67 protein-coding genes and 1 pseudogene (3 of these 68 only partly in view) are annotated in these 52,438 nt (G+C 71.7%); 24 read left to right on the plus strand and 44 right to left on the minus strand.

The genetic code is table 11. The features are described 5' to 3' along the window. On the plus strand, positions 1–412 hold the 3' portion of the coding sequence (gene bcp, locus ACZ7OH_RS02655) for a thioredoxin-dependent thiol peroxidase (RefSeq protein ID WP_470279262.1). 62 nt of this gene lie to the left of the window's left edge; the window shows 412 of its 474 coding nt (coding positions 63–474); its start codon lies off the left edge, out of view; it ends in the stop codon at positions 410–412. Between the two features lie 114 nt (positions 413–526). Next, positions 527–853 (plus strand): annotated as a pseudogene (locus ACZ7OH_RS02660) (FAD-dependent monooxygenase); the annotation flags it as partial. A gap of 35 nt (positions 854–888) precedes the next feature. Here ACZ7OH_RS02660 and rdgB read toward each other — a convergent pair. From rdgB to ACZ7OH_RS02685, 5 genes are read right to left on the minus strand one after another with little or no spacing between them, the layout of a single operon-like run. Next, complete coding sequence (gene rdgB / locus ACZ7OH_RS02665; RefSeq protein ID WP_470279263.1) at positions 889–1,497, minus strand: RdgB/HAM1 family non-canonical purine NTP pyrophosphatase; 609 nt, start codon at positions 1,495–1,497, stop codon at positions 889–891. After that, on the minus strand, positions 1,494–2,270 hold the full coding sequence (gene rph, locus ACZ7OH_RS02670) for a ribonuclease PH (protein WP_470279264.1): 777 nt from the start codon (positions 2,268–2,270) through the stop codon (positions 1,494–1,496). Before rph ends, rdgB begins: the two co-directional genes overlap by 4 nt. A gap of 24 nt (positions 2,271–2,294) precedes the next feature. Further along, a complete protein-coding gene (locus ACZ7OH_RS02675; RefSeq protein WP_470279265.1) occupies positions 2,295–3,062 on the minus strand; it encodes an MBL fold metallo-hydrolase in 768 nt (255 codons plus the stop codon). A gap of 29 nt (positions 3,063–3,091) precedes the next feature. Then, positions 3,092–3,898, minus strand: a complete 807-nt coding sequence (gene murI / locus ACZ7OH_RS02680; protein WP_470279266.1) for a glutamate racemase — start codon at positions 3,896–3,898, stop codon at positions 3,092–3,094. Beyond that, positions 3,895–4,539 carry a rhomboid family intramembrane serine protease gene (locus ACZ7OH_RS02685; protein ID WP_470279267.1) on the minus strand — a complete coding sequence of 215 codons (645 nt, stop codon included), beginning with the start codon at positions 4,537–4,539 and terminating at the stop codon, positions 3,895–3,897. Before ACZ7OH_RS02685 ends, murI begins: the two co-directional genes overlap by 4 nt. Positions 4,540–4,630: 91 nt before the next feature. Between ACZ7OH_RS02685 and ACZ7OH_RS02690 the strand changes: the two genes are divergently transcribed. Beyond that, positions 4,631–5,479: an arylamine N-acetyltransferase family protein gene (locus ACZ7OH_RS02690; protein WP_470279268.1), complete on the plus strand. Its 849-nt coding sequence runs from the start codon at positions 4,631–4,633 to the stop codon at positions 5,477–5,479. Here the strand turns inward: ACZ7OH_RS02690 and ACZ7OH_RS02695 are convergent. Further along, positions 5,469–6,191 (minus strand): aspartate/glutamate racemase family protein, encoded by a 723-nt coding sequence (locus ACZ7OH_RS02695; protein ID WP_470279576.1) that lies wholly within the window; start codon positions 6,189–6,191, stop codon positions 5,469–5,471. The two genes, ACZ7OH_RS02690 and ACZ7OH_RS02695, sit on opposite strands and share 11 nt — an antisense overlap. A gap of 10 nt (positions 6,192–6,201) precedes the next feature. Here ACZ7OH_RS02695 and ACZ7OH_RS02700 point away from each other — a divergent pair, with 10 nt between their 5' ends. After that, complete coding sequence (locus tag ACZ7OH_RS02700; protein ID WP_470279269.1) at positions 6,202–7,029, plus strand: MBL fold metallo-hydrolase; 828 nt, start codon at positions 6,202–6,204, stop codon at positions 7,027–7,029. Position 7,030: 1 nt separating this feature from the next. On the opposite strand, the gene ACZ7OH_RS02705 is transcribed toward ACZ7OH_RS02700, so the two are convergent. The 3 genes from ACZ7OH_RS02705 to ACZ7OH_RS02715 form a co-directional block, all read right to left on the minus strand. Then, positions 7,031–7,981: a PLP-dependent cysteine synthase family protein gene (locus ACZ7OH_RS02705; RefSeq protein ID WP_470279270.1), complete on the minus strand. Its 951-nt coding sequence runs from the start codon at positions 7,979–7,981 to the stop codon at positions 7,031–7,033. A gap of 3 nt (positions 7,982–7,984) precedes the next feature. Then, positions 7,985–8,257: a MoaD/ThiS family protein gene (locus ACZ7OH_RS02710; protein ID WP_176175260.1), complete on the minus strand. Its 273-nt coding sequence runs from the start codon at positions 8,255–8,257 to the stop codon at positions 7,985–7,987. Between the two features lie 67 nt (positions 8,258–8,324). Further along, entirely contained in the window at positions 8,325–8,732 is a 408-nt protein-coding gene (locus ACZ7OH_RS02715) for a M67 family metallopeptidase (RefSeq protein ID WP_400894106.1), read from the minus strand. Between the two features lie 71 nt (positions 8,733–8,803). On the opposite strand from ACZ7OH_RS02715, the gene ACZ7OH_RS02720 reads away from it, so the two are divergent. Beyond that, a complete protein-coding gene (locus ACZ7OH_RS02720) occupies positions 8,804–9,181 on the plus strand; it encodes a hypothetical protein (RefSeq protein ID WP_470279271.1) in 378 nt (125 codons plus the stop codon). Positions 9,182–9,238: 57 nt separating this feature from the next. Here ACZ7OH_RS02720 and ACZ7OH_RS02725 read toward each other — a convergent pair whose 3' ends face one another. The 3 genes from ACZ7OH_RS02725 to clpS are packed head-to-tail and all read right to left on the minus strand — an operon-like array spanning position 9,239 to position 11,069. Further along, positions 9,239–10,219, minus strand: coding sequence for a P1 family peptidase (locus ACZ7OH_RS02725; RefSeq protein WP_470279272.1), 981 nt, complete (start codon positions 10,217–10,219; stop codon positions 9,239–9,241). After that, entirely contained in the window at positions 10,216–10,773 is a 558-nt protein-coding gene (locus ACZ7OH_RS02730; RefSeq protein ID WP_372664175.1) for a DUF2017 domain-containing protein, read from the minus strand. The genes ACZ7OH_RS02725 and ACZ7OH_RS02730 overlap by 4 nt, the downstream gene beginning before the upstream one ends. Continuing rightward, positions 10,770–11,069, minus strand: a complete 300-nt coding sequence (gene clpS, locus ACZ7OH_RS02735) for an ATP-dependent Clp protease adapter ClpS (RefSeq protein ID WP_400894112.1) — start codon at positions 11,067–11,069, stop codon at positions 10,770–10,772. Before clpS ends, ACZ7OH_RS02730 begins: the two co-directional genes overlap by 4 nt. Before the next feature lie 74 nt (positions 11,070–11,143). Between clpS and ACZ7OH_RS02740 the strand changes: the two genes are divergently transcribed. Genes ACZ7OH_RS02740 through ACZ7OH_RS02750 form a run of 3 tightly spaced genes read left to right on the plus strand, consistent with a single transcriptional unit; the run spans position 11,144 to position 13,670 of the window. Further along, complete coding sequence (locus ACZ7OH_RS02740; protein ID WP_470279273.1) at positions 11,144–12,445, plus strand: nicotinate phosphoribosyltransferase; 1,302 nt, start codon at positions 11,144–11,146, stop codon at positions 12,443–12,445. Between the two features lie 14 nt (positions 12,446–12,459). Continuing rightward, the gene (locus ACZ7OH_RS02745) at positions 12,460–13,029 is read left to right on the plus strand and encodes an isochorismatase family protein (protein WP_470279274.1); all 570 of its coding nucleotides are present in this window, start codon (positions 12,460–12,462) and stop codon (positions 13,027–13,029) included. Continuing rightward, positions 13,026–13,670 (plus strand): bifunctional 4-hydroxy-2-oxoglutarate aldolase/2-dehydro-3-deoxy-phosphogluconate aldolase, encoded by a 645-nt coding sequence (locus tag ACZ7OH_RS02750; RefSeq protein ID WP_470279275.1) that lies wholly within the window; start codon positions 13,026–13,028, stop codon positions 13,668–13,670. Before ACZ7OH_RS02745 ends, ACZ7OH_RS02750 begins: the two co-directional genes overlap by 4 nt. Here the strand turns inward: ACZ7OH_RS02750 and ACZ7OH_RS02755 are convergent, their stop codons facing one another. Continuing rightward, complete coding sequence (locus ACZ7OH_RS02755) at positions 13,671–14,288, minus strand: choice-of-anchor P family protein (protein ID WP_470279577.1); 618 nt, start codon at positions 14,286–14,288, stop codon at positions 13,671–13,673. A 214-nt stretch (positions 14,289–14,502) separates the two neighbouring features. On the opposite strand from ACZ7OH_RS02755, the gene ACZ7OH_RS02760 reads away from it, so the two are divergent. From ACZ7OH_RS02760 to ACZ7OH_RS02770, 3 genes are all read left to right on the plus strand, one after another. Beyond that, on the plus strand, positions 14,503–15,090 hold the full coding sequence (locus ACZ7OH_RS02760; RefSeq protein WP_470279276.1) for a biotin transporter BioY: 588 nt from the start codon (positions 14,503–14,505) through the stop codon (positions 15,088–15,090). Between the two features lie 104 nt (positions 15,091–15,194). Continuing rightward, complete coding sequence (locus tag ACZ7OH_RS02765; protein WP_470279277.1) at positions 15,195–17,243, plus strand: ATP-dependent DNA helicase; 2,049 nt, start codon at positions 15,195–15,197, stop codon at positions 17,241–17,243. A 57-nt stretch (positions 17,244–17,300) separates the two neighbouring features. Continuing rightward, entirely contained in the window at positions 17,301–17,642 is a 342-nt protein-coding gene (locus ACZ7OH_RS02770; protein ID WP_470279278.1) for a hypothetical protein, read from the plus strand. On the opposite strand, the gene ACZ7OH_RS02775 is transcribed toward ACZ7OH_RS02770, so the two are convergent. The 4 genes from ACZ7OH_RS02775 to ctaD all read right to left on the minus strand — a co-directional run bounded on the left by ACZ7OH_RS02775 (position 17,639) and on the right by ctaD (position 21,974). Next, a complete protein-coding gene (locus tag ACZ7OH_RS02775; RefSeq protein WP_400894122.1) occupies positions 17,639–18,043 on the minus strand; it encodes an OsmC family protein in 405 nt (134 codons plus the stop codon). The genes ACZ7OH_RS02770 and ACZ7OH_RS02775 overlap by 4 nt on opposite strands. Positions 18,044–18,059: 16 nt before the next feature. Beyond that, positions 18,060–18,839 carry a peptidyl-tRNA hydrolase gene (locus ACZ7OH_RS02780; RefSeq protein WP_470279279.1) on the minus strand — a complete coding sequence of 260 codons (780 nt, stop codon included), beginning with the start codon at positions 18,837–18,839 and terminating at the stop codon, positions 18,060–18,062. Then, positions 18,836–20,065 (minus strand): phosphoserine phosphatase SerB, encoded by a 1,230-nt coding sequence (serB, locus tag ACZ7OH_RS02785; RefSeq protein ID WP_470279280.1) that lies wholly within the window; start codon positions 20,063–20,065, stop codon positions 18,836–18,838. The genes ACZ7OH_RS02780 and serB overlap by 4 nt, the downstream gene beginning before the upstream one ends. A gap of 118 nt (positions 20,066–20,183) precedes the next feature. Next, positions 20,184–21,974 (minus strand): aa3-type cytochrome oxidase subunit I, encoded by a 1,791-nt coding sequence (gene ctaD, locus ACZ7OH_RS02790; protein ID WP_470279281.1) that lies wholly within the window; start codon positions 21,972–21,974, stop codon positions 20,184–20,186. Between the two features lie 168 nt (positions 21,975–22,142). Between ctaD and ACZ7OH_RS02795 the strand changes: the two genes are divergently transcribed. Beyond that, the gene (locus ACZ7OH_RS02795) at positions 22,143–22,562 is read left to right on the plus strand and encodes a hypothetical protein (RefSeq protein ID WP_470279282.1); all 420 of its coding nucleotides are present in this window, start codon (positions 22,143–22,145) and stop codon (positions 22,560–22,562) included. A gap of 52 nt (positions 22,563–22,614) precedes the next feature. Here ACZ7OH_RS02795 and ACZ7OH_RS02800 read toward each other — a convergent pair whose 3' ends face one another. Beyond that, positions 22,615–23,376: an alpha/beta fold hydrolase gene (locus ACZ7OH_RS02800; RefSeq protein ID WP_470279283.1), complete on the minus strand. Its 762-nt coding sequence runs from the start codon at positions 23,374–23,376 to the stop codon at positions 22,615–22,617. On the opposite strand from ACZ7OH_RS02800, the gene ACZ7OH_RS02805 reads away from it, so the two are divergent. Next, positions 23,375–23,914 carry a GNAT family N-acetyltransferase gene (locus tag ACZ7OH_RS02805; RefSeq protein ID WP_400894134.1) on the plus strand — a complete coding sequence of 180 codons (540 nt, stop codon included), beginning with the start codon at positions 23,375–23,377 and terminating at the stop codon, positions 23,912–23,914. The genes ACZ7OH_RS02800 and ACZ7OH_RS02805 overlap by 2 nt on opposite strands. Positions 23,915–23,944: 30 nt before the next feature. Here ACZ7OH_RS02805 and ACZ7OH_RS02810 read toward each other — a convergent pair whose 3' ends face one another. The 3 genes from ACZ7OH_RS02810 to ACZ7OH_RS02820 form a co-directional block, all read right to left on the minus strand. Next, entirely contained in the window at positions 23,945–24,250 is a 306-nt protein-coding gene (locus tag ACZ7OH_RS02810) for a hypothetical protein (RefSeq protein WP_400894136.1), read from the minus strand. 293 nt (positions 24,251–24,543) lie between these two features. Then, positions 24,544–25,635, minus strand: coding sequence for an NAD/NADP octopine/nopaline dehydrogenase family protein (locus ACZ7OH_RS02815; protein WP_470279284.1), 1,092 nt, complete (start codon positions 25,633–25,635; stop codon positions 24,544–24,546). Positions 25,636–25,729: 94 nt separating this feature from the next. Continuing rightward, a complete protein-coding gene (locus ACZ7OH_RS02820; RefSeq protein ID WP_470279285.1) occupies positions 25,730–26,854 on the minus strand; it encodes an alkaline phosphatase family protein in 1,125 nt (374 codons plus the stop codon). Between the two features lie 292 nt (positions 26,855–27,146). On the opposite strand from ACZ7OH_RS02820, the gene ACZ7OH_RS02825 reads away from it, so the two are divergent. Next, positions 27,147–27,359, plus strand: coding sequence for an FmdB family zinc ribbon protein (locus ACZ7OH_RS02825; RefSeq protein ID WP_286002422.1), 213 nt, complete (start codon positions 27,147–27,149; stop codon positions 27,357–27,359). Here ACZ7OH_RS02825 and ACZ7OH_RS02830 read toward each other — a convergent pair. Then, complete coding sequence (locus ACZ7OH_RS02830) at positions 27,356–28,474, minus strand: trans-sulfuration enzyme family protein (protein ID WP_470279286.1); 1,119 nt, start codon at positions 28,472–28,474, stop codon at positions 27,356–27,358. The genes ACZ7OH_RS02825 and ACZ7OH_RS02830 overlap by 4 nt on opposite strands. A 58-nt stretch (positions 28,475–28,532) precedes the next feature. Between ACZ7OH_RS02830 and ACZ7OH_RS02835 the strand changes: the two genes are divergently transcribed. Continuing rightward, positions 28,533–29,009, plus strand: a complete 477-nt coding sequence (locus ACZ7OH_RS02835; RefSeq protein WP_400894145.1) for an Lrp/AsnC family transcriptional regulator — start codon at positions 28,533–28,535, stop codon at positions 29,007–29,009. A gap of 2 nt (positions 29,010–29,011) precedes the next feature. Here ACZ7OH_RS02835 and ACZ7OH_RS02840 read toward each other — a convergent pair whose 3' ends face one another. Together ACZ7OH_RS02840 and ACZ7OH_RS02845 are read right to left on the minus strand one after the other, a co-directional pair. Next, positions 29,012–29,536, minus strand: coding sequence for a P-loop NTPase family protein (locus ACZ7OH_RS02840; protein WP_470279287.1), 525 nt, complete (start codon positions 29,534–29,536; stop codon positions 29,012–29,014). After that, positions 29,520–29,984, minus strand: a complete 465-nt coding sequence (locus tag ACZ7OH_RS02845; protein WP_400894149.1) for an Lrp/AsnC family transcriptional regulator — start codon at positions 29,982–29,984, stop codon at positions 29,520–29,522. Before ACZ7OH_RS02845 ends, ACZ7OH_RS02840 begins: the two co-directional genes overlap by 17 nt. A 93-nt stretch (positions 29,985–30,077) precedes the next feature. Between ACZ7OH_RS02845 and ACZ7OH_RS02850 the strand changes: the two genes are divergently transcribed. The 4 genes from ACZ7OH_RS02850 to ACZ7OH_RS02865 all read left to right on the plus strand — a co-directional run bounded on the left by ACZ7OH_RS02850 (position 30,078) and on the right by ACZ7OH_RS02865 (position 31,974). Further along, positions 30,078–30,917, plus strand: a complete 840-nt coding sequence (locus ACZ7OH_RS02850; protein WP_470279288.1) for an LLM class flavin-dependent oxidoreductase — start codon at positions 30,078–30,080, stop codon at positions 30,915–30,917. Continuing rightward, the gene (locus ACZ7OH_RS02855) at positions 30,914–31,339 is read left to right on the plus strand and encodes a nucleoside deaminase (protein ID WP_470279289.1); all 426 of its coding nucleotides are present in this window, start codon (positions 30,914–30,916) and stop codon (positions 31,337–31,339) included. Before ACZ7OH_RS02850 ends, ACZ7OH_RS02855 begins: the two co-directional genes overlap by 4 nt. Next, complete coding sequence (gene tsaA, locus ACZ7OH_RS02860) at positions 31,336–31,746, plus strand: tRNA (N6-threonylcarbamoyladenosine(37)-N6)-methyltransferase TrmO (RefSeq protein WP_470279290.1); 411 nt, start codon at positions 31,336–31,338, stop codon at positions 31,744–31,746. Before ACZ7OH_RS02855 ends, tsaA begins: the two co-directional genes overlap by 4 nt. Positions 31,747–31,824: 78 nt before the next feature. After that, entirely contained in the window at positions 31,825–31,974 is a 150-nt protein-coding gene (locus tag ACZ7OH_RS02865; RefSeq protein ID WP_470279291.1) for a hypothetical protein, read from the plus strand. Here ACZ7OH_RS02865 and ACZ7OH_RS02870 read toward each other — a convergent pair whose 3' ends face one another. The 8 genes from ACZ7OH_RS02870 to ACZ7OH_RS02905 all read right to left on the minus strand — a co-directional run bounded on the left by ACZ7OH_RS02870 (position 31,975) and on the right by ACZ7OH_RS02905 (position 40,242). After that, on the minus strand, positions 31,975–33,741 hold the full coding sequence (locus tag ACZ7OH_RS02870; RefSeq protein ID WP_470279292.1) for a 3-hydroxyacyl-CoA dehydrogenase family protein: 1,767 nt from the start codon (positions 33,739–33,741) through the stop codon (positions 31,975–31,977). Positions 33,742–33,861: 120 nt separating this feature from the next. Beyond that, a complete protein-coding gene (gene dhaM, locus ACZ7OH_RS02875) occupies positions 33,862–34,539 on the minus strand; it encodes a dihydroxyacetone kinase phosphoryl donor subunit DhaM (RefSeq protein WP_470279293.1) in 678 nt (225 codons plus the stop codon). Next, on the minus strand, positions 34,536–35,165 hold the full coding sequence (gene dhaL / locus ACZ7OH_RS02880; protein ID WP_470279294.1) for a dihydroxyacetone kinase subunit DhaL: 630 nt from the start codon (positions 35,163–35,165) through the stop codon (positions 34,536–34,538). The genes dhaM and dhaL overlap by 4 nt, the downstream gene beginning before the upstream one ends. Further along, entirely contained in the window at positions 35,165–36,166 is a 1,002-nt protein-coding gene (gene dhaK / locus ACZ7OH_RS02885; RefSeq protein ID WP_470279295.1) for a dihydroxyacetone kinase subunit DhaK, read from the minus strand. The genes dhaL and dhaK overlap by 1 nt, the downstream gene beginning before the upstream one ends. Positions 36,167–36,233: 67 nt before the next feature. Further along, positions 36,234–37,238 carry a DUF3558 domain-containing protein gene (locus ACZ7OH_RS02890; protein ID WP_470279296.1) on the minus strand — a complete coding sequence of 335 codons (1,005 nt, stop codon included), beginning with the start codon at positions 37,236–37,238 and terminating at the stop codon, positions 36,234–36,236. A 47-nt stretch (positions 37,239–37,285) separates the two neighbouring features. Next, on the minus strand, positions 37,286–37,570 hold the full coding sequence (locus ACZ7OH_RS02895; protein ID WP_400894166.1) for a hypothetical protein: 285 nt from the start codon (positions 37,568–37,570) through the stop codon (positions 37,286–37,288). 10 nt (positions 37,571–37,580) lie between these two features. After that, on the minus strand, positions 37,581–39,278 hold the full coding sequence (locus tag ACZ7OH_RS02900) for a sodium:solute symporter family protein (RefSeq protein WP_470279297.1): 1,698 nt from the start codon (positions 39,276–39,278) through the stop codon (positions 37,581–37,583). Between the two features lie 187 nt (positions 39,279–39,465). Continuing rightward, positions 39,466–40,242 carry a hypothetical protein gene (locus tag ACZ7OH_RS02905; RefSeq protein ID WP_470279298.1) on the minus strand — a complete coding sequence of 259 codons (777 nt, stop codon included), beginning with the start codon at positions 40,240–40,242 and terminating at the stop codon, positions 39,466–39,468. Between the two features lie 701 nt (positions 40,243–40,943). On the opposite strand from ACZ7OH_RS02905, the gene ACZ7OH_RS02910 reads away from it, so the two are divergent. Beyond that, positions 40,944–41,081, plus strand: a complete 138-nt coding sequence (locus tag ACZ7OH_RS02910; RefSeq protein ID WP_470279299.1) for a hypothetical protein — start codon at positions 40,944–40,946, stop codon at positions 41,079–41,081. Positions 41,082–41,083: 2 nt separating this feature from the next. Here ACZ7OH_RS02910 and ACZ7OH_RS02915 read toward each other — a convergent pair whose 3' ends face one another. After that, positions 41,084–41,290, minus strand: coding sequence for a DUF1653 domain-containing protein (locus tag ACZ7OH_RS02915; protein ID WP_470279300.1), 207 nt, complete (start codon positions 41,288–41,290; stop codon positions 41,084–41,086). A gap of 1 nt (position 41,291) precedes the next feature. Beyond that, entirely contained in the window at positions 41,292–41,951 is a 660-nt protein-coding gene (gene nucS, locus ACZ7OH_RS02920; RefSeq protein ID WP_167379600.1) for an endonuclease NucS, read from the minus strand. A 37-nt stretch (positions 41,952–41,988) separates the two neighbouring features. Between nucS and ACZ7OH_RS02925 the strand changes: the two genes are divergently transcribed. Further along, positions 41,989–42,534 (plus strand): NUDIX domain-containing protein, encoded by a 546-nt coding sequence (locus ACZ7OH_RS02925; protein WP_470279301.1) that lies wholly within the window; start codon positions 41,989–41,991, stop codon positions 42,532–42,534. Here ACZ7OH_RS02925 and ACZ7OH_RS02930 read toward each other — a convergent pair. The 4 genes from ACZ7OH_RS02930 to ACZ7OH_RS02945 form a co-directional block, all read right to left on the minus strand. Continuing rightward, positions 42,506–42,970 carry a DUF2867 domain-containing protein gene (locus tag ACZ7OH_RS02930; protein WP_470279302.1) on the minus strand — a complete coding sequence of 155 codons (465 nt, stop codon included), beginning with the start codon at positions 42,968–42,970 and terminating at the stop codon, positions 42,506–42,508. The two genes, ACZ7OH_RS02925 and ACZ7OH_RS02930, sit on opposite strands and share 29 nt — an antisense overlap. Continuing rightward, positions 42,967–43,467, minus strand: coding sequence for a TetR/AcrR family transcriptional regulator (locus ACZ7OH_RS02935; RefSeq protein WP_470279303.1), 501 nt, complete (start codon positions 43,465–43,467; stop codon positions 42,967–42,969). The genes ACZ7OH_RS02930 and ACZ7OH_RS02935 overlap by 4 nt, the downstream gene beginning before the upstream one ends. Before the next feature lie 67 nt (positions 43,468–43,534). Next, the gene (locus tag ACZ7OH_RS02940) at positions 43,535–44,308 is read right to left on the minus strand and encodes an enoyl-CoA hydratase-related protein (protein WP_470279304.1); all 774 of its coding nucleotides are present in this window, start codon (positions 44,306–44,308) and stop codon (positions 43,535–43,537) included. Then, positions 44,305–45,264 (minus strand): GlxA family transcriptional regulator, encoded by a 960-nt coding sequence (locus ACZ7OH_RS02945; protein ID WP_470279305.1) that lies wholly within the window; start codon positions 45,262–45,264, stop codon positions 44,305–44,307. Before ACZ7OH_RS02945 ends, ACZ7OH_RS02940 begins: the two co-directional genes overlap by 4 nt. Positions 45,265–45,335: 71 nt before the next feature. On the opposite strand from ACZ7OH_RS02945, the gene ACZ7OH_RS02950 reads away from it, so the two are divergent. Beyond that, positions 45,336–45,878 carry a cysteine hydrolase family protein gene (locus tag ACZ7OH_RS02950; RefSeq protein WP_470279306.1) on the plus strand — a complete coding sequence of 181 codons (543 nt, stop codon included), beginning with the start codon at positions 45,336–45,338 and terminating at the stop codon, positions 45,876–45,878. Here ACZ7OH_RS02950 and ACZ7OH_RS02955 read toward each other — a convergent pair. The 3 genes from ACZ7OH_RS02955 to ACZ7OH_RS02965 form a co-directional block, all read right to left on the minus strand. After that, positions 45,871–47,886, minus strand: a complete 2,016-nt coding sequence (locus ACZ7OH_RS02955; RefSeq protein WP_470279307.1) for a protein meaA — start codon at positions 47,884–47,886, stop codon at positions 45,871–45,873. The two genes, ACZ7OH_RS02950 and ACZ7OH_RS02955, sit on opposite strands and share 8 nt — an antisense overlap. Positions 47,887–47,970: 84 nt before the next feature. After that, on the minus strand, positions 47,971–48,483 hold the full coding sequence (locus tag ACZ7OH_RS02960) for a hypothetical protein (RefSeq protein WP_470279308.1): 513 nt from the start codon (positions 48,481–48,483) through the stop codon (positions 47,971–47,973). Positions 48,484–48,542: 59 nt separating this feature from the next. Next, the gene (locus tag ACZ7OH_RS02965) at positions 48,543–49,064 is read right to left on the minus strand and encodes a YdbT family protein (RefSeq protein ID WP_470279309.1); all 522 of its coding nucleotides are present in this window, start codon (positions 49,062–49,064) and stop codon (positions 48,543–48,545) included. A 131-nt stretch (positions 49,065–49,195) separates the two neighbouring features. On the opposite strand from ACZ7OH_RS02965, the gene ACZ7OH_RS02970 reads away from it, so the two are divergent. Then, on the plus strand, positions 49,196–49,819 hold the full coding sequence (locus ACZ7OH_RS02970) for a LysE family translocator (protein ID WP_470279310.1): 624 nt from the start codon (positions 49,196–49,198) through the stop codon (positions 49,817–49,819). Continuing rightward, positions 49,819–50,442 carry a LysE family translocator gene (locus tag ACZ7OH_RS02975; RefSeq protein WP_400894195.1) on the plus strand — a complete coding sequence of 208 codons (624 nt, stop codon included), beginning with the start codon at positions 49,819–49,821 and terminating at the stop codon, positions 50,440–50,442. The genes ACZ7OH_RS02970 and ACZ7OH_RS02975 overlap by 1 nt, the downstream gene beginning before the upstream one ends. Here ACZ7OH_RS02975 and ACZ7OH_RS02980 read toward each other — a convergent pair. After that, entirely contained in the window at positions 50,439–51,629 is a 1,191-nt protein-coding gene (locus tag ACZ7OH_RS02980) for an alpha/beta hydrolase family protein (RefSeq protein ID WP_470279311.1), read from the minus strand. The genes ACZ7OH_RS02975 and ACZ7OH_RS02980 overlap by 4 nt on opposite strands. After that, on the minus strand, positions 51,626–52,438 hold the 3' portion of the coding sequence (locus ACZ7OH_RS02985; protein WP_470279312.1) for an NmrA family NAD(P)-binding protein. It continues 6 nt past the right edge of the window; 813 of the gene's 819 nt are visible here — the last part of the coding sequence; the start codon falls outside the window, past its right edge; the stop codon is at positions 51,626–51,628. Before ACZ7OH_RS02985 ends, ACZ7OH_RS02980 begins: the two co-directional genes overlap by 4 nt. Further along, positions 52,437–52,438: a 2-nt sliver of a nuclear transport factor 2 family protein gene (locus ACZ7OH_RS02990; protein WP_470279313.1), read on the minus strand. It continues 424 nt past the right edge of the window; only 2 of the gene's 426 nt are visible here; its start codon lies off the right edge, out of view — the gene reads right to left on this strand; its stop codon straddles the right edge of the window (only 2 of its three bases are visible, at positions 52,437–52,438). Before ACZ7OH_RS02990 ends, ACZ7OH_RS02985 begins: the two co-directional genes overlap by 8 nt.

A 52,438-nucleotide genomic window follows, 5' to 3' on the forward strand; every position in this document is an offset into this window, starting at 1 on the left:
CAAGGACGTTTCGCTGCGCGACTTCCGCGGCAAGTCCGTCGTCGTGTACTTCTACCCGGCGGCGAGCACGCCGGGCTGCACCAAGCAGGCGTGCGACTTCCGCGACAACCTCGCCGAGCTGAACGACGCGGGCTACCAGGTCATCGGCATCTCCCCGGACACGCAGGCGAAGCTGGCGAAGTTCGCCGCAAACGAGAGCCTGACGTTCCCCCTCCTGAGCGACCCCGAGAAAACGGTGATCGAGGCCTGGGGTGCGTACGGCGAGAAGAAGAACTACGGCAAGACGTACCTGGGCGTGATCCGCTCGACGTTCGTGGTGGACCCGGAGGGCAAGATCGCGAACGCGTTCTACAACGTCCGCGCGACCGGCCACGTGGCGAAGCTGATCCGAGACCTCGGCGTGGCTTCCTGATCAGCGGCTGACAGGTCCGTGCCAGTGCCGCATGCGCTCCGCGCCGGCGACCCCCGCGAATCTCGGGGTGTCGCAGCGTAAGGAGCTTCCATGCACACGCCTGTCACGATCATCGGCGGCCGCCTCGAGGCGCAGCGCGGTGAACTGCGGTGGTTGCTGCTCGACGCTTTTCCCGAGGACACCGTCCGCTGGGGCCACAAGGTCACCGGCGTCCGCGCGCTCGGCGGGGGTCACCACGAGGTGACCTTCGCCGACGGCGCCTGGTCACGGGTCCGGCCGCTGCTGTCGGCCGCCACCCCCGAGTACACCGGCGAGTCGTTCGTCGAGATCTACTTCTTCGACGCCGACCCGCGGCACCCGGCCGCGGCCACCGCGCGGATCGCGGCGGAGTTCGCCGGCTGGGCCCCGGAGCTGACGGCGTTGATCACCGAAGGCGACACCGTCCAGCGCTTGATCGACGCGCTCGGGCGGGAAAGTCAGCCCTCCGCGAGTTCCCGCAACGCCGGGAGCAGGGCCCGCAACGCCCTGCCCCGGTGGGAAACCGCGTCCTTCTCGGCCGGCTCCATCTCCGCCGACGTCCGCGTCTCCCCGTCCGGCACGAAGATCGGGTCGTACCCGAACCCATTCACACCCCGCCGCGAGCGCACCAGCGACCCGCGCCACTCGCCGCGGACCACCGTCTCCTCACCAGACACCAAAACAAGAGCCGCCGCGCACACGAACTGTGCCCCGCGCCTCTCGTCCGGCACGTCACGCAGCTGCCCCAGCACCAAGTCCAAGTTGGCGTCGTCGTCGCCGTGGCCACCCGACCACCGCGCCGACAACACGCCCGGCATGCCGTTCAACGCGTCGACCGCGAGACCCGAGTCGTCGGCGATGGCCGGCAGCCCGCACGCCGCCACCGCGTCGCGGGCCTTCGCCACCGCGTTGCCCTCGAAGTCCGGCGCTGTCTCGGGCGCCTCCGGGAAGTCGGGCACGTCCGCGAGACCGAGGACCTCGATCCCCGAAATCCCCTCCGCGACGAGGATCCGCCGCAGCTCGCCCAGCTTCTTCGCGTTGCGCGTCGCCAGCAGCAGCTTCGTCACTTCGAGCCCTTCTTCTTGTCCGGACGCGGCTCCGGCAGCTCGCCCGGGTACGGCAGCGCCAGCGCCTCGTTCTGCAGGCGGGTCAGCTCTTCGCACCCCGCCAGCGCCATGTCCAGCATCCTGTCCAAAGTGGACCGCGCGAACGTCGCGCCCTCGCCGGTGCCCTGGACCTCGATCAGCGTGCCCGCGTCCGTGGCCACCACGTTCATGTCGACCTCGGCGCGCGAGTCCTCTTCGTACGGCAGGTCGAGCCGCACGCGGCCGTCGACCACGCCGACGCTCACCGCCGCCACCGACGACGACAGCGGCTGCGGGTCGTTGAGCCGGTTCGCCGCGCCCAGCCACGTGATCGCGTCCGCCAGCGCCACGTACCCGCCGGTCACCGCGGCCGTGCGGGTGCCGCCGTCGGCCTGGATGACGTCGCAGTCGATGACGATCGTGTTCTCGCCCAGCGCCGCCAGGTCGATGCAGGCCCGCAGCGAGCGGCCGATCAGCCGCGAGATCTCGTGCGTGCGCCCGCCGATGCGGCCCTTGACCGACTCACGGTCGCCGCGGGTGTTCGTCGCCGACGGCAGCATCGCGTACTCGGCGGTCACCCACCCCAGCCCGGACCCGGCCCGCCAGCGCGGCACCCCTTCGGTGACGCTCGCCGCGCACAGCACCCGCGTGTTGCCGAATTCGATCAGGACCGACCCCGCCGGCCACTGCTGGAACCCCCGGGTGATCTTGATGTCCCGGAGCTGGTCGTCGTTCCTGCCATCTTTGCGAGCCACGGAGAGCACTCTAGGACCGGCCGCTCAGACGTCGTATACGGCACCCTGCTTGACGACCTCGGCGCCGGGGAACTCCACCGAGGCCTCGGCCAGGACCGCGCCGGCGTCCGTCCACGGCGCGATGTGCGTCAGCAGCAGCCGTCCGACGCCGGCGTCGCGCGCCAGCTCACCGGCCTGCTTGCCCGACAGGTGCACACCCGCCGGCCGCTCCGCCGAATCCGTCCAGGACGCCTCGGCGAGCAGCAGGTCGACGCCGTCGGCGAGCTCGTTCAGCGCCCGGCACGGCCCGGTGTCGCCGGTGAACGCCAGGATCCGGCCGCCGTAGGAGATGCGCAGGCCGTACGCCGGGGTCGGGTGGTCGACCTCGACCGCGACGACCTCGAACGGCCCGATCCGGAACGGCTCCGGCCGCAGCGGGTGGAAGGCGTAGACGTCGGAGAGGTCCGTGACGGCCCGCTCGGTCTCGTTGGGCGCGTACGCGTTGGCCAGCCGGACCGGCGCGTCCGGCGGCGCGTAGAGCGGCAGCAGGCGCGGGCGCGCCGGGTACGGCGGCGCCGGGTGGTAGCGCCGCAGGACGGTGAGCGCGCTGACGTCGGCGCAGTGATCGGGGTGCAGGTGCGTGAGCACCAGGGCGTCCAGGTCGAACGGGTCGGCCACGGCCTGCAGCTGCGCCAGCGTGCCGTTGCCGAGTTCGAGGCCGAGCAGGAAGCCCTCGGCCTCGACCAGGTAGCCGGACGCCGCGGTGTTCGGCCCGGGGATGCTGCCGGAGCACCCGAGGATGGTCAGTCGCACGTCGACACCCTAAGCGCCCGGACGCCTGATCACGCGGTGGTGGGAGCGAGGACACCCGGGGCGAACCCCATGAACCGCGCGGCGAGCCGGGTGAACGGCTCGGCCGAGCCGGTGGCCAGGAACTCGTGCCGCGGCGGGGTCTCCCGGGTCGTCAGCAGGTCCCGCTCGGTGAGCACGCGGACGACGTCCTTGGCCGTCTCGTCCGCGCTCGAAACGAGGGTGACCTCCTGGCCCATCACGATCTGCAGCACGCCCTGCAGGAGCGGGTAGTGCGTGCAGCCGAGCACGAGCGTGTCGACCTCGGCGTCGAGCAGCGGCTGCAGGTAGCCCTGCGCGAGTCCGAGCACCTGGCGGCCGGAGGTGATGCCGCGCTCGACGAAGTCGACGAACCGCGGGCAGGCGACGCTGGTGAGGGTGATGCCCGGCGCGGCGGCGAACGCGTCTTCGTAGGCGCGCGAACGCACGGTGCCCTCGGTGCCGATCACGCCGACCCGGCCGGTGTGAGTGGCCACGACGGCGCGGCGCGCGGCCGGGAGGACGACCTCGATGACCGGCACGTCGTAGCGCTCGCGCGCGTCGCGCAGGCAGGCCGCGGACGCCGTGTTGCACGCGATGACCAGGGCTTTCACGCCGCTCTCGACGATCTCGTCGAGCGCCTCGAGCGCGTAGCTGCGCGCGGTGGCGATGGGGAGCGGGCCGTACGGGTTGCGCGCCGTGTCGCCGACGTACCGGAGCTGCTCGGCGGGCAGCTGCTCGAGGAGCGCCCTCGCCACCGTCAGCCCGCCGACACCGGAATCGAACACGCCGATCGGGGCGTCAGCGGGCGAAGATGTCACCCTTCGAGGTTACCCGGGGCCGCGGGCTCGGCTTTGCGGGACTTGCCCGGGCGGCCGGTCAGCCACGCCGCGAGGACGCCGGCGAGCGCGCCGAAGACGTGTCCCTGCCAGGAAACGCCGGGGTTGCCCGGCAGCAGCCCGGCGAGCATGCCGCTCCACACGCCGAGCAGGACGACGGCGACCAGGATCTGCCCGGCCGCGCGGTTGAAGATGCCGCGCACCAGCAGGTAGGCGAGCCAGCCGAAGGCCAGCCCGGACGCGCCGACGGTGACCCCGTTCGCCGGCCCGATCAGCCACACGCCGAGCCCGGACACCACCCAGATGATGGCCGTGACCAGCGCGAACCGGCCGATCCCGGCGGCCATCGCGAGGAAGGAGAACACGAGCACGGGCACGGTGTTCGCGAACAGGTGCGACCAGCCGGCGTGCAGCAGCGGCGCGAACAGCACGCCGTCGAGGCCGGACAGGACCCGCGAGTGGATGCCGCCCTGGACCAGGTCGGCGGGCAGGATCACGTCCACCAGCTCGACCAGGTAGAGCAGCAGGGTGAAGGAGAGCGCCACGATCGCGGCCGCCTTGGGCTTCGGCGGCAGGACGCGCTGGGCGACGTCGGTTTCCGGGGCGGGGTTCGAAGTGCTCACGTGATCGACGCTACGTCGATCGCGGCGCGTCCACCTCGGGTGAAATCCCTGATCCGGCTTTTTGTCGGTGCTTGCCGCTAGCGTCTGCGGCATGGGGAACTTCGACGTGAACGGGTATTTGGACCGGCTCGGCCTCGAGGCGGAGCCGCCGAGCGTGGCCGCGCTGCGGCGGCTGCACGCGGCGCAGGTCGAGCGCGTGCCGTACGAGGCGCTGGAGATCCAGCTCGGGCGGCCGACGCCGCTGGAGCCGTCGGCGTCGCTGGCGCGGATCCTGCGTGGCCGCGGCGGGTACTGCTACCACCTGAACGGCGCCTTTTCGGCGCTGCTGCGCGAGCTCGGCTACCAGGTCACGCGCCACCTCGGCGGAGTGCAGGGCGGTGCGGGCGACGCGCCGAACGTCGACCGCAACCACCTGGCGCTGACCGTCACCGGCCTGCCGGACGACCCCGGGGCGACGTGGCTGGCCGACGTGGGCCTGGGCGACGGCATCCACGAGCCGCTCCCCCTACGGGAAGGCACGTACACCCAGGGCCCGCACACCTATCGGCTGCGGCCGTCGGAGATCGCGCCCGGCGGCTGGCGGTTCGACCACGACCCGTCGGGCAGCTTCACCGGCTTCGACTTCGCCCCCGGCGCGGCGGAAATGGGCGACTTCGCGGAGAAGCACGCGTGGCTGTCGACGTCGCCGGAGTCCGGGTTCGTCCGGGTCTGCGTGCTGCAACGGCGGGACGCGGCGGGCGTCGACACCCTGCGGGCGCTCTCCCTGAACCGTCACGGTGTGAAGGAGGTCGTCGAGTCGCCGGCCGAGTGGTGGACGGCCGCGGCGGACGTCTTCGGCGTCACCCCGGACCTGTTCACCGACGAGGAGCGCGAGCGGCTGTGGCGGCAGGTCGTGACGCAGCACGAGGCGCACGCGGGCGGGCCGGTGGTCAGCGTGTGACCGGAGCGGGCGGCAGCGGGGCCTTGCCGAGCGCGTAATCGACGGCGGCGTCGGCGTGCAGACGGGTGGTGGGGAAGGTCGGCACGGGCGAGTCGTCCGGGCCGACGAGCAGCTCGATCTCGGTGCAGCCGTAGATCACGCCCTCGGCACCGGCCTCGACGAGCCGCGCGATCACGCCGCGGTAGGCGGTCTTGGACTCGGGCTTCACGACGCCGAGCACGAGCTCGTCGTAGATGACGCGGTGGACGAGGTCGCGGTCGGCTTCGGCGGGCACGAGCACGTCGAGGCCGTGCGCGGCGAGCCGGTCGCGGTAGAACGGCTGTCCCATGGTGAACCCGGTGCCGAGCAGCCCGACCCGCCGGATCCCGGCGGCCTTGACGACCTCGGCGGTGGCGTCGCCGAGGTGCAGCAACGGGATGCCGAGGCCGTCTTCGAGCTGTTCGGCGACCTTGTGCATGGTGTTGGTGCAGAGCACGACGACGTCGGCACCGGCGGCCTCCAACGCGCGGGCCGCGCGGTTCAGCTCGGCGCCCGCGTCGTCCCAGCGGTCTTCGGCCTGCATCGCCTCGATGGCGGCGAAGTCGACGGAGTAGAGGATCGTGTGCGCCGAGTGGAACCCGCCGAGCGCGGTCTTCACCCGCTCGTTCACGAGGCGGTAGTACTCGGCGGAAGATTCCCAGCTCATCCCGCCGAGCAGCCCGATGACCTTCATGCTGTCCAGCATGCCCGAACTGCGCACGGCTTTCGCCGGGGTATCGAACGTCCTGGTCACCGACGGCACCTCCGCCGTCCTGGTCGACGGCTTCTTCTCACGGCCGTCGCTGCTGAAGATGGCGACGCGGGTGGCGCCCGATCGCGGCCGCATCGACGACGCCCTGCGGCGCCTCGGGGTCACGAAGCTGGACGCCGTCCTGGTCGCGCACTCCCACGTCGACCACGTCCTCGACGCGCCGGTCGTGGCCGAGCTGACCGGCGCCACGCTGGCCGGTTCGCCGTCGACCCGGAAGGTCCAGGAGGGCTACGGCCTGGCCACCGAGCCCTTCGCGGAGCTGGTGCCGGGCAAGCCCGTCGAGTTCGGCGCCTTCACCGTGACGCCGGTCGAGGCCGAGCACAGCGCCGGCGACCGCGTGCCCGGCGAGATCACCGAGCCGGTCCGGCTGCCGGCCAAGGCGAAGGCGTTCAAGACCGGCCGCTGCTACTCGTTCCACATCGCGCACGCGGCGGGCAGCGTCCAGGTCCACGCGTCGGCGAACTTCGTGCCCGGAGCGCTCGCCGGCTACTCCGCCGACGTCGTTTACCTCGGTGTCGGGGAGGCCGGCAAGCAGACCGAGGAGTGGCGGGAGCAGTACTGGCGCGAGACCGTCGGCGCGCTGAACCCCCGCGTCGTCCGGCCGATCCACTGGGACGCCTTCTGGCGCCCGCTGTCCAAGCCGCTCAAGCTGCTCCCGAAGATGTTCGACGACCTGGGCAAGACCATGGCCACCTTCGGGCGGCTGGCCGACGCCGACGGCGTCGACCTGGCCCTGCCCGAGCTGTGGAAGGCCGAGTGACTCAGGCCCAGAGCTGCCCGTCGAGCCGTTCGGCGGCCTCGTCGAGCGACCCCGCGTAAGCCCCCGTCGACAGGTACTTCCACCCCGCGTCCGCGACGACGAAAGCGACGTCCGCCGCCTCGCCGCGGGCCGCGGCCTTCTCGGCCACCGCCAGCGCCGCGTGCAGCACCGCGCCCGTCGAGATGCCCGCGAAGATGCCTTCGTGCTCCAGCAGCTCGCGCGTCCGGCGCAGCGCGTCGTACGCGCCGACGGAGAACCGGCCGTTGAGGACGCTGGGGTCGTACAGCTCCGGGACGAACCCCTCGTCGAGGTTGCGCAGGCCGTACACCAGCTCGCCGTAGCGGGGCTCGGCCGCGATCACCTGGACGTCCGGCTTCGCCTCGTGCAGGTAGCGCCCGACGCCGACCAGCGTGCCGGTCGTGCCGAGGCCGCCGACGAAGTGCGTCAGCGTCGGCAGGTCCTTCAGCAGCTCGGGCCCGGTGCCGCGGTAGTGCGCGTCGGCGTTGGCCGGGTTGCCGTACTGGTAGAGCATCACCCACTCGGGGTTCGCCTCCGCCAGCTCCTTCGCCCGCCGGACGGCCTCGTTCGAGCCGCCCGCGGCCGGGGAGAACACGATCCGCGCGCCGTAGGCCTGCAGCAGCTGCTTGCGCTCGGTCGAGGTGTTCTCCGGCATGACGCAGACCAGCCCGTAGCCCTTGAGCTTGGCGGCCATGGCCAGCGAGATGCCGGTGTTGCCCGACGTCGGCTCCAGGATCGTGGAGCCGCGGCGCAGCTTGCCCTCGCGCTCGGCGGCTTCGATCATGGCCAGCGCGGGGCGGTCCTTGATCGAGCCGGTCGGGTTGCGATCCTCCAGCTTCGCCCACAGGCGCACGTCGTGCGTGGGCGAGAGCCGGGGCAGCCCGACCAGCGGGGTGCCGCCGAGCGCGTCGAGCAGGGACTCGAAGCGAGCCATCGATCAGCCACCGGCCACAGCGGGGAGGATGGTCAGGGTGTCGCCGTCCTTGACCTCGGCCTCGAGCCCGCCGGCGAAGCGCACGTCCTCGTCGTTGACGTAGACGTTGATGAAGCGGTGCAGCTTCTCCTCCTTCACCAGGCGCGCCTTGAGGCCGGCGTGCCGGGACTCGACGTCGTCGATGACCTCGAGGACGGTCGCGCCCTTCGCCTCGACGGACTTCTCGCCGCCGGTGTGGGTGCGCAGGATCGTCGGGATGGAGACGGTCACGGCCATGGGTTCTTACCTCCGGTGGGTTCTTACACGCAGACGCCGGTGGCGCGGCGGTTTATTCCGACGGGGCTCAGTCGACGATCTCGACCGGCTCCTCGGTGATCTCGGCGTCCACGATCCGGTACGACCGGAACTCGTGCACTTCGGGGTCGCGGGTGGAGACGAGCACGTAGTGCGCGTCCGGCTCGGCCGCGATGTTCGCGTCGGTCCGCGACGGGTAGGCCTCGGTCGCGGTGTGCGAGTGGTAGATCACCACCGGCACCTCGTCGTTGGCGTCCATCTCCCGGTAGAGCTTCAGCAGGTCACCGGAGTCGAACTCGTAGAACGTCGGCGACCGGGCGGCGTTGAGCATGGGGATGAACCGCTCGGGCGAGTCGGACCCTTCGGGCCCGGCGATGACGCCGCACGCCTCGTCGGGGTGGTCACGACGGGCATGGGCGACGATCTCGTCGACGAGTTCACGGCGGATCCGGAGCACACCGACATCTTAGGTGGTGGACACAAGCTGTCCAGATGATGAGATATTGCGCTCACCAGGACAATCGGTGCATGCCGATGCCCGCGATCGCGCGCGAACGCTGCCGCGAGTTCCTCGAAGACGGCGAGCGGATCCAGTACCTCATCCCGGGCATCTCACTCTACGTCGACGGCGTCCGCACCCGGGCCGCGTTCTTCATCGTGGTGACCGACCGCGCGATCACGGTGCTCTACGGCGGCCGGTTCCGCCGCTACACGCCGAAGGCGGTCTACGACCGGCTGCCCCGCCGCACCGAGATCGGCCCGGTCGAGGTCCACCCGTCGCTCGGCCCGGTGCTGACCTTCGCCCGGCTGCACCTGGAGATCGACGAGGAGTACGTGAGCGCCGTCCGCGCGGCGAACCTCGAAGGCGCCCACGACCTGCCGCCGGACCCGCTCCCGGACCTCTGACCAGGTCACAGCTCCCGGGTGCTCCCCGCCTCCGGTGCCGTCACCGGCGGGCGGGCATTACGCGAACGCCTCCGGCCAGACGTCCCGGTACGCCGGCACGCCGCCCGCGGTGGTCGCCGCCAGCAGGCCGTGCACCATCGCCCGCGCGAACACCCGCGCCGCCGCCGCGCACAGCGTGTCCAACGCCGCCGGGCGCGCCGCCAAGCCGAACGGGCCGCTCGCCTCCGGCAGCTCGCGCGCGCCCGTGGCCAGCGCGAACACCGTGTCGCCGTCGAACATCGAGTGCGCCGGGCGCACCGCGCGCGCCAAGCCGTCCTGGGCCGCCACCGCCAGCCGCCGCGCTTCGGCCTTCGACAGCGCCGCGTCCACCGCGACCACGCCGATCGTCGTGTTCAGGTCGGTCCGCCGGGACGGCAGGTCAGCCGGTCGCGAAGGCCACGTCACACCGAAGTCGCCGTGGTCGGCCGCGTACGCCCGGCCGGTCGTCAGGTCCACGGCCTCGCCGGCCGCGTTGACCGCCGCCAGCGCTCCGACCGTGTACTCGCCGACGACCTCGCTGGCCGAGCCGATCCCGCCCTTCAACGACCCCACGGCCGCGCCGGCACCGGCGCCGACCGTGCCCAGCGTGAAAGAGCCCGAAGCCGCTTCGCACGCCGTATAGCCGAAGGACGCGTCGGGCCGGTTGCCCCATTCACTGCGCGGCAGGTCGAACAGCACGGCCGCGGGCACGATCGGCACGACTTCGTGCGGCTGCGCGCCGACGGGAAAACCCAGGTTGCGCTCGGAAAGCCACTTCATCACGCCGTCCGCCGCCGCGAGGCCGTACGCGGAACCGCCGGAGAGGCACACCGCGTTGACCCGCTGCACCAGGTTCTCCGGCTCCAGCAGGTTGGTCTCCCGCGTGCCGGGCGCGCCGCCGCGCTGGTCGACGGCGCCGACCGCGCCGTCCGGGACCAGGACCACCGTCGTCCCGGTCGCCCAGCCGCCGCCGACCCGCTCGTGGTGCCCGACGAGGACACCCGGGACGTCGGTGATCATCCGGTCAGCGCCTGGATCAGCGTCTCCTGCACCCAGGTCAGCCAGTGGTAGACGCCCAGGTGCGGCGCCCGCGGGTCGTCCTCGGGCAGCTCGTCGGGCATGTCCTCGGTGACGTCGAGCGCGGTGCCCAGCGCCAGCCGGACGTCGTTGAGCGCGCCCAGCCACGCGTCGGCCTGCTCCTCGGTCAGCCGGACGTGGCCGCCGTCGCGCGGCAGCGTGTCGAGCACGATCTTCGCGACGCCGACCTTGACGTCCAGCAGCTCCGGCTCGTGCAGCGAGCGCATCGCCGCGGCCGAGTCGATGTCCTCCCGCGAGGGGTTGTCCGGGTCGAGCTTGTGGAAGTCCGGGAGCAGCCGCGAGAGCACCGGGTCGTCCGGGGACTCGGTGGGCCCGGTGCGGATGCCGGTCAGCTCGGCGAGCTCGTCTTGCGGCGCCTCTTCGGCGCGCGCGGTCAGCATGTCCTCGAGCTGGCTGACCAGCCCGCGCAGCACGGCCGCCTCCTGCTGCTCGAAGCCCGCGTGGATCACCGCGCCCTTGCGCCGCCAACCGTTCACGAGGGCTGCTCCATGGTGGCCCACAGGCCAGCCGCGTGGAGTTTCGCCACGTCCACCTCCACCTTTTCCTTGCTGCCCGACGACACGATCGCCTTGCCCTTGTGGTGCACGTCCAGCATCAGCTTGGTGGCGTGGTCGCGGCTGTAGCCGAACAGCTTCTGGAAGACGTACGTCACGTACGACATGAGGTTCACCGGGTCGTTCCAGACCACGGTCCGCCAGGGGGTGTCCGACTCGGCGACCTCGGCCCCGACCGGCTCGACCTGCGTCTGTTCGGAAGCGACAGGCGTGGACATGCACCCCATGGTGTCACGGGGCGCACGGGGTACGCCGCGCCAGGTCCGGCCATGTGGGTGAATAGGCTTACCCCATGGGTTCACCGGAGCCGGCCACGGCCAGCACTGCGCTGCTCACCGACCACTACGAGCTGACCATGCTGGGCAGCGCGCTCGCCGACGGGACGCACGCGCGGCCCTGCGTGTTCGAGGTGTTCGCCCGGCGACTGCCGGACGGGCGCCGCTACGGCGTCGTCGCCGGCACCGCCCGCGCCCTCGACGCGATCGCGGACTTCCGCTTCACCGACGCCGAACTGGCGCAGCTGGAAGCGACCGCGGTCGTCGACGAGGCGACGCTGGCGTGGCTCGCCGACTACGAGTTCTCGGGCGACATCGACGGCTACCCGGAGGGCGAGCTGTACTTCCCGGGCTCCCCGCTGCTCACCGTCGCCGGCTCGTTCGCCGAGTGCGTGCTGCTGGAGACGCTGCTCCTGTCGATCCTCAACCACGACAGCGCCATCGCGTCGGCCGCGGCCCGGATGTCCGGCGCCGCCCACGGCCGCCCGATCATCGAGATGGGCGGGCGCCGCACACACGAGTACGCCGCCGTCGCGGCCGCGCGCGCCGCCTACCTGGCCGGCTTCGCGACGACATCGAACCTCGAAGCCGGGCGCCGCTACGGCATCCCGACCCGCGGCACCGTCGCGCACGCGTTCATGCTGCTGCACGACAGCGAAGAGGCCGCGTTCCGCGCGCAGGTCGAGAAGATGGGCCCGGACACGACGCTGCTCGTCGACACCTACGACATCACCGCCGGCATCGAGACCGCGGTCCGCGTGGCCGGGCCGGAGCTCGGCGCGATCCGGATCGACTCGGGCGACGTCGGCCCGCTCGCCCGCCGCGCCCGCGAGCAGCTGGACTCCCTAGGCGCCAAGGACACCCGGATCGTCGTGTCCGGCGACCTCGACGAGCACGCCATCGCGGCGCTGCGCGCGGAGCCCGTGGACGCGTACGGCGTCGGGACGTCGGTGGTCACCGGGTCCGGCGCGCCGACCGCCGGGATGGTCTACAAGCTGGTCGAGGTGGACGGCAAGCCGGTCGCCAAGCGCAGTGCCCACAAGGAGTCCCGGGGCGGGCGCAAGTCCGCGCTGCGGCGCCACCGCGGCACCGGCACGGCGGTCGAAGAGGTCGTCTGGACGACGTCCGGGAAGGCTCCGGAGCCGGACGCGAACGACCGCCCGCTGCAGATTCCCCTGATCCGCGGCGGCCGCGCGGAGGCGGACCTGCCTACGCTCGACGACGCGAGGCAGCGGCTGCGCCGCGGCCTGGTCAGCCTGCCGTGGGAGGGCCTCAAGCTCTCGCACGGCGAGCCCGCTATCCCGACGCTGTTTCTCTGAACGGAGACCGACCCATGGGGACCGCGCTGATCGTGGTGGACGTGCAGAACGACTTCTGCGAAGGGGGTTCGCTGGCCGTCGCCGGCGGCGCGGCGGCCGCGGAGACGATCTCCGCGCTGAGCACGACCGGCGGCTACTCGCACGTGGTGGCCACCCGCGACTACCACATCGACCCGGGCACCCACTTCAGCGCGACGCCGGACTTCAAGGAGAGCTGGCCGCCGCACTGCGTGGCCGGCACGCCCGGCGCGTCGTTCCACCCGGCACTCGACGTCGTCCCGATCGGCGAGGTGTTCTCGAAGGGCGAGTACAGCGCGGCCTACTCGGGCTTCGAAGGCGCGTCCCGGGACGGCAAGTCCCTCGAAACGTGGCTGCGCGAGCACGACGTGACCGACGTCGACATCGTCGGCATCGCCACCGACTACTGCGTGCGGGCGACGGCGCTGGACGCGGCCCGGGCCGGGTTCGGCGTGCGGGTGCTGCTCGACCACACGGCCGGGATCGCGCGCGCTTCGGTCGACAGCACCCTGCGGGACTTCGACGAAGCCGGCGTCACGCACACCGGAAGGGCGCACGTCGCGTGAAGGACCTGCAGGCTCTGCTGGCGGAACACCGGCTCGTCGCGATCCTGCGCGCCGCCGACGCGTCGCGTTTCGCCGACGCGGCGATGGTGCTGCACGCGGCGGGCGTCCGCCTGCTCGAAGCGACGCTGACGACGCCGGGCGCGCCCGCGGCCATCACCGCGCTGCGCCTGGCGCTCGGCGACGACGCGCTGATCGGCGCGGGCAGCGTCCGCGAACCGTCCGATGTGGACATCGCGGTCGACGCCGGCGCGGCGTACCTGATCACGCCGACGGTCAACCCGGCGGTGCTGGAGCGCGCGGCCGAGCTGGACACCCCGGTAGTCTGCGGCGCGCTGACGCCGACCGAGATCGACCAGGCGTGGCGCCTCGGCGCGGCCGCGGTGAAGGTGTTCCCGGTCGCGGCGGTGGGCGGGATCGCCTACCTGCGCGCGGTCCGCGCGCCGCTGCCGGACGTCCCGCTCGTCCCGACGGGCGGCGTCCACCTGGCCGACGTCGAGGGCTACCTGCGGGCCGGCGCGATCGCGGTGGCCGCGGCGACACCGTTGCTGGGCGACGCGCTGTCGCCGAGCGGGAGCTTGCCGGACCTGGCGGCCCGGGCGGGCGAGTTCGTCGCGGCGGCGACCCGCTTCACGACCGCCTAGCTACTTCTTCCCGAACGGGTCGCAGGCGGCCGTGCCCAGGTAGATGTCGCCGCTCGCCGGGCCGCCCTGCGGGAACAGCTCGATGTGCACCGCGTGCGTCACCAGGCTGCCGTCCGGCGGCTGGGGCGTCACCGTCTCGTTGAGGATCACCGTGGCCAGCGCGGTGCCCGCGGGGCCGCCCGGGATGACGATCCGGTCGTTCGGCGGGATCTGCGCGGGCACCGTGATCCCCTCGACCGTGCCGACCGAGACCTCGCCCAGGCTGCCCGTGGCCGTCGTCGCGCACTTCACCGAGTACGTGCGCACCGACAGCGCCGGGCCGCCGTAGCGCTTGAGCACCGTGGCCTCGAACCGGTGGCCGGACGCCTGCGCGATCGACACCGCGTCCGAGCGGCCGCACCCGCTCTCGCCGGTGCCGAACACCGCGATCTCACCGGTCTCGCCCCCGGGAGTCCGGGCGGCGTAGGGGCCGTCGGCGGTGCATTTCGCCAGGTCACCGGTAACGACGTGCTCGTTGTCGATGGTCACGTCCAGCGAGCCGGAAGACGCCCATCCGGTGGACGTGACCGGCGCCGCGGCGACCAGGAGCGGAGTGGCCAGCGTCGTCACCGCCAGCAACCGGAATGTCCTCTTCCTGGCGGTTCGCATGCGCCGGCCTCCACGGTTCGCGTGACAGTTCGTAGTTACCCACTTCGTCATCGGCAGGCCGGCCGCCGCCCCTGATCGGGTCCACCCGGACGGGTGGCCGGTGAGGAACGCAACTCAGGGGTCTTTTCCCGGAGTAACGAGCGTTAACCTCGATCGTCGCCTGTGTCCCACCCTGGGAGGTTTTGTGTCTTCGCTGTCCTTCGCCGCCAAGCGGCCCGTGCTGGCCGACCTCGTGCCCGGTTCGCTCGTCCGGGACATCGCGCTGGTCGCCGGCGGTGCCGTGCTCACCGGCGCCGCCGCGCAGCTGACGATCCCGGTGCCGGGCAGCCCGGTGCCGATGACCGGCCAGACGTTCGCCGCGCTGCTCGTCGGCGCGTCGCTCGGCATGTCGCGCGGTGCCGCGTCGATGCTCGTGTACCTGCTCGTCGGCGCCGTGGGCGTGCCGTGGTTCCAGCACGGCACCGCGGGCCTGTCCGGCGCAAGCGCCGGCTACATCGTCGGGTTCGTCTTCGCGGGCGCGCTCGTGGGCGCCCTGGCCGGCCGCGGCGGGGACCGGACGCCGGTGCGCACCGCGGGCACGATGGTGCTCGGCAACCTCGTGATCTACGCCTTCGGTGTGCCGTGGCTGATGGCGTCGACCGGGTTCGACCTGTCCACCGCGTTCGCCAAGGGCGTGACGCCGTTCCTCGTCGGGGACGCGATCAAGATCGTCGTCGCCGCGGGCCTGCTGCCGCTGACCTGGAAGCTGGTCTCGGGCCGCAGCGAGAACTGACCGCTCGCCGGGGACCTGCCACGCGGGAGGTCCCCGGCGGCGCGAGTGGCCCGTTCGCGACGGATCACCGATCCTGTCGGCCCCGGCGGCTAATGTGTGTCGTTGTGCCCGCCCGAACCGATTTCCCCGGCGTCCTCGAACTCCTCACCCATGCGGTGGAGTCCGTGGGCGGTGCCGAACGCCCAGGGCAGGTCGAGATGGCGGACGCCGTCGGCCGCGCCATCCGCACCGGCGAGCACCTGGCCGTGCAGGCGGGCACCGGCACCGGCAAGTCCTTGGCCTACCTCGTCCCCGCGATCCGCCACGCCGTCGAGAAGGAAGCCACCGTCGTCGTCTCGACGGCGACGATCGCGCTGCAGCGCCAGCTCGTCGACCGCGATCTCCCCCGCTTGGCGAAGGCGCTGAAGAAGCCGCTGGGCCGCGAACCGACCTTCGCGATCCTCAAGGGCCGCCGCAACTACATGTGCCTGCACCGCCTGGACTCCGGCGCGCCCGACGAGCCGGAGGACGCCCAGCTCTTCGACCCGTTCGCGGTGTCGCGGCTGGGCAAGGAGGTCACGCGGCTGCGGGAGTGGGCGTCCGACACCGAAACCGGCGACCGCGACGAGCTCGCCCCCGGCGTCACCGACCAGGCGTGGCGCCAGGTGTCGGTGACGGCGAAGGAATGTCTCGGCGCTTCGCGCTGTCCGATCGGCACGGACTGCTTCGCCGAGAAGGCCCGTGCCGAGGCCGGCCGCGCCGACATCATCGTCACCAACCACGCGCTGCTGGCGATCGACGCCCTGCAGGGCTACCAGGTCCTGCCGGACCACGACGTCGTGATCATCGACGAGGCGCACGACCTCGTCGACCGCGTCACCTCGGTCGCCACCGGCGAGCTGACCAGCGCGATGTGCGCGTCGGCCGCGCGCCGCTGCGGCAAGCTGATCGACGCCGACGTCGCCGACGGCCTGCTGGAGGCGGGTGACGGGCTGGCGCTGATCGTCGACGACCTGCCCGCGGGCCGGATGGACGAGCTGCCGCGGCCGCTGAAGGGCGCGATCCCGGCGGTCCGCGACGCCGCGCACGCGTGCATCACGGCGCTGGGTTCCGACCGCAAGGAAGACGTCGAGGGCGCCACCGCGCGCAAGCTGGCGCGCTCGCTGCTCGACGAGGTGCACGACACCGCGGTCCGGCTGCTGGAGGCGTTCGACGACGACCAGGCGCACCAGCGCGACGTCGTCTGGCTCTCCGGCGACAAGTACTCCGCGAACCCGCGGCCGCCGGCGCTGAAGGTGGCGCCGCTCGGCGTCGCGGGGCTGCTGCGCGAGCGCGTCTTCAACCAGCACACGACGATCCTGACGTCGGCGACGCTGACGCTGGGCGGCACGTTCGACACCATGGCGCGCCAGTGGGGCCTCCCGCCGGGCGCCGCCCGCGTCGAAAAGGCGCCGGGAGCCGCGACGGACAAGGAAGTGCCGTCGGACGACTCGGGCCCGAAGTGGACCGGCCTGGACGTCGGCTCGCCGTTCGACCACAAGCGCAACGGCATCCTCTACCTGGCCAAGCACCTGCCGCCGCCGGGCCGTGACGGCCTCGCGTCGTCCACAATGGACGAACTGGCCGAGCTGATCGAGGCCGCGGGCGGCCGCACGCTCGGGCTGTTCTCCTCGATGCGGGCGGCCAAGCAGGCGGCCGAGGAGATGCGCGAGCGGCTCGACTTCCCGATCCTCTGCCAGGGCGAAGACGCCACTTCGCTGCTGGTCCAGAAGTTCTCCGAGGACGTCCGCACGTGCCTGTTCGGCACGTTGAGCCTGTGGCAGGGCGTGGACGTGCCCGGGCCGTCGCTGCAACTGGTGGTGGTCGACCGGATCCCGTTCCCGCGGCCGGACGACCCGGTGTCCTCGGCGCGGCAGCGCGCGGTGGAAGCCCGCGGCGGCAACGGGTTTCTCACCGTGGCGGCCACGCACGCGGCGCTGCTGCTCGCGCAGGGCACCGGGCGGCTGCACCGGTCGGTCACCGACCGCGGGGTGGTCGCGGTGCTGGATTCGCGGCTGGCGAACGCCCGCTACGGCGGATTCCTCCGTGCTTCGCTGCCGCCGTTCTGGCCGACGATGGACCCGAAGGTGGCGCGCGACGCCCTGCGCCGGCTGGACGCAGCCGCGCCCGCGTGACGCGGTCCACAACACCGCCCGGTACGGTGAAGCAACCGAAGCGACAAGGAGCACCGGTTGACCCAGGATTCGTCCAGCGCCCAGTCCCGGACCGTCAGCGTCGACGACACCGGCGTGCGGCGGCGGCTCGCGGACGGCAGCGAAGAAGCTGTCACGTGGGCCGGTCTGTCGTCGGTGATGGTCCGCGTGATCCCCGACGGCCCCTGGAACGAAGACGTCTTCTTCATGCTGGTGGACACCGACGGCAAGGGCACGGCGGTCCCGAGCGGCGACCCGGCGGCGGACGCGCTGATCGAGCGCCTGCAGGCGTTGCCGGGCTTCGACAACGAGAAGTTCATCGAGGCCATGACGACCGACGCCGACCAGGCCTACGTCGTCTGGGAATCCAGCGAGAACTAGGCGGTCGGGAACTCCTCCGTCACCGGGATCCCCTTCTTGAGCGTCCGGCTCACCGTGCACAGCCGCTCGATCGCGCGGTCGACGGCACCGGCCAGCGCTTCCCGCTGATCCGCCGCCAAAGTCGACACGTCGACATCGAACGCGACGTGCACGGCGTCCAGCTCCGAAGCGCCTTCGCGGCGATCGGCGCTGACGGTCACCCGAAATTTCGCGTCTTCGCCGACCCGCCGCGTGATCAGCTCTTCGGCCGTCACCGCGCTGCAGCCCGCGGCCGCGATCTGCAGCAGTTCGGCGGGCGAGAACGCCCCTTCCGCGCCCGCCCGGCCGAGCCGGACCTCCGCGCCGCGGTCGTTGCGGCCGGTGAACGCGTGCTGCCCGTCGCGCTGTACTTCCAGTCCCATGCCCGCTCCAACCGGCTCAGGAAGCCCCTTGTTCCGGTTCCCACTGCGCGAGAACCGTGATGGTGCCCGGATCGACCTCGGTGAACCCGGCGTCCCGCACGGCGACGACGCGGTCGCGCCGCCACGCGCCCTCGGGGTCGTCGCCGGGGTGCAGTTCCTTCCACCGCGCGACGCTCGCCGCCCGCACCGCGGTCCGGTAGCCCCGCGCGGCCCAGGCCGCGCGCTGCTCGTCTTCCAGCAGCGCGGCGAGGATCATCGTGGCGTGCCCGACCTGCGCGGCGGCCTTGCCGACCGTCATCGGCGCGTGCGGGTTGAGCAGGAGCAGCGGGACGCCGGCGGGGATCGGGCCCGGCTCGTCCGGCGGCAGCTCGCTGCCCGAGATCTGCAGCCGCGAGACCTCCTTGGGCGCCTCGGCGACCAGGCCCGGCACCAGCGCCCGCGCCTCGGCGCCGTCGATCTCGACGGTGATGCCCGGCAGGTCCTGGACGGCCGCCCAGTGCGCGCCCCGCGCCCGCCGCGCGACCTTGCGGATCCGGTTGTCGAGCCAGGCGTGCATCGGCTCGGCCCACTCGCCGCCGGGCTCCGAGCGCTCGTCGAGGCAGACCGCCAGCGCGGCGGCCGCGGCCGCCTCCAGCAGCGGCGTGCGGCCCGGCGGCTCGGCGCGTTCGATGCGCAGGATGACCGGCATCGCCCGGACTTCCTCCGGAAGCTCGTCCGAGGTGTCCGAAGTGTCTTCGGCCGGAAGCCCCAGCCAGTAGGCGTAGCGAGCGCCCAGGGGGTCGAGAACGCTGCTCACGGACGCATCAGCTCGAGCCCGTCGGCGGCGTCGGCCGCCTCGACCTCGCCGCGGGTGAGGCCGAGCACGAAGAGCACGGCGTCGAGGTACGGGTGCGACAGCGCGGTGTCGGCCACCTCGCGCAGCGCGGGCTTGGCGTTGAACGCGACGCCCATGCCGGCCGCCGAGAGCATGTCGATGTCGTTGGCGCCGTCGCCGACCGCGACGCACTGCTCGAGCGGGATGTCGTACTCGCCGGCGAAGCGGCGAAGCACCTTCGCCTTGCCCGCGCGGTCGACGACGTCGCCGACGACCTTGCCGGTCAGCTTGCCGTCGACGATCTCGAGCTCGTTCGCCGCCGCGAAATCCAGGCCCAGCTCTTCCACCAGGCCGCCGATGACCTGCGTGAACCCGCCGGACACCACCCCGGTCTTGAACCCCATCCGCTTGAGCGTGCGGATCGTCGTGCGGGCGCCCGGGGTCAGCTCGATAGACGCGGCGACCTCGTCGATCGCCGAAGCTGGCAAGCCTTCCAGCAGCGCGACCCGGCGTTCCAGCGACTCCGTGAAGTTGAGCTCACCGCGCATGGCGGCCTCGGTGATCTCGCGGATCTCCGGTTCGACGCCGGCGTGCGCGCCCAGCATCTCGATGACCTCGCCCTGGATGAGCGTCGAGTCGACGTCGAAGACGACCAGCCGCTTGGCCCGGCGCGTGATCCCGGCCCGTTCGACGGCGATGTCGACCCCGACCTCGACGGCCGCGTCGGCCAGTTCCGACCGCAGCGCGGCGTCGGCCTCGGGGGTGTCCCGGTCGACCGAGACGTACAGCTCCAGCCCGGTCACGGGGTAGTCGGCGACGCTGCGGATCGCGTCGATGTTGGCGCCGAGCGACGCCAGCCGCCGCGCGACCTCCGAGAAGCCCCGCGCGGTGACCGGCCGGCCGAGCACGACGAGCACGTGGGTGGAGTCGCGGCGGCCGAGCGCGAACGGGTCGTCCCCGATCGCCGAGCCGATCTTGACGTCGACCTGCATCCCGACGGACGCCATCGCCTGCTCGACGGACTCCTGCAGGCCCTCGGGGTCGCGGTACACGCCGGCGAGCACGCCGAGCACGAGCTGCCCGCGGATGACGACCTGTTCGACGTCGAGCACGTCGACGTCGTGCCGGGTCAGCACGGCGAACAGCACGGACGAGACACCCGGCTTGTCGGGGCCGGTCGTCGTGATCAGGACGGGGGTCTGGGTCACTGGTCATCCCTCGTTCGGCAACGCTGCACGATCAGTCTGCCGGTCCGGGCTCGGACATAAGTAGAGCGCGTGCCCGGCTTCACAAAAGCCGGGCACGCGCTCTCACTCGATCGGGGTGCTACTTTTCGTCGCCCTGCTCGCTGGCGTTGTCCCGGGAGTGGTCACCCGGGATGACCGCCTCGGTGAGCACCTGCGACGGGGCCGCGTGGCTGTTGACCTTCTGCTTCCCGAAGAAGCCGATCTCGCCCTCGTTGTGGATGCGCTCGATCATGTGCGGGTAGTGCAGCTCGAACGCGGGCCGCTCGGAGCGGATCCGGGGCAGCTCGGTGAAGTTGTGCCGCGGCGGCGGGCAGGACGTCGCCCATTCGAGCGAGTTGCCGTAGCCCCACGGGTCGTCCACCGTGACGATCTCGCCGTACCGGTAGCTCTTGAAGACGTTCCAGATGAACGGGAGCGTCGAGGCACCGAGGATGTACGCGCCGATCGTCGAGATCGTGTTCAGCGTGGTGAAGCCGTCACTGGTCAGGTAGTCCGCGTACCGGCGCGGCATGCCCTCGGCGCCCAGCCAGTGCTGGACGAGGAACGTGCCGTGGAAGCCGATGAACGTGGTCCAGAAGTGCCACTTGCCGAGCTTCTCGTCCATCATCCGGCCCGTGATCTTCGGGAACCAGAAGTAGATGCCGGCGAAGGTGGCGAACACGATCGTGCCGTAAAGCACGTAGTGGAAGTGCGCGACGACGAAGTAGCTGTCCGACACGTGGAAGTCGATCGCCGGCGCGGCCAGCATGATGCCGGTCAGGCCACCGAAGAGGAACGTGACGATGAAGCCCATCGAGAAGATCATCGGCGTCTCGAAGGACAGCTGGCCCTTCCACATCGTGCCGATCCAGTTGAAGAACTTGATGCCGGTCGGGACGGCGATCAGGAACGTCATGAAGGAGAAGAACGGCAGCAGCACGGCGCCGGTGGCGTACATGTGGTGCGCCCACACCGCGACCGACAGGGCCGCGATCGCCAGCGTCGCCCAGACCAGGCTCTTGTAGCCGAACAGCGGCTTGCGGCTGAACACCGGGAAGATCTCCGACACGATCCCGAAGAACGGTAGCGCGACGATGTAGACCTCGGGATGGCCGAAGAACCAGAACAAGTGCTGCCAGAGGATCACGCCGCCGTTTTCGGGGTCGAACACGTGCGCCCCGAGGTGCCGGTCCGCCAGCAGGCCCATCAGGGCCGCGGTCAGGATCGGGAAGGCGAGCAGGATCAGGATCGACGTCACCAGGATGTTCCAGGTGAAGATCGGCATCCGGTACATCGTCATGCCGGGCGCGCGCAGGCAGACCACGGTGGTGACCATGTTGACCGCGCCGAGGATGGTGCCGAGACCGGAGACCACCAGGCCGGAGATCCACAGGTCCGCGCCGACGCCCGGCGAGTGGATCGCGTCCGACAGCGGGGTGTAGGCGAACCAGCCGAAGTCGGCGGCGCCACCCGGCGTCAGGAAGCCCGACAGCACGATCAGGCCGCCGAAGAGGTACAGCCAGTACGAGAACGCGTTCAGCCGCGGGAACGCGACGTCCGGCGAGCCGATCTGCAGCGGCAGCACGAAGTTCGCGAAGCCGAAGAGGATCGGGGTCGCGTACAGCAGCAGCATCACCGTGCCGTGCATGGTGAACAGCTGGTTGTACTGCTCCTGGGACAGGAACTGCTGCCCCGGCCGCGCCAGCTCGGTGCGGATGAGCATGGCCATCGCGCCGCCCGCCATGAAGAAGGCGAACGACGTGACCAGGTACATGATCCCGATCTGCTTGTGGTCCGTCGTGCGGAACAACCGCAGCAGGTACGAACCCTTGACCGACTCGCGCGCGGGATACGGGCGCGTCGCGATCGGCTTGGGGGCTACGGCCGTCACTCCTGCCTCCAACACTGAAACCTTGTGGTGGTCATCGTCCGGCCGCCGGGACGCGGGCGGGCCCGGTTCCGGCGGTCAAGGGGATCGTAGCCCTCGCTACCGACAGTCGCGCGCACCGGCTGGCAAGATCGGGCTTTGGCCGACGACTGCACGCGTACCGCGGTTCGCGTGGCACTGACGGTGACCTCCCGGCTCGGCCCGCGCGCGTACGAGCCCGAGGTGCTCCACGAGCGCCCGAACGTGCTGGTGAGGCTGGGTCCGCTGGTCGCGCGGGTGCCGGGGACCACCCGCCTGGCGCGGCCCGGTCCGGCCCGGCAGGAACGGGACGTCGCGCTCTCCCGGTTCCTCACCGACCGTGGTGTGCTCGTCGTCTCACCGGCCGCGGATCCCCCGGCCGGGCCCCATTTCGCCGAGGGCCTGCCGGTCACGCTCCGGCACCACACCCCGCACGATCCGGACCACCGGTACGCACCGGACGTCCCCGCGCGCTCGCTCGCCGAGGTGCATGCGGCGCTGCGCGCCGGCCCGTGCTGCTTCGCTTCTTCACGCGGCTGCGAGCGCTCTATGCCGTCGTATGGCGCTTCATGATCGCTCAGCGGTTCCCCGACCGGCTGCCCGAAGCCCGCACGGCGCTCTCCGCCTACTTCTCGTGAGTCGCCGGGTACCAGGACAGGATCGCCTCGACCACGCCCGCCGGGTCTTCCAGCGGGGTCAGGTGCCCGGCCCCCGGGAGCACCACGAGCGTCGCGCCGTCCAGCACCTCGACCATGGCGCCGGCCGCTTCCACCGGGGTGATCGGGTCCTCCTCGCCGACGACGACCAGCGCGGGGACTCCCGAATCGCGCAGCAGGTCCAGGGAATCCGGCCGCGTCCGCAGCGCGAGCGCCGTCCACGAGATCCCGGCCGGCGGCTGCGATTCGATGATCTCCCGGACGGTCTCGACGACGTCAGGCCGCTCTTCCCGGGTCGATTGGGCCAGCAGGTTCGGCAGGTTGGCGTCGGCCAGCCAGCCCCCGATGCCTTCGTCGTCGACGCGCTTCGCGACGTCCAGCCGGCTCTGCGCGGCTTCGGGCGTGTCGGGCGTCGCCTTGGTGTCGATGAGCACGAGCCCGCCGACCCGCTCGGGCGCCAGCCGCAGCACGGCCATCGCGAGGTAGCCGCCCATCGAGCAGCCGCCGAGCACGACGCGGTCCAGGTCCAGGCGGTCGAGCAGGGCGACGACGTCGCGCGCGGCGTCCTCGAGACTCGGCTCGCGATCGGACTCCGGCAGCGGCGAGCGGCCGAGCCCGCGCTGGTCCGGAGTGATCACCCGAAGGTGTGAAGCGAGGGGCTCGCGCACCGCGTTCCACATGCGGGCGTCCAGGGGAAAGGCGTGGAGGAGGACCAGCGGCAGTTCGGTCATGCGGGCCATTTTGTCGGACCCCCGCGCTAGCTTCGCCGACGTGTTCACCGACATCGAAACCGACCGGCTGCTGCTGCGTCCGCTCCACGAGGCGGACCGGCAGGCGATGGTCGACATCCACACCGACCCGCGCACCAACCGCTTCCACCCCGACCCGCCCGACGTCCCGCGCGCGTCGGCGATGTTCTCGGAGTGGCTGGCGCACTGGGCCGAGCACGGCTTCGGCTACCCCGCGGTGCTCGAACGCGGGGGCACCGAGGTGCTCGGCATGTGCGGGGTGCGGCTGCGGGAGTTCCACGGCGAGCAGGTGCTGAACCTCGGCTACCGGTTCCGGCCGTCGGCGTGGGGCAAGGGGTACGCGGTGGAGGCCGGGCTGGCGGTCCTGGAGTGGTGTGCCCGCGACCTGCCGTCGCTGCCGGTGCTGGCGAGCGTCAGTGTCGAGAACAAGCCGTCGCTGCGGGTGGCGGAGCGGCTCGGCTTCACCGAGTACACGGAGGAGATGTACGACGGCGCGTACTCGCGCCACTACCGGCGCTGAGCCGGGCGGTGTTTGACAACTCCAGAGTGTTCAGCGGCGGCGGTTCGGCCGGCGCCGGGCCCGGGCGTCCCAGCAGGCCCGGTGCCAGTGCCGCCGGTCGGCGACGGAGCCGGTGTCGTCGGCGGGCCAGACGACGAGGTGCGGCGTGCCGGGCCGGATCTCGTGGTCGCAGCCGGGGCACCGGTAGGTCTTGCCGGCCTGCGAGCCGGGCACGGTCCGCACGAGCCAGTCCCCATCGCTCCCGGACTCGGCACGCGCCCACCCGGTGGCGGCGCCGAGCTCACGTTCGGGCGGCCCACCGTCCGCGCGGCGGCCGGGACGGTTCCGTCGAGGCACGCGCCCACGGTAACGGCGAGGGCCAAAGCGAGCCGCCCAGCCCCGCGCGGCTCCGGTTCACCAGGCCACCGGCCGGGGGCAGCGCGCAGCACAAACCCCTATAGCGCCGGGCAAAAGCACTGGCCGCCGAGGCCCGCGCAGCCCCAGCCCACCGCAATCCCGGCCACCGGCCCAGCATCCCCCACCACGCGAGGTCTTAAGCCGCCCGCTCGGCCCCCAACCGGCGCACGATCCCCTCGTGGCCGAGGCCGTCCCAGCCGAGCCGGGCGAGCGTCCGCCCTCCCCGCGAGATCTCAAGCCGCCCGGCCCGCCACCGCCCGCCCAGCCCCCAACCGGCGCACGATCCCCTCGTGCCCCAGCCCGTCCCAACCGAGCCGAGCCAGCGTCCGCCCGGTCCGCCGGAAGTCCTCCCCGCCGAGCACGGACATGATCGTGATCGCCGCGTCCACCATCGGCGTCGCCACCCCGGCGCACCGCGCGAGCGCCTGCAGCGGCACCAGCGTCGAGCGGATGTCCTCGGTCAGGAACCGGTGGTCGAGGCTCGTCGGCGCGGCGATCGTCCGGTACGGCTCCACCGTCCGCAGCGCGTCCAGCAGCGTCGCGGCCGGGCACCCGTAGTACCGGTCGAGCATCTCGGTCATCGGCAGCAGCCGCGCGCCGTAAGCCCGCGCGACCAGCGCGAACTCCGCCCCGGTCCGCTCCAGCAGGGCGACCGTCCGCGCCGAAACGCCGTCGACGTAGAAGAGCAGCTCCTCCGCGCGGTCGATGGTGCCGAGGTTGGCGAGCGCGATCGGCACGTGCGCCACCGCGCCGAAGTCGTGCAGCCCGCGTTCGACGGGGTTGCGCGCGACCTCCAGCATCGGGAACCACTCCCGCAGCAGCCCGGCGTGCCGTCCGACGGCGGCCGGCGTGCCACCCGAGATCAGGTTCCAGCCCTTGGCGCCCAGCACCGTCACGCCGTCGGTGCCGGACGGCCGCGCGGCGAACAGCGCGTCCGTCTCGACGACGTCGACGTCCGGTGCCCCGACAGCGGCGAGCGCGTGCGCGAATTCGACGCTCCCGCAGAGCTTGCCGGAGAACAGCACCACGACTTGCCCGGCGCGCAGGTGCGGCGCGAGCCGGACGGCGACCTCCGGGTACGCGGTGGTCACGGTGGCGACCAGCACCACGGCCCGCCCCGCCAGCGCGGCGGGGTCGTCGGTCACCTCCCGCAGCGGGAACCGCCCGTCGAGCACCCCGCTCGCGGCGATCTCCCGCCGGCGCGCGATCTCCGCCACCGCCCCGAGGTCCCGCGTGCACACGTGCACCGCCAGCCCCCGCGAGGCGAGGTACGCCGCGACGGCCCGTCCCTCGCCACCCGCTCCGACGACACCGATCCCGCCCATTCCGCCCACTCCCGTCACTCGGGTACGCAGTGGACAGGTCGGGGCCCCGCCCGGGAAAGTTCCCGCGGGCGCACGGTCCCGGAAACCGGACGCGTCAGCCCTGGGCGAGGGCGAGCGGAACCAGTTGTTCGGCGGTGGTGAGCGACCCGTGCTGCCCGATCAGCGACGTCTCGACGGCCTCGGCGAGCCCCCGCACCATCCCGAACCGGTCCCGGGCCGCCGCGACGACGTCGCCGATGCGCGGCAGCACCCGGTCGCTGACGGTGTGCCCGAACCATCCTTCGGCGACGGCCTCTTCCCGCGAGCGCACCCACGCCCGCTCGCCCAGCACCTCGCGCCAGGCCGCGAGGACATCCGCGGCCGCACCTGGCTCGGTGTAGACGTGCCGGGCGCGCACCTCGCCGCCGAACGTCCGGACGCCTTCCAGGAGTTCGGGGACGTCTTCGAGGTCGAGCTTGTCGTCGACGGTCACCATCCCGTGGTCGGCCACCACCGCCAGCAGCGCGCCGGGCGGCAGACCGTCCACAAGGGACTCGACGAGCCGGTCGATCTGCCGCAGCTGCATCCGCCACGCCGCCGAGCCGGGGCCGTAGACGTGGCCGAGCAGGTCGAGTTCGCTGTGGTAGGCGTAGCAGAACGCGCGCCCGTCCAGCACCGACAACGTCCGCGCGGCGAGGTCGCCCAGCGCGTGCACGCCGGCGTACTGCGCGCCGCTTTGGGTGGCCAGGGTCAGGGCCGTGTCGCGGAACTTGGCGGACGACACGACGGCCGCGTCGACGCCCGCGGCGGCGGCCCGCTCGAACGTCGTCTGCAACGGCTGCACCTCGCGGGGCGGGAGGGCGCCCCGAAGGTCACTGCCGTCTTCGTGGCTGCACCAGCGCAACGCGTTGAGCACACCGGTGCCGGGCATCTCGAAGGTGTAGCCGACCATGCCGTGCTCACCGGACGCGAGCCCGGTGCCGATCGCGGCCACGCCCGCGGCGGTCGTGGACGGGAAGCCCACGCGCAGCGACTCCCGTGCGAGCTCGGTCAGCACGGGCGCGTCCGCGGCGTGCGAGGCGAGCAGCTCCTGGCCGAGCCCGTCGACGAGCAGCACCGCGGCACTGCGCGCCTCCGGCACGGCGAGGGTGTTCCCGCAGCCGGGCACCCCGAGAGCGGCGAGCAGGGACGGGACGACCTGGCCGAGGTGCGGAACATCGGCAAGCGAAGGCGGCTGCACGCGCTCAGCTTCCCACTGGCAGGTCCGGGCGGCCGAGCGGTAAGCACGAGCGGTTGCAGAAGCCCTCGTCAAGGCCGAGGCCCTGGGCGCTCGCCCGGCAATCCGCAGCCCCGATTGGACGAGTCCCGGCAGCCACCGGTCAGCACTCCGCCGACCCCACGGCCCGGTGCGCACGCCCCCGGCGATGCCGCGGCCCGGTAGCCGAGTCCCGGGAGCCCCAACCCAGCACTCTCGCGAGCCACCGCGAAGACCCGGGCTGTCCCGGCAAGGCGTTTCCGGCGATAATCGCGGCATGCCGACCTACGCCTACCGCTGCCGCGAGTGCACCGAGACCTTCGAGCTCCTGCGCCCGATGAGCGAATCCGGCGCGCCGGCGGCCTGTCCGGAGGGCCACACCGACACCGTCAAGCTGCTCACCACCGTCGCCCTCACCGGGGCCGCGAGCGGTCCCGCGGTCCCGGCCGGTGGCGGCGGTGGCTGCTGTGGCGGCGGCTGCTGCGGCTAGAGCGCCTTCAGCGCCTGCTCCAGATCGGCCCAGAGATCCTCGACGTCCTCCAGTCCGGCCGAAAGCCGGATCAGCTGGTCGGACACGCCGGCGTCGTGCCGGTCGCCCTCGTCGACGATGCGGTGGCTGATCGACCCCGGGTGCTGGATCAGCGTGTCGACGCTCCCCAGGCTCACGGCCGGCGTGATCAGCCGGACCGCGCCGATCAGGGCGTGCGGGTCGCCGTCGACCTCGAACCCCACCAGCGGGCCGCCGATCCGCGGGTAGTGGACGGCGGTCACCGCGGGGTGGTCGCCGAGCCGCGCGGCCAGCGTCGCCGCGGTGGCCGACGCCGCGTTGACGCGCAGCGGCAGCGTGGAAAGCCCGCGTAGCAACAAGTATCCGGCGAGCGGGTGCAGCACGCCGCCGGTGGCGAAGCGGATCTGCCGCAGCCGCGCGGCTTCCGCGGCGTCACACGCGACGATCCCGCCCATCACGTCGCCGTGGCCGCCGAGGAACTTCGTCGCGCTGTGCAGCACGATCCGCGCGCCGTGGCGGCCCGGGCGCTGGAGGACCGGCGTCGCGAACGTGTTGTCCACCAACAGAGGCACGTCTCCGCAGGCGAGAGCCAGCGCGGCGATGTCGGCCTCGGCGAGGGTCGGGTTCGCCGGCGTCTCGACGAACACCAGCCCGGTGTCGGGCCGCAGCGCGGCGGCGACCCCCTCGGGCGCGGCCCACGTGACCTCGGTGCCGAGCAGCCCGGACTCGAGCAGGTGGTCGCTGCAGCCGTACAGCGGGCGCACCGCCACGACGTGTCGTTTCCCTTGCGCCACCGCGGAAAGCAGGCAGGCCGAGACGGCGGCCATGCCACTGGCGAACGCGACGCCGTGCTCGAAGCCCTCGAGCTCGGCAAGGGCCCGCTCGAACCGCTCCACGGTCGGGTTGCCCACCCGGCCGTAGATCGGTGGCCCGTCGAGCTCGGCGCCGGCGGCGAAGGCGTCGATCCGGGCGGCTTCGGCGGCACTGTCGCGGGACGGGTACGTCGTGGACAGGTCCAACGGAGCGGCGTGCACGCCGAGGTCCGTGAGGTCGTCACGGCCGGCGTGGACGGCGCGGGTGCGCAGCGAGGAGGTCATGCCAGCATCGTCGAGCTTTCACCGGATCCGGGGCAACAGTCTCGGATATCATTCGCCGATGCCTGATTCCGTCGAACTGAGTCCGGTCGACCTCGAGATTCTGCGCCTGCTCCAGAACGATGCCCGGATCACCAACAAGGACCTCGCGGCGGCGGTCGGCATCGCGCCGTCGACGTGCCTGGACCGCGTCGGCCGGCTGCGGGACACCGGCGTGATCACCGGGCAGCACGCGTCGGTCGACGCGGCGAAGCTGGGCCGCCCGCTGGAGGCGTTCCTGTTCGTCCAGGTCCGCCCGCACCGGCGGCCGCTGGTCGACCCGTTCGTCGAGCACCTGCTGTCGCTGCCCGAGGTCCGCGCGGTCTACCACCTGACCGGGCCGGACGACTTCCTCGCGCACGTCGCGACCAGCTCCGCCGGCGAGCTGCAGCGCCTGGTCCTCGACGAGCTGACCGCGCGGGACGAGGTCGCCCGCGTGCACACGAACCTCGTCTTCCAGCACTGGAGCGGCGGCCCGCTGCTGCCGCCGGGCGCCTGACGTCAGAGCGTCGAGAGCCAGCGGCGGGTCTCGCGCGGCGAGGTCAGCCGCACGACCGCGGGGCCCGGCGACGACGCCGCCCAGTCCCGGATGGTCGCCCGCTTCCGCGCGAACGACCTGAAGTGCCAGCGGATGATCGAGTCCGCGGAGAACATCTGGCGGAACGACTCGACGTTGCCGTTGCAGATCCGCTCGCGGGTCACCGAGCGCACGGCGGTCCGGCGCACCAGGCGGCTCAGGGAAAGCCAGCGCGGGTAGTCGAGGCCGACGATCAGCTGCGTGCGGGGCAGGACGACGTCCCTCCACCTGCCGTACGCGGCGTCTAGGACCCAGCGCTCCCCCGCGCACACCTCGGCGATGCGGCGGCGCTGCTCGTCGTCCGGGACCGCGACCCAGCCCGGCTCCCAGGTGAGGTCGTCGGCCGAGACGTACGGCAGGCCGGCGCGCTCGGCGATCCGGGCCGCGAGCGTCGACTTGCCCGAGCCGGTGACGCCGTAGACGACGATGCGCTCAGGCTTCGAGGTCACGGGCGGGCTCCCGCGGTCCGCGGTAGGGCAGGGTCTGGCTGTAGACGATGCTCGTGGTGGTGCTGCCGAACTGCGCCAGCTCGTCCATCGTGCGCTCGAGGTGGGCCATCGAGGCCGCGGCGACCTTGAGCGTGTAGCAGTCGTCGCCGGTGGTGCGCAGGCATTCGAGGACCTCGAAGCGCTCGCCGAGCAGCTTGTGCAGTGCCTCGTGCCGGCTGCCGGGGTACTTGAGCCGGACGACGGCGAGCACCGGGTAGCCGACCTTGCCGAGGTCGATGTCGGCGCGGTAGCCGGTGATCACGCCGGCCGACTCGAGCCGGCGGAGCCGTTCGGTGGTGGCCGACGCGCTGAGGTTGACGCGGCGGCCGAGCTCGGTGAGCGGCAGCCGGGCGTCCTGCTGGAGCTCGACCAGGATGGCCCAGTCCGTCGGGTCCAGACTCTCGGTCATTCGGCGAATATACCGCGAGATCCACGGCCGGAACCGCCGAACGCCGTGATCATTCCCTTCCGATCACGGCTTCGACCTCGATAGCCTTTCCCGGTGAAGATCGGCGTGAACGTCCCCAACTTCGGCCCCGGCACGGACCCCGGCGTGCTGCGCGCCTGGGCGAGGACGGTGGAAGGGCTCGGTTTCGACCTGCTGATGGTTTCCGACCACGTCGCGATCACGCCCGACGTCGCCGGCCAGTACCCGGCGCCGTTCTACGAGCCGTTCACGACGCTGTCGTGGCTCGCGGGTGTCACCGAGCGGGTGCGGCTCGGCACCACCGTGCTGGTCGTGCCGTACCGGCATCCCCTGCTGGTGGCCCGGATGGCGGCGAACCTCGACGCGCTCAGCGGCGGCCGGCTGGTGCTCGGCGCCGGCATCGGCTGGGCGAAGCAGGAGTTCGCCGCGCTCGGCGTGCCGTTCGAGCAGCGCGGGAAGCTCACCAGCGAGTACCTGCGGGCGATCCGCGCGGCGTGGGCCGACCACGACGACTACCGCGCCGGCCCGATCCCGCTGTGGCTCGGCGGGCACAGCGACGCCGGGCTGCGCCGCGCGCTCGAGCTCGGCGACGCGTGGCACCCGCTGCGGCTGACGATGTCCGGGTTCCGGGAAGGCTTGGCGCGCTTGAAGAACCTCGCCGGCGACCGGCCGGTGCCGGCGTTCGCGCCGCGGATCCTGCTGCGGGTGACCGAAACCCCGGTGAATGGGCCGGATCGGCGTGCCGGAGAAGGAACGCTCGACCAGGTCGTCGACGACCTGGCGCAGTTGCGGGAGCTGGGCGCGGACACCGTCGTGCTCGACCCGTTCGATGCCGACCCCGCCGAGACCCTCCACCCGGAGGTCGCGTGGCGGGACCTCGCGGCGATCGCCGCGTCCTGGAAGGAGAACCGGTGAAGGACACCGAAGAAGCCCTGCTGCGCCGCGCGATCGAGCTCGCCCGCGAGGCGCGCGAGGAACACAGCAACCCGCCGTTCGGCTCGCTGCTGGCCGACGCCGACGGCAACATCCTGGCCGAGGACCGCAACACGTCGTTGACCGACAACGACATCACGGCGCACCCGGAGCTGAAGCTCGCCCGCTGGGCGGCGCAGAACCTGGCCCCGGAAGTCGCGGCGACGACGACGATGTTCACGAGCACCCAGCCGTGCGGCATGTGCACGGGCGCGATCGAGCGGTCCGGGCTCGGCCGCGTCGTCTACGCGCTGTCGTCGGAGCAGTTCCTCACGCTGCGCCCGCCGGTGACGTGGGGCTACAAGACGGAGGGCCCGGCGCTGTTCGACGAGGCCCGCGTGCCGGTCGAGGGCTACTACCAGTGACGAGCTACGAGGTCCGCCCGGTGGCACGCATCGAGTCGCCGTTGACGGACCGCGCGAAGGCCCCGAGACAAGGCGACGAGGGCGCCCCACCGGCCCGGGTGGTGTTCAACCCGGAGTACCACCCGGCGGCGGCCGACCTCCGCCCGGGCGACCGCCTGGTCCTCCTGACGTGGCTGCACGAAGCCGACCGCGAGGTCCAGTCGGTGCACCCCCGCAGCGACCCGGACCGCCCCCGCGAAGGGGTGTTCTCGACGCGATCCCCGGACCGCCCCAACCCGATCGGCCTCCACACGGTAACGGTGACGGCGGTCGAAGAAGGAACGCTGACGGTGACGGGCCTGGAAGCGATCGACGGCACCCCGGTCCTGGACGTGAAGCCGGTCCTGGGCGAGGTGACCGACCGCTGAGCCGGACGATCACGATCGGGAGCCGCCCCTAAGCGCCGTCACAGGCTCCACGAACCAGGACGAACCCCTGGGCATCTGATGCTCGCGACCGCCGGCGGTGCGGCCCTGGTCGGCCCGCTGCGGGTCGGCCTGGACCTGGCCGATTCCGGCGCACCCGCCGTGCCGGCACGGCCGGGGCGTCCCGACCTCAGCGGCACCGGGCGCGTCGCGCTGAGCTTGGGCAGCTGATCAGTAGTCCTTGAAGCCCTTGCCGGTCTTCCGGCCCAGCCGCCCCGCCGTCACGAGGTGCTCCAGCAGCGGCGCCGGCGCGAAACCCTCCTCGCGGAACTCGTTGTACAGCGTCCGCTGGATCGCCAGCGATACGTCCAGGCCGACGACGTCCAGCAGCTCGAACGGGCCCATCGGCAGGCCGCAGCCCACCTTCATCGCCGTGTCGATGTCGTCCGCGCCCGCGTAGTGGGCCTCCAGCATCTTCACCGCGTCGTTCAAGTACGGGAACAGCAGCGCGTTGACGATGAAGCCCGCCCGGTCTCCACAGTGGACCGCGTGCTTGCCCACCGCCGCGCAGACCGCGCTCGCCGTCGCGACGACGTCCGGGGCCGTCGCGATCGTCGAGACCACCTCGACCAGCTTCATCACCGGCGCCGGGTTGAAGAAGTGGAGGCCGATCACGTCGGACGGCCGGGACGTCGCCGCCGCGCACTCGATCACCGGCAGCGAAGACGTCGTCGTCGCCAGGACCGCGCCCGGGCGGACGACCTCGTCGAGCGCCGCGAACACCGCCTGCTTCACCGAAAGCTCCTCGGCCACCGCCTCGATGACCAGGTCGACGTCGGCCAGCGCCTCGAAGTCGGTGACCGGCGTGATCCGGCCCAGCGCAGCCGAAGCGTCCTCTTCGGACAGCTTCCCGCGCACCACGGCCTTGTCGAGCGACTTCTTCACGCGAGCCACGGACGCCTGCGCCTTCTCCAGGCTCCGCGCTCGCAGCACGACGTCGAGGCCGCGCTTGGCGAACACCTCGGCGATGCCGGTCGCCATCGTCCCGGTGCCGACCACGCCCACGCGAGCGACCGGGCGCGGCGGCACCGAGTCCACAGTGGACACGACCTCGGAAGCGATCACGTTCGGCGAATCCGGCGCGTCGTAGGGGTAGAAGCCGCGGCCGGTCTTGCGGCCGAGCAGGTTCGCCGTGATCATCTGCTTGAGCAGCGGCGCCGGCGCGTGCAGCCGGTTGCGGGACTGGTGGTACATCGTGTCGAGGATTTCGTACGCGGTGTCCAGCCCGATCAGGTCGAGCAGCGCCAGCGGCCCCATCGGGTAGCCGCAGCCGAAGCGCATCGCCGCGTCGAGGTCCTCGCGCGTCGCGTAGCGCTGCTCGTACATCCGGACCGCGTGGTTGAGGTAACCGAACAGCAGCGCGTTCGCGATGAACCCGGCCCGGTCGCCGATCACCACCGGCACCTTGCCGAGCCGCTCGGCGAACGCGACCACGTCGGCGACCACCTCCGGCTCGGTCACCACCGTCTTGACGATCTCGACCAGCTTCTGCACCGGCGCCGGGTTGAAGAAGTGCATCCCGACGACCTTGCCCGGCCGCGCGGTGTGCACGCCGATCTCGGTGATCGACAGCGACGACGTGTTGGACGCGAAGACGACCTCGGGCCGGGTGATCTTGTCCAGCTGGGAGAAGACGTCGGCCTTCAGCCCCAGGCTCTCCGGGATCGCCTCGATCACCAAGTCCACTTCGGACAGATCGGAGAGGGAGGTGCCGTACCGGATCCGGCTCAGCAACGCCTCCCGGCCGGCCCGGTCGAGCTTGCCACCCGAGAGCGCGCGCTCGGTCGAGTGCTCCAGGTGCCCGCGGCCGCGGGCGACGCCGGCCTCGTCGAGCTCGACCGTGACGACGTCGAGCCCGCTGCGCGCGAGCACTTCGGCGATCCCGGCCCCCATCGTGCCCAGGCCGACCACTCCGACCGTCGAGATGTCCCGCGCCATCGAGGCCTCCAGAGATGTTACTCGCTGGTAATTGGCCCCTGACTCTGCCACACGGCACCACCCGAAGCCCAGACGGAATCGAGTCAGTACCGCGCAAGTCACCCGGTCGGCGACCCGGGGTCACTCGCCGAAATTGCCGTCCACCAGCTCTTTCGCCTTGTCCAGCGCGGCGGAGGCCTGCGGGCCGCGCGCCCGCACGCGGATCCGGTCACCCTGGCGGGCGCCGAGCGACATCAGCCCCAGCACGCTGTGCCCGTCGGCCTCCTGGTCGCCGAGCCGGACGGTGACCTCGGCGTCGAACGCGCTCAGCGCGCGCACCAGCACCGCGGCCGGGCGCGCGTGGAGCCCGACCTCGTTGTGCAGCACCAGCTCGATCTCGTCACCCCCAGCACCGGCGGCGGGTTCGGCGGGCGCGAGGTCCTCGGGCAGCCCGGCCGCGGCAGCGGCCTCCGCCACTGCCTTGCGGTCCTTGCCCGACTGCGCCGCGACCGCGGCGGCGATCGCGCCTTCGACCAGCGGACCGTCCGCGACGACGGCGGCCGACGGGTCGGCCAGCGACTCGACGGCGAGCTCGGCGGTCATCTGCGCGCTGCCGAGGTCGTAGAGCAGCACGACACCGTCGCCGGAGTCGGCCCGCTGAGTAGCGGCGACGACCTCGTCGTAGTCCGTGCCGATCGAGCCGTCCGAGAGGCCGCCGGCCGGAAGGATGGTGACGTCCGGAGCCATCTGGGCGGCCAGCTCGGCCAGGCCTTCCGCGAGCTTCGCGCTGTGCGAAACGAGCACGATGCCGACGCTCACCGGGCGGCCTCCGCGAACGCGCGCAGCAGCAGCGCCGACGACCGGGCGCCGGGGTCCAGGTGCCCGACCGCGCGCTCGCCCAGGTAGGAGGCGCGGCCCTTGCGCGGCACGAGGTCCACTGTGGACTCCGCGCCGCGGTCGGCCGCGTCGGCCGCCGCGGTCAGCACCGCGGCCACGTCCTCGCCGTCCTCGGCCGCTTTCTCCGCGGCCGACACCGCCGGGATCAGGGCGTCGACCATGGTCGCGTCGCCACCCACGGCCTTGCCGCGGGCCTGGACGCCTTCAAGGCCGGCGCGCAACGCCTCAAGGAGAGCCGGGACGTCGAGGTCCTCGGCGGTGCCGAGCTTGGTCGAGGCCCGCAGGAAAGCCGTGCCGTACAACGGACCCGCGGCCCCGCCGACCTTGGAGATCAGCGTCGTCGCGACGAGCTTCAGGACCGCGCCCGGTGTCTCCGGCGCACCCGCGTCGAGAGCCGCGACGACGGCGGCGAACCCGCGGTTCATGTTCTCGCCGTGGTCGCCGTCGCCGATCGCGCGGTCGAGCTCGATCAGCTCGACGCGGTGGTCGGCCAGCACGGCCGCGGCGGCGCGCACGGCGGCCGCGACCCCGTCGGCCTTGCAGGTCATCAAAGCCCCCAGCGCAGCGCCGCGGTGTTGACCGGTGCGTCCCAGAGCTCGGTCAGCTCGTCGTCCAGTTTGAGCAACGTCAGACTCATCCCCTGCATCTCGAGGCTGGTGATGTACGGGCCGACCAGCCGGCGTTCGACCACGATCCCACGCTCGGCGAGCAAGCGCTCGGCGATGCCGTGCGCCAGGTAGAGCTCGACGAGCGGGGTGCCGCCCATCGAGTTGGTGAACAGCAGCACCCGGTCGCCGGACTCGAACGGCAGGTCCTCCACCACGGCCTGGACCAGCCGCGCCACCAGCGCGTCGGCCGGTTCGAGCGGGATCCGCTCGCGGCCGGGCTCGCCGTGGATGCCGATGCCGAACTCGATCTCGCCGTCGCCGAGGTCGAAGCTCGGGGTGCCGGCGTGCGGCACCGTCGGCGCGGTCAGCGCCACGCCGATCGAACGCACCTGGCCGATCACCTTCTGCGCCAGCGCCGTCACGGCGTCGAGCGAGTCGCCGCGCTCGGCGGCCGCGCCGGTGATCTTCTCCAGCAGCACGGTGCCGCCGACCCCACGGCGGCCCGCGGTGTACGTCGAGTCCTTGACCGCGACGTCGTCGTCGATCACGACGCTGCGCACCTCGAGGCCGTCGGCGGCGGCCAGCTCGGCGGCCGTCTCGAAGTTCAGCACGTCGCCGGTGTAGTTCTTCACGATGAGCAGGGCACCCGCGTCGCCGGTGGTCGCGGTGACGGCGGCCTGCACGGCGTCCGGCGTCGGCGAGGTGAACACCGCGCCGGGCACGGCGGCGGCGAGCATGCCCGGGCCGACGAACCCGCCGTGCAGCGGCTCGTGCCCGGACCCGCCGCCGGAAATCACGGCGACCTTGCCCGCCACCGGCGCGTCGGCGCGGACCACGACGTCGGGGTCGTACTGGACGCGGAGGAGGTCGGCGTGCGCGGCGGCGAGGCCCCGCAGCGACTCCGCGACGACGTTCGCCGGATCGTTGATGATCTTCTTCACGGCAGCCTCCGGCACATCGGCGGGTGGGGTGTCCCCTTCCTACCTCGCCGCGCGGCCGACCGCCAGATCAGGGCTTGGGCAGCTTCGTGACGACGTTCTTCGCGACGGTGACCGCTTTGCCGCACGGATCGTCGGTGTCCGCTTGGGCGGCGTAGCTCCGGTAGTCCACTTGGGCCAGCTCGACATCGTCGCCCTGCCACGGCCGGTGCCGCCACTCGACCTCGCACTGCGACGAGCTGGTCGTTCCCTTCTTCCGGAAGCCGGTGACGCCGCCGCCGAGGTCCACCTTGGAGTACCCGTCGCCTTCGAGCGGCGGGAGACCGGGCCGCAACTCGACGGTGACGGTCGGGTCGGTGCCGTTGCTCTTCCAGTCGCACGAGTGCAGGCCCGTCGGCGCGGACTTCGGCGACGGCACGACGGGGGTCACCGCCGCGGTGTCGGCCGCCGCGCACGGGTCGGCGGTCAGCACGGTGCCCGACGGCGTCGGGTACTTCTCCGGCCCGTTGTGCACCTTCTGGACCGCGGCCTCCATCACCGTCTGGGCGGGACGGCACGGGTCGCCGACGTAGGTGACCGACAGCGTCAGGGCCAGGTCCGGGTTGAGCGCCGTCATCGCCGCGACCGTGCAGCTGGTCTCGTCGGTCTTGTTCACGCGCAGGGGCAGCCCGCCGACCTGGCCGGTCGTCTGGTCCGCGCGCGGCAGGAGCGTGTTGCCGATCTCGAAGTCGAGCCGGATCTCCTTGCCACCGGGGTCCTTCACCTTGTTGCTGCAGCGGTCGAAGGCGATCGACGACGGCGACGGGTCGTCTTCGGCCGTGCCGAGCCCCAGCGAGCCGAGGGCGTCCTTGGTCAGGAACTGGCACGGCTTGATCGTGCGCAGCACGTTCGCCGCCACGGCGGCGTCGGTGATCGGGCCGTCGGTGGTCTGGCCGGTACTGGCCCCCGCGGGCACCGTCGTCCGCGCGAAGTTGGACTTGCCGAGGTCCGGCCCGCACGCGGTCAGCGGCAGCACGAGGGCGGTGACCAGCAGGAACAGCTTCGGGAGACGGCGGCGCCGAACGTGGAGGAGCACGCGGAGCACGGTAGCCGGAACTCCGCGCCCGTGTCCGGACAACCCGGCTATTCGGCCGGGGCCGCTGGTGTGTCCTCGCTCTCGGGCTCGGCCGGCACGACCAGTGGCCGGACCCTCGCCCAGATGACGAACAGCGCGGCCACGACCAGCATGCCGATGCCGGCCCAGAGGTTGATGTTGACGCCGGCGGCCTTGGCGATCTCCTCGTCGGAGGTGAAGCCGATGCCCATGATCGTCAGGATGATCCCGTACACGCCGATCAGCAGGGCGATGATCAGCCGGATGTCGAAGGCGCCGGCCTTGTGCGGCCGCGCTCCGGATTCGGTAGCCATTGCGGCCTCCTCAGAAGATCGCGTTGAGGGCGATGGTCAGGACGAGCACGATGCCCGCGAGCAGGCCCGGCTTGCGGTACCAGCCCGCGTTCTCGCCGGTTTCGTCGTGCTGCCGCGTTTCCTTCGGCGTGAGCGAGTAGACCAGGCCGACCAGCTCTTCGTCCGGCTTCGGCTTGGTGACCAGCGACACCACGACGCTCACCACGATGTCGACGACGAACGCGGTCCCCGCGGCCACGAAGCTGGTGCCCTGCCCGTGGAGGCCGAGCACCCCGGCCTGCGAAAGGCCCCAGATCGTGATCGCGGACGCGGTACCGAGCACCAGGCCGATCCAGCCGGCGTGCGGGGTCATCCGCTTCCAGAACATGCCCAGGATGAACGTGGCGAACAGCGGCGCGTTGAAGAAGGAGAACAGGTCCTGCAGGTAGTTCAGGATGTTGCCGGAGTTCGACGCGATGAACGCGGTGCCGATGGCCAGGATCGTGCCGACCGACGTCACGATGCGGCCGAGGCGCAGGTAGTAGCCGTCCGGCTTGTCCTTCTGGACGTAGGTCTGCCAGATGTCGTAGGTGAAGACCGTGTTGAACGAGCTCAGGTTGGCCGCCATGCCGGCCATGAACGACGCCAGCAGGCCGGCGATGGCGATGCCGAGCATGCCGTTCGGCAGCAGGTCGCGCATCAGCAGCAGGAGCGCGTTGTTGAACGTGACGCCGCTGGGTTCCTTGCCGCCGTCCAGCAGGATCTGCTTGTCCTTGACGTACTCGGACACGCTGACCGCGGCGATCATGCCGGGGATGATGACGATGAACGGGACGAACATCTTCGGGAACGCACCGATGATCGGCGTGCGCCGCGCGGCGGACATGCTCTTCGACGCCATCGCGCGCTGGACCTCGACGAAGTTCGTCGTCCAGTAGCCGAACGACAGCACGAAGCCGAGACCGAACACGATGCCGAGAATCGACAGGATGTTGTTGCCGAAGCCGGTCAGGTTGTCGCCGGGCCAGGAGTGCAGCTGCGCGGTGCCGCCCGGGCTGTTGGTGACCTTGTCGACCAGGCCCTGCCAGCCGCCGACCTTGACCAGGCCGATGATGGTCAGCGGCACCAGGGCGATGACGATCACGAAGAACTGCAGGACCTCGTTGTAGATCGCCGCGGAGAGACCGCCGAGCGCTGTGTAGGAGAGCACGATCGCCGCGGCGACGATGATCGACACCCACAGCGGCCAGCCGAGCAGCAGGTTCACCACGCTGGCCAGCAGGAACAGGTTCGCGCCCGCGATCAGGATCTGGGCGGCGGCGAAGCTGACGCCGTTGACGAGGTGGGCGATCGGGTTGAAGCGCCGCCGCATGAACTCGGGGACGCTGCGGACCTTCGAGCCGTAGTAGAACGGCATCATCACGATGCCGAGGAACAGCATCGCCGGGATCGCGCCGATCCAGAAGTAGTGGACGGTCGGCAGGCCGTACTGGGCGCCGTTGGCCGACATGCCCATGACCTCGACCGCGCCGAGGTTCGCCGAGATGAACGCCAGGCCGGTGACCCAGGCGGGCAGCGAGCGGCCCGAGAGGAAGAAGTCGAGGCTGCTGGACACCTGACGCCGCGCCAGGTACCCGATGCCGAGTACCAGCACGAAGTAGAACGCCAACTCGATGTAGTCGATCGCGCTCGCGTCGAGTCGCAGGTTCGCATCGGCTAGGACGAGCACCGACCCACCTCTTTTCAAACTGGACAACAACCCACAGGAATCACCACTGCCCTGTCGGATCCGGACAGTACTGCATGGATTCAGGGTCGGCACGCTGACCTGTCCAATGTGGTCAAAAGGGCGCGTTTCCCCGGCCTTGGCCTGGGGAAACGCGCCCTCTCTCACGCGCCGCGGGAGCGGCTGCGGATCACCGATCGGTGGGGACCGCGATCTCGCCCTCCTCGTCGATCAGCTTGGCAAGCACGGCGTCGGGCAGGTAGGTGCGGTGCGGGTAGCCCGGGCCCCACGAGTTGAGCAGCGGCACGGCGCCGAGCTCGTCGGCCCGCGGGTTGGCGAGCACCGAGTGCACGTCGTCGACCGACTTGGCCCAGCGGAAGGCCTTGATGCCCTCGGCGGCGTCGGGCTTGTACGCCTCTCGCGCGTGCCAGTCGTCGTTGGCGTAGGAGGGGTCCCACACGACGTCGCCGAGCGCCTTGAGCACCTGGGCGGCGGCGCGCACCGAGGTGCCGTTGTCGTCACCGGGGTTGGTCTCGGGCCACTCGTCGCGCTTCTTGGCCTGGTCCCAGAGCCAGAGGGCGGAGTACTCCTTGCCGTTGAAGAGCGACATGCACCGCGACCAGCCGAAGCCGACGCACGCGCCTTCCTTGCCCTGGTCGTAGAACGCGTAGTAGGCGTCGGTGTCCGGGGTGCCGCCGGGCTCGAGGCAGACGCAGTGGCCGCCGCGGATGTGGCCGAGGTTGGCGACGCCGTCCTGGGCGATGAAGTACTCGCCGGAGGTGCCGTCCTTCTTCGGGGTGTCGAACGCGGAGTACCAGTTGACCCCGATCACCACCGGGCACCGAGTGGGCCGGCTGTCTTCGGGCAGCGCGCTGAGCGGATACCTTTCGACGTGCTCCCAGTCGTCCGGAACGAACCGGCCCAGCCGCGGATCGGCCGGATCGGAACCGAGTGGGCGATAACGCATGACTTCCTCCTCCGTGCAGGCGAAAACGCGCACCCACCGGCCGGACGAAGTGAGCGCACCCCGAGCTCGAAGGCGGACTGAAACACAGGCACGACAAAGAAAGAGCGCCGAGCGCACCACCCTCCGGCCACGCCGGACGCACCGGCGGAACCCCTCGGAATAAGTGTGCCACTTACGCGCGGAAAAGGATCCGAAACTCACCCGAACAGCGCATAAAGGCAGCCCGGAAAGGGCCGGATAACTTCACGGCCGCCTATCGGGTCAACGATTTCCTTGCGGAGCAATCGGCGGGGAAAGGAGATACCGGAATCAGGCATCGATTCGGTATCGGTGTTTCAGCAACAGCGAGGTGCGCTCCGGCGACTCCCGGGCATCGCGCCACCCGGCGCACCGGAACCGCGGTTCTCGAAGGCGCCGGCGACCGGGCTCTGCGCCACTCCTTGACGGGACTATCCGCGCGAGTCGAGATCCGGAGTGCCCGCGGCACGATCCCCACGGTGCTGTTCCTCGGGGCCTCGTCATCGAAGGGCCGGAAACGAGACTCGAACGGGCGGTGAGCCTCCGCAAGCACCCGGACGGCGCGGACGTGGCGCGAGAGTTCGCCGCGCGGCTGAACCACCTCAGCGCGCACCCAACGACGGACCGCCGCGCGGAAAGCCGACCGTGGGGCGGCCAGGAGCGATTCGACGTAGCCCTGCTCGATGCGGGCGCCCGTCAGGTCGAAGTCGTGCGGGCGGTGCGGCGCCCCGGCGATCTTGCTGGAGCAGGTACCGGCGCCGGAGGCCCAGGCCGCCCGGGAAAAACTTGAAGGCGCGGGCGCGACCGTCGAACTGCTGTGAACTCAGTCGCTCACCCGACGGAACCGCGGCACCACACCATCAGCCGTCTCGACGGTCTCCCCGAACATCGCCTCCGGGCGCACCCACAACCCCCGCGAACCGTACAACGCCCGGTACACCACCAGCCGCTCCTCGGTTTCGCTGTGGCGGGCCACCCCCAGCACCTCGTACTCGCCGCCCTTGTAGTGGACGTACCGGCCCGGCTCCACCTCAGAACAGCCGGAACTCGTCGGACTCGATGCCGCGCAGCTCGTCGTAGTCCAGCGTCAAGCAGCGGATTCCGCGGTCCTCCGCCAGCGTCCGCGCCTGCGGTTTGATGATCTGGGCCGCGAACACCCCCTGGACCGGCGCCAGCAACGGGTCGCGGTTCAGCAGCTCCAGGTACCTCGTCAGCTGCTCGACGCCGTCGATCTCGCCGCGGCGCTTGATCTCCACCGCGACCGACTTGCCGTCCGCGTCGCGGGCCATGATGTCGACCGGGCCGATCGCCGTCGGGAACTCGCGGCGGACCAGCGTGTAGCCGTCGCCCAGGGTTTTGATGTGCTCGGCCAGCAGCTCCTGCAGGTGCGCCTCCACGCCGTCCTTCTGCAGGCCCGGCTCCGCGCCCAGCGCCTGCGAATAGTCGTGGAAGACCTCCTCGATGGAGATCACCAGCTTTTCGCCCTGCTTGTTCTCGACGATCCAGATCTTGCCGTCCTCGATCAGCCAGCAGGGCGGGCTCATCCAGTTCAACGGCTTGTACGCACGGTCGTCGGAGTGGACCGACACCGAGCCGTCGGACTTCACGAGCAGCAGGCGGGTGGCCATCGGCAGGTGGGCGGTGAGCCGGCCGGCGTAGTCGACCTGGCACCGCGCGATCACGAGACGCACCCGAGGAGGGTAGGACAGGGTCGGTGATACTGGGCGCGTGGACCCCATTCAGCGTGTCGCGTCCCGCGAGGTGTACCGGAACAACTGGATGACCGTGCGCGAGGACGACATCCGCCGCCCGGACGGCTCGGCCGGCATCTACGGCGTGATCGACAAGCCGGACTACGCCCTCGTCATCGCCCAGGACGGCGACCGGTTCCGGCTGGTCGAGCAGTTCCGCTACCCGCTCGGCGAACGGCGCTGGGAGTTCCCGCAGGGCACCGCGCCGGACCTGGCCGACGTGCCGCCCGCCGAGCTCGCCGCGCGCGAGCTGCGCGAGGAGACGGGCCTGCGCGCCGGCACGATGACCCCGCTCGGCAAGCTCGACGTCGCCGCCGGGATGAGCAGCCAACGCGGCTGGGTGTTCCTCGCCACGGACATCACCGAGGGCGAGCCCGAGCGCGAACACGAGGAGCAGGACATGCGCAGCGCGTGGTTTTCCCGCGCGGACCTCGAGAAGATGATCCTGGCCGGCGAGATCACCGACGCCCAGTCGATCGCCGCGTGGGCGCAGCTCATGCTCTTCGAGCGGCACCGGCCTTGAGCATCCCGCGGATCACCAGGTGGTGGAACGGCTTGATCAACGCGAAGTAGGCCGGCCCGACGCGGTTGTGGAAGTGCACGAGCGTGCCGAGCCGGAAGCCGCGGGGCACCGCTTCGACCGTCAGGTACCCGGTCAGGTGGCTGTCGTCGACGCCCGCGACCAGGTAACGCTCCGGGTCGCCGGCCCGGACGGTGAAGAACGCGACCCGGTCGCCGGGCGCGAACCCGACGTCCTCAGGTCGGAGCCGGCCCGACCGCGGCACGGACGCGGTGTCCAGCCGGAGCGCCTTCGCGAGCACGTACCGGACGCCGAACAGGGCCTTCACCCAGGCCGGTGACCAGCCGAACACGCCCGCGACGAATTCGCGCAGGCTGTTCTCGCTCTCGATCTCCTTGAACTCGACGTAGTCCGCGCCGTCGGCGAAAGGTTCCGTCATTTCCGTCTCCCCAGTACGAGTTCCAACGCGTTCTTGAGCTGCGGCCCGGACAGCGGCGGCACGACCTGCCCGGCGCCGACGACGATCAGGTACAGCGCCTGCGCCAGGCCGGCGTCGCCGCTGACCTCGGTCAGGTAGGCCACCCGGGTCCGGTCGACGCGCTCCTGCACCGCCCTCGCTTCGGCGTCCTGCAGCGCCCAGGCCCGGACGGCGATCTCCAGCCCGAGCCCGGGTCCCGGCGCGAGCACGAGCTTCAGCAGCGCGCCCAGCCGGTCGCCCGGCGCCGCGTCCGCCTGCTCCATGAACCGCGTCGTGCGCTCGGTCTCGAAGTGCGCCAGCAGGGCCGTGCGGAAGCCGCCCATGCCCTTGAAGTGGTGGTAGAACGAGCCTTTCGACAGGCCGAGCCGCTCGGTCAGCCGCTCGATGGTCACCGACGGCGCACCCTGCTCCGCCAGCAGCACCAACCCCGCGTCCAGCCAGTCCCGCCTGCTCACCATGCGCCATACCATACCGTATGGTACGGCCGACGATCACGACTAAAGCCCGCCGGGAAGCGGGGCGGGCTCAGTCAGGCCAGGAGGGCTTGCGCTTCTCCAGGAACGCGGCCATGCCTTCGCGGGCGCCGGGCAGCTGCGACGCCGCGGCCATGACCTCCAACGCGATCGCGTAGGCATCGGCTTCGGGCCGGTCGAGCTGGGCGTACAAGGTCACCTTGCCCATCGCCTTGCTGGCCCGGCTGCCGCGCGTCGCCCGCGCCAGCAGCTCCGCGACGGCGTCGTCGAGCTGCTCGTCGGGCACGACCCGGTTGACCAGGCCCCACTCCAACGCCGTGGGCGCGTCGACGACGTCGCCGGTCAACGCCAGCTCCATCAGGCGCTTGCGGCCGATCGAGCGCGCCACCGGCACCGCCGGCGTGTGGCAGAACCAGCCGCCCTTGCCGCCGGGCAGCGCGAAGCCCGCGGATTCGGCCGCGATCGCGAGGTCGCACGACGCCACGAGCTGGCAGCCCGCCGCCGTCGCCAGGCCGTGCACCCGTGCGATGACGACCTGCGGTACCGACTGGATGGTCTTCATCAGGTCCGTGCACAGCGTGAGCAGCTCGCGCACGCCCATCAGGTCGCGCGCGGCGACGTCGCCGAAGTCGTGGCCGGCTGAGAACACCGGACCCGCACCGGCCAGCACAATGCCGGTCGCGTCGGACGTCCCGGCCTCGCGGAACGCGGCGAGCAGCTCGGCCAGGTGGTCCGCGGAGAGCGAGTTGCGCCGCGCCGCCCGGTTCATCGTGATCGTGACGGTGTCGCCGTCGTGCTTGACCAGGATGTGTTCGTACTCGGTCATGCCTCGACGGTAACCCTTCGGAAGGTGCGCCGATAGCTGTCCGGTCCGACGCCGACTTCGGCGTGCATCCGGCGCCGCAGGTTCGCCGCCGTCCCGAGGCCGGACCGCTCGGCCACGCGGTCGACCGGCAGGGACGTCGTCTCCAAGAGCTGTTGCGCGAGCCGGACGCGCTGCACGCGCAGCCAGCGCCCCGGCGTCACCCCGGTGGCCGCGGCGAACTCGCGGTGGAACGTCCGCTCGCTCATCCGCGCGTGCCCGACGAGGTCCTCGACCCCGATGCCGGAACCGAGCCGCGCCAGCGCCCAGTCCATTGTGGACGATAGTCCCGGCTGCGCGGCGGAAGGCACCGGGCTGTCGATGTACTGCCGTTGCCCGCCTTCGCGCGCCGGCGGCATCACCAGGCGGCGCGCCAGTGCGGCGGCGACGTCCGCGCCGTGGTCGCGGCGGACCAGGTACAGGCACAGGTCGAGGCCGCCGACGACGCCCGCGGACGTCAGGACGCCGCCGTCGTCGGTGTAGAGCACGTCACGCTGGAGGTTCGCCCGCGGCGCGACGCGGGTCAAGGCGTCGAAGTCACGCCAGTGCGTCGTCGCCGGACGGCCGTCGAGCAGGCCGGCGGCGGCCAGCGTGAACGCGCCGGAGCACAGCCCCGCGACCGTCCGCCCGTCCCTGTGCGCCCGGCACAGTGCCGCGACAGCGGCGGACGGCACCGGCGCCAAAGGATCGTCTCGGCCCGGCGCCAGCACGAGGTCGCAGCCGTCCAGCCCGGCGAGCCCGTGCGTCGCCGCGACGTCGCCGAACGGCGACACGGCCGTGCGCACCCGCCCCGGGCTGCACAGCCGCACGGTGAACGGGCCGATCCCGCTGTCCGTGCGGTCCTGGCCCCAGACCTCGCCGATCACCGCGAGGTCGAACATCCGGGTGCCGGGCAGGAGCAGAACGCCGATGGTGCGCATGGCAGGAAAGTACCGCATCGCGCGTCTTCTGCCACTCCCCCGAGCGCGAGAAGCCCGCGAAACTCGACGTCATGACCGAAACGGCACTCATCCTGATCGACGTCCAGCGCGGGTTCGACGACGCGGCCTTCTGGGGCCCGCGCAACAACCCCGGCGCCGAAGCGAACATGAAGGCGCTCCTCGACGCGTGGCAGGAGCGGCGGCGGCCCGTCGTGCTCGTGCACCACGACTCCGTCAAGCCGGACTCGCCGCTGCGGCCCGGTCAGCCGGGCAACGACTTCAAGCCCGAACTGGACGGCGCGCGCCCCGACCTCGTGTTCGGCAAGAAGGTCAACTCGGCCTTCATCGGCGACGTCGACCTCGACGCGTGGCTGCGCCAGCGCGGCATCACGAGCTTCGTCCTGGCCGGCATCCAGACGAACTTCTGCTGCGAAACCACCGCGCGGATGGGCGGGAACCTCGGCTACGACGTCACTTTCGCCCTCGACGCCACGTTCACGTTCGATCTCCCGGAGGTGACCGCGGACGAGCTGTACCGCGTCACGGCGGCGAACCTGGCGAACCAGTTCGCCACCGTCAAGTCCACAAAGGACATCCTGGCCGGGCTCAGCTGAGCCCGTTGCGCTCCCGGACGAGCGAGACGATGCCGTCCATGATCTCGGTCAGCTCGTAGTCCTTGGGCGTGAAGACCCGGGCGATGCCGCGTTCGGTCAGGAGCGCGGCGTCGTCCGGCGGGATGATCCCGCCGACGATCACGGGCACGTCCCCGGCGCCCGCGGCACGCAGGCCGTCGACGACGTTCGGGACGACCTCCAGGTGCGAACCGGACAGCACCGAGAGCCCGACGACGTGCACGCCTTCCTGCACGGCGGCCGCGACGATCTGCTCGGGCGTCAGCCGGATGCCCTGGTAGACGACCTCGAAACCGACGTCACGCGCCCGGACGGCGACCTGCTCGGCGCCGTTGGAGTGCCCGTCGAGGCCCGGCTTGCCGACCAGGATCCGCAGCCGTTCGCCGAGTTCCGCTTCAGTGGCGCGGACGCGCTCGCGGACGCGCTCGATCCCCGGGTCGCCGCCACCCGCCGCGGCCGCGGAAACCCCGGTGGGCGCGCGGTATTCGCCGAACACCTCGCGCAGCGCGCCGGCCCACTCGCCGGTGGTCACGCCGGCCCGCGCACAGTCCACAGTGGCCTCGAAGAGGTTTTCCGTGGTCTGCGCGCGTTCCTTCAGCGCCGCCAACGACCGCTCGACAGCCTCGTTGTCGCGGTGGGTGCGCCACTCCTCGATCGCCGTGACGGCCGCCTTTTCGACGGCGGGGTCGATCGTCTCGATCGCCTTCGCGCCCTCGGCCTGCAGCGGTGACGGCTCGGTCGTCTCGAACTTGTTGACGCCGACCAGGATCCGCTCGCCGTTCTCCATCCCGCGGCGGTATTCGGCCAGCGACGCGACGAGCTGCGACTTCATGTAGCCGCTCTCGACGGCGGCGACCGCCCCGCCGAGGTCCTGCACGCGCGCGATCTCCTCCCGCGCGCCGGTCATGATCTCGTCGACCTTGGCCTGGATGACGTGCGAGCCGTCGAAGATGTCCTCGTACTCCAGCAGGTCCGTCTCGAACGCGAGCACCTGCTGCATCCGCAGCGCCCACTGCTGGTCCCAGGGCCGGGGCAGGCCGAGGGCCTCGTTCCAGGCGGGCAGCTGGATCGCGCGGGCGCGGGCGCCGCGGGAAAGCGACACCGCGAGCATCTCCAGCACGATCCGCTGAACGTTGTTCTCCGGCTGGGCTTCGGTGAGCCCGAGCGAGTTGACCTGGACGCCGTAGCGCAGCCGGCGCGCCTTCGGATCCGTTACGCCGTAACGATCCCGCGTGATTTCGTCCCAGAGCGCGGTGAACGCGCGCATCTTGGACATCTCCTCGACGAACCGGACGCCGGCGTTGACGAAGAACGAGATCCGCGCGACGACCTTGGCCATGTCGGCCGCGTCGACCTGCCCGGAGTCGCGGACGGCGTCGAGCACGGCGATCGCGGTGCAGAGCGCGTAGGCGACCTCCTGCGTCGGCGTCGCGCCGGCCTCCTGCAGGTGGTAGCTGCAGATGTTGATCGGGTTCCACTTCGGCACGTGGTGCACGGTCCACGCGATCATGTCGGTGATCAGCCGCAGGCTCGGCCCCGGCGGGAAGATGTACGTCCCGCGGGACAGGTACTCCTTGATGATGTCGTTCTGCGTGGTGCCGGTGAGCTTCGCGAGGACTTCGTCGACGTCCCGGCCCTCGGCTTCGGCCTGCTCACGCGCCACGGAGACGTACAGCGCGAGCAGCCACATGGCCGGCGCGTTGATCGTCATCGACGTGTTGGCCTCGGCGAGCGGGATGCCGTCGAAGAGCCGCCGCATGTCGCCGATGTGCGACACGGGCACGCCGACCTTGCCGACCTCACCGCGCGAGAGCTGGTGGTCCGGGTCGTAGCCGGTCTGGGTGGGCAGGTCGAAGGCCACCGAAAGGCCGGTCTGCCCCTTCGCGAGGTTGCGCCGGTAGAGCTCGTTGGACGCGGCCGCGGAGGAGTGCCCCGCGTACGTGCGCATCACCCACGGTCGGTCTCGCTCGTGGTCCGTTGGGTACGGCACTGGGCACCTCCGGCGGTGGACGTTTCGTCGAGTGTACCGACCGGTAACTTGGGGTGGCAGTGCAATCGGACACGTCCGGGTGACTCAAGCCCCGGCCTGTGCCGCCACGATCAGGTCGCGGACCCGCCCGGCCTCGGGCACGGCGACCAGGCCCGTCATCAGCAGGGAAACCGACGAACGAGCGGGCACCGGACCGAACCGCGAGGAACTGCGGAAGACGATGGTTCCGCTGCCGTCCTGCCGGATCCGGACGACCGGCGGCGGCAGCGTGCCGAGGTACGCCGAAGCCCGAGTCCTTCCCGAGAGGCGATCGGCCAGCACGATCCGCCGGTCGGTCAAGAGGTACGCGACACTGCGCCGTGCCCGCACCCTGGCGGCGACCGCACCCCAGAAGGACGCGAGACCGCCCACCCCGACGACCCAGGAGAAGAACGACAGCGGGTCGTGCCTGGCCAGCGGGATCACGACGGTCGCGATCCCCCAGAGCAGGCCGATCGCGAACTGCCCCCAGTCGAGCAGCGTGAGGGTGAGCCGTTGCGGCTGTCCCCACCACAGCAGCCGTTCACCGGGTAACAGCCCGTCCGCCGGCAGGTCCACCGTCGCCTCCCCAGGGGTTCTTTGCCGGACTCACGCCCGGCGACCCCTGGCGGTTGCCCTCAGGCGGCCGGGCTGTCCGATTGCGGTGGCGCTTGGCGCGCTTTGGCCTCGTCGATGGCCTTGGTGAGCAGGTCGCGGACCCGCTTGGGCTCGCCGACGCCCATCAGCGTCACCGAGCCGGACTCGCCGAACGCGATGGTGCCGGTGCGGGACGGGCCCGGCTTGAGGACCGGCGCCGACAGGCCGGCCAGTTCGCTGGAGCGTTCCCGCTGCCGGAACAGGCCGGTGCGCGCGATGACCCGGCTGTCGGTCACGGCGTAGGTCGTGCGGCCGAGCGCGAGGTACCGGACGGCCGATCGGCCGACGGCGCCGTAGAGACCGATCACCAGCACCACGACGGTTCCGGCCATGGCGCCACCGCTGGGGTGCTTGGTGAGCAGGAACCAAAGGGCGGCGACGGCCAGGATGAGTCCGGCAGGGGCGATCACCCCGTCCGCGGCGACGTAGAGCGGGCGCTGGACCGGCTCTCCCGCCCAGAGCACGCGCTCACCGGGTAGAAGATCGATTTCCCCTGCTGACATGGCCGAACACTACTCTGCCGCGGCCTCTCGCGCCGAGCCCCGAGCGCGCTGCGAGCGCCCGCGCACGCTCAGTGCACTGTGACCGAAATCCGCGAGACCGGACCGACGCTCCTCGATTAGCGTGGGCAGCCGTGACGTGGAGTGCTTACGGGAGTTACCTGGTCATCGTGGTCCTGATCGTGCTCGCGCCGGGTCCGGACACGATGGTGATGCTGAAGAACGCGCTGTCCGGCGGGTTCCGCGGCGGGCTGCTCGCGTCGCTGGGCATCTTCGCCGGCAACGCCGTCCAGGGCAGCGCCGCCGCGCTCGGGCTCGGCGTGCTGATCGCACGGTCGCAGCCGGTGTTCCTCGCGCTCAAGTGGGCCGGTGCGGCCTACCTCGTCTTCCTCGGGTTCCAGGCGCTGCGCGGGGCGTTCCGCGGCAATTACGACGTCGTCGGGGACGCGCAGCGCCGCCGCGGCGGCGGGTTCCGGCGGTTCCGCGAGGGGTTCCTCTCCAACGTCACGAACCCGAAGGTGCTGGTGCTGTACCTGTCCGTGCTGCCGCAGTTCCTGACGCCGTCCTCGACGCTCGGCGACTCGCTCGTGCTGGCCTACACGGTCGCGGTGCTCGGCGGGCTGTGGCTGCTGGTGCTGCTGCTGTTCGTGCGCCGCGTGCGCGAGTGGCTGGGCCGCCGCCGCGTCCGCCGTACGCTGGACGGCGTCACCGGCACCGCGCTGCTCGGGTTCGGCGCCGCCCTCGCCCTGGAGTCCTGATGACGTGGAGCACCTACCTCGGGTTCGCGGGGATGATGGCGTTCCTGGCGATGATGCCGGGCCCGGACACGATGGTGGTCCTGAAGAACGCCCTGACCGGCGGCGCCCGCGGCGGCGGCTGGGCGTGCGCGGGCATCAGCGTCGCGAACTTCCTCCAGGGCACGGCGGTCGCGTTCGGCCTGGGTGCGGTGATCACCCGCTACCAGCCGTTGTTCGAGACCGTGAAGTGGCTGGGCGCGGCCTACCTGGTGTTCCTGGGGATCCAGGCGTTGCGCGGCGCTTGGCGCGGGAACTACGAAACCCTCGACGACGTCCGCCGCGCCCGCGGTACCCGGGGACGCCGGTTCCGTGAGGGGTTCCTCTCGAACATCACCAACCCGAAGGTGATCGTGCTGTACCTGTCGGTGCTGCCGCAGTTCCTCACCCCGGCGTCGACGTTCGCCGACTCGCTGCTGCTGGCCTACACGGTCGCGGCGCTGGGCGTGGTGTGGCAGGTGCTGCTGTTGCTGTTCGTGCACCGCGTCCGCGAGTGGCTGGAGCGCCGCCGCGTCCGCCGCGCCATGGACGGCGCGACGGGCGCGGCGCTCGTCGGCTTCGGGGCGGCTCTCGCCTTCGAAGGCTAGAGCGTCCGGTCCAGCCAGTCGTAGATCCGGCCGGTCGCGAGCCGCTGGGCGCCGACGTGGCAGTGGGCGTCCGCGCCCTCCTCCGCCGTGAACGTCAGCAGCGTCCTCGGCGCCTTCAAGTGGTCGTACAGCCGGCGCGGCTCGGTTTCCGTCTCCCCGGCGAAGAACAGGTCGTCCGCCGCTTCGCAGACCAGCGTCGGGCACTCGATCTGCTCCGCGACGCCCCCTTCGAGCGTGTACTCCAGGTACTTCGCGACGAACTCGCGGTCCGTCGCCGCGCCCAGCACGTACCGGCCGTGGTCGCACGCCCAGCGCAACGTCGGACTCGCTTCGCGACCCGCGGCGAGGATCGCGTCGAACTCCGCGTCCTCCGCCGCCCGCGCCCGCCGGACGATCTCCTCGCGCGGCCACGGCAGCATCTGCGTCACCGCGGAACCCGCGTCGTACACGCCGTCGACCGCGACCACCGCCGCCAGCCGGTGCTCGAACGCCGCCGCGCGCGGGGCCAGCATGCCGCCCAAGCTGATGCCCAGCAACGCGATCCGGGACGGGTCGACGCCGTCGAGACCGAGCGCGTAGTCCACCACCGGCGTCACGACGTGCTCCCAGTCCGGCCGGAACACGAGCTTCTCGCGCCGGATCGCGCTCGGCTGGCCGGGGCCGTCGAACGTCAGGACGTGGTAACCGTGCGAAGCACCCGCCGCCGCGCCCATGAAGTGGCACTCCTCGGCGCTGCCGTCGAACCCGCTGTGGATCAGCAGCAGCGGCTTCGGCCCATCGCTCGGCGCGCGGTAGAAGTAGCCGTGCAGAACCGTTCCCTCGTAAGGGATTTCGACCGGTTCGGCGACGCCCGCGCGCCGGAAGCACTCGACGCTGCGGTCGTACGCCGACGCGATGCGCGGGTCCGCCGGGTCGCCGTGGAGGAAGAACTCCGAGGAGAAGTAGTACGTCGACGCGCGCAGCAGCAGGTCGCGCGCGGTGACCGGGCCGGCGTCGGCCGCCTCGGCGTACAGCCGGTCGGCCAGCGCGCGGTAGGCGTCGTGCCAGCTGTCGTAGTCCCCGGCCGTCACGGTCGACGCGGCGGCGAGCACCTCGCCGAAGTCCGAGCCGCCGTAGGTCGCGTGGCCGAACAGGCGCAGCGTCTCGAACCAGCTCTGCGGGTCCTCTTCGAACAGGATCTGCTTCATCGGATTTCCTCCTCGGCGAACGTGCGGAACGAGCGGGCGGGCCGGCCGGTGACTTCCTCGACGGCCGTGGTGACGCGGTCTTCGGCACCGCGCCGGATGTCCTCGTCGAGCGCGGCGAGCACCGCCGCGAACTCCGCCGGGATCCCGGACGCGGTCAGGCGCGCGGCGAACTCGGCGGTGCTCACCGCGCGGTGGCGCACCGGACGGCCGGTGCGCGCGGCGATGATCGACGCGGCTTCGGCGTAACTGACCGCGCTGGGCCCGGTCAGGACGTGTTCGGTGTTGTGCGGTTCGGGGTCGGTCAGCGCGCGGACGGCGACCGCCGCGATGTCGCCGGCGTCGACGAACGCGACCCGGGCGTCGCCGGTGGCCGTGACGATCTCGCCGTCACGCACGCCCCGGGCGACCAGGTGCTCGCCGGTGAAGTTCTGCATGAACCAGGACGGCCGCAGCACGGCCCACTCGGGCGCCGCGCGTACCAGCCGCTGCAGGTCGCCGAGCCCGGGCGTGTCCGCCGTGACGGCCGACGAGCTCAGCAGCACGACCCGGCGGACACCGGCGGCGAGAGCGTCGTCGAGGAACGGCTCGACCAGGCCCGCCGGTGCGGCCTCGCCGATCGGCGCGAGCAGGTACACCGCGAAGACGTCCCGCACTGCGTCGGCGTGGGTCGAGCGGTCGGTCCAGTCGAACCGGACCTGACCGGGCTCGCCCGGCTTGCGCGTGGCGGCCCGCGCCGCGAACCCCGCGGCACGCAGGCCCGCGACGACCCGGCGCCCGGTCGTCCCGGTGCCGCCGAGGACCAGGACGTC

The sequence above is a fragment of the Amycolatopsis sp. NPDC114478 genome (assembly GCF_055633805.1).

Bases quoted from the DNA above. Each gene is read 5' to 3' on its own strand.
- ACZ7OH_RS02695 (WP_470279576.1), bottom strand. From the start codon at position 6,191: ATGAAGGTCATCGGGCTGCTCGGCGGGATGAGCTGGGAATCTTCCGCC.
- ACZ7OH_RS02745 (WP_470279274.1), top strand. From the start codon at position 12,460: ATGGGGACCGCGCTGATCGTGGTGGACGTGCAGAACGACTTCTGCGAA.
- ACZ7OH_RS02815 (WP_470279284.1), bottom strand. From the start codon at position 25,635: ATGGGCGGGATCGGTGTCGTCGGAGCGGGTGGCGAGGGACGGGCCGTC.
- ACZ7OH_RS02935 (WP_470279303.1), bottom strand. From the start codon at position 43,467: ATGGTGAGCAGGCGGGACTGGCTGGACGCGGGGTTGGTGCTGCTGGCG.
- ACZ7OH_RS02720 (WP_470279271.1), top strand. From the start codon at position 8,804: ATGCCGATGCCCGCGATCGCGCGCGAACGCTGCCGCGAGTTCCTCGAA.
- ACZ7OH_RS02710 (WP_176175260.1), bottom strand. From the start codon at position 8,257: ATGGCCGTGACCGTCTCCATCCCGACGATCCTGCGCACCCACACCGGC.
- ACZ7OH_RS02905 (WP_470279298.1), bottom strand. From the start codon at position 40,242: ATGCGTTATCGCCCACTCGGTTCCGATCCGGCCGATCCGCGGCTGGGC.
- ACZ7OH_RS02705 (WP_470279270.1), bottom strand. From the start codon at position 7,981: ATGGCTCGCTTCGAGTCCCTGCTCGACGCGCTCGGCGGCACCCCGCTG.
- ACZ7OH_RS02870 (WP_470279292.1), bottom strand. From the start codon at position 33,741: ATGGCGCGGGACATCTCGACGGTCGGAGTGGTCGGCCTGGGCACGATG.
- ACZ7OH_RS02980 (WP_470279311.1), bottom strand. From the start codon at position 51,629: ATGAAGCAGATCCTGTTCGAAGAGGACCCGCAGAGCTGGTTCGAGACG.
- ACZ7OH_RS02895 (WP_400894166.1), bottom strand. From the start codon at position 37,570: ATGGCTACCGAATCCGGAGCGCGGCCGCACAAGGCCGGCGCCTTCGAC.
- ACZ7OH_RS02805 (WP_400894134.1), top strand. From the start codon at position 23,375: ATGCGGGCCATTTTGTCGGACCCCCGCGCTAGCTTCGCCGACGTGTTC.
- ACZ7OH_RS02910 (WP_470279299.1), top strand. From the start codon at position 40,944: ATGCGGGCGCCCGTCAGGTCGAAGTCGTGCGGGCGGTGCGGCGCCCCG.
- ACZ7OH_RS02825 (WP_286002422.1), top strand. From the start codon at position 27,147: ATGCCGACCTACGCCTACCGCTGCCGCGAGTGCACCGAGACCTTCGAG.
- ACZ7OH_RS02865 (WP_470279291.1), top strand. From the start codon at position 31,825: ATGCTCGCGACCGCCGGCGGTGCGGCCCTGGTCGGCCCGCTGCGGGTC.
- ACZ7OH_RS02845 (WP_400894149.1), bottom strand. From the start codon at position 29,984: ATGACCGAGAGTCTGGACCCGACGGACTGGGCCATCCTGGTCGAGCTC.
- ACZ7OH_RS02945 (WP_470279305.1), bottom strand. From the start codon at position 45,264: ATGCGCACCATCGGCGTTCTGCTCCTGCCCGGCACCCGGATGTTCGAC.
- ACZ7OH_RS02975 (WP_400894195.1), top strand. From the start codon at position 49,819: ATGACGTGGAGCACCTACCTCGGGTTCGCGGGGATGATGGCGTTCCTG.
- ACZ7OH_RS02950 (WP_470279306.1), top strand. From the start codon at position 45,336: ATGACCGAAACGGCACTCATCCTGATCGACGTCCAGCGCGGGTTCGAC.
- ACZ7OH_RS02965 (WP_470279309.1), bottom strand. From the start codon at position 49,064: ATGTCAGCAGGGGAAATCGATCTTCTACCCGGTGAGCGCGTGCTCTGG.
- ACZ7OH_RS02940 (WP_470279304.1), bottom strand. From the start codon at position 44,308: ATGACCGAGTACGAACACATCCTGGTCAAGCACGACGGCGACACCGTC.
- dhaL (WP_470279294.1), bottom strand. From the start codon at position 35,165: ATGACCTGCAAGGCCGACGGGGTCGCGGCCGCCGTGCGCGCCGCCGCG.
- ACZ7OH_RS02830 (WP_470279286.1), bottom strand. From the start codon at position 28,474: ATGACCTCCTCGCTGCGCACCCGCGCCGTCCACGCCGGCCGTGACGAC.
- ACZ7OH_RS02700 (WP_470279269.1), top strand. From the start codon at position 6,202: ATGCCCGAACTGCGCACGGCTTTCGCCGGGGTATCGAACGTCCTGGTC.
- ACZ7OH_RS02800 (WP_470279283.1), bottom strand. From the start codon at position 23,376: ATGACCGAACTGCCGCTGGTCCTCCTCCACGCCTTTCCCCTGGACGCC.
- ACZ7OH_RS02740 (WP_470279273.1), top strand. From the start codon at position 11,144: ATGGGTTCACCGGAGCCGGCCACGGCCAGCACTGCGCTGCTCACCGAC.
- ACZ7OH_RS02835 (WP_400894145.1), top strand. From the start codon at position 28,533: ATGCCTGATTCCGTCGAACTGAGTCCGGTCGACCTCGAGATTCTGCGC.
- clpS (WP_400894112.1), bottom strand. From the start codon at position 11,069: ATGTCCACGCCTGTCGCTTCCGAACAGACGCAGGTCGAGCCGGTCGGG.
- ACZ7OH_RS02690 (WP_470279268.1), top strand. From the start codon at position 4,631: ATGGGGAACTTCGACGTGAACGGGTATTTGGACCGGCTCGGCCTCGAG.
- ACZ7OH_RS02930 (WP_470279302.1), bottom strand. From the start codon at position 42,970: ATGACGGAACCTTTCGCCGACGGCGCGGACTACGTCGAGTTCAAGGAG.
- ACZ7OH_RS02775 (WP_400894122.1), bottom strand. From the start codon at position 18,043: ATGGGACTGGAAGTACAGCGCGACGGGCAGCACGCGTTCACCGGCCGC.
- ACZ7OH_RS02725 (WP_470279272.1), bottom strand. From the start codon at position 10,219: ATGATCACCGACGTCCCGGGTGTCCTCGTCGGGCACCACGAGCGGGTC.